At 68.7% G+C, this 57,671-nt stretch carries 47 protein-coding genes (2 of these 47 only partly in view); 24 read left to right on the top strand and 23 right to left on the bottom strand.

Annotation, left to right across the window (positions count from 1 at the left end; genetic code table 11):
• A protein-coding gene (locus tag CRT60_RS18615; protein WP_244592602.1) for an alpha-2-macroglobulin family protein crosses the window boundary here: on the top strand, positions 1-3,107 show its 3' portion. Its footprint begins 1,675 nt before the window's first position; the window shows 3,107 of its 4,782 coding nt (coding positions 1,676-4,782); its start codon lies off the left edge, out of view; the stop codon is at positions 3,105-3,107.
• Between the two features lie 58 nt (positions 3,108-3,165).
• Here the strand turns inward: CRT60_RS18615 and CRT60_RS18610 are convergent, their stop codons facing one another.
• Complete coding sequence (locus CRT60_RS18610) at positions 3,166-3,354, bottom strand: hypothetical protein (protein ID WP_098738052.1); 189 nt, start codon at positions 3,352-3,354, stop codon at positions 3,166-3,168.
• A gap of 365 nt (positions 3,355-3,719) precedes the next feature.
• Between CRT60_RS18610 and CRT60_RS18605 the strand changes: the two genes are divergently transcribed.
• The 5 genes from CRT60_RS18605 to CRT60_RS18585 all read left to right on the top strand — a co-directional run bounded on the left by CRT60_RS18605 (position 3,720) and on the right by CRT60_RS18585 (position 10,562).
• Positions 3,720-4,211, top strand: a complete 492-nt coding sequence (locus CRT60_RS18605) for a MerR family transcriptional regulator (protein ID WP_098738051.1) — start codon at positions 3,720-3,722, stop codon at positions 4,209-4,211.
• Positions 4,208-5,344, top strand: a complete 1,137-nt coding sequence (locus tag CRT60_RS18600) for a thiolase family protein (protein WP_098738050.1) — start codon at positions 4,208-4,210, stop codon at positions 5,342-5,344. The genes CRT60_RS18605 and CRT60_RS18600 overlap by 4 nt, the downstream gene beginning before the upstream one ends.
• Positions 5,345-5,370: 26 nt before the next feature.
• Positions 5,371-7,710: a 3-hydroxyacyl-CoA dehydrogenase/enoyl-CoA hydratase family protein gene (locus CRT60_RS18595; protein WP_098738049.1), complete on the top strand. Its 2,340-nt coding sequence runs from the start codon at positions 5,371-5,373 to the stop codon at positions 7,708-7,710.
• A 16-nt stretch (positions 7,711-7,726) separates the two neighbouring features.
• Positions 7,727-9,517, top strand: a complete 1,791-nt coding sequence (locus CRT60_RS18590; RefSeq protein ID WP_098738048.1) for an acyl-CoA dehydrogenase C-terminal domain-containing protein — start codon at positions 7,727-7,729, stop codon at positions 9,515-9,517.
• Between the two features lie 391 nt (positions 9,518-9,908).
• Positions 9,909-10,562 carry a response regulator gene (locus CRT60_RS18585; RefSeq protein ID WP_098738047.1) on the top strand — a complete coding sequence of 218 codons (654 nt, stop codon included), beginning with the start codon at positions 9,909-9,911 and terminating at the stop codon, positions 10,560-10,562.
• Between the two features lie 82 nt (positions 10,563-10,644).
• On the opposite strand, the gene CRT60_RS18580 is transcribed toward CRT60_RS18585, so the two are convergent.
• From CRT60_RS18580 to mutY, 6 genes are all read right to left on the bottom strand, one after another.
• Positions 10,645-11,079 (bottom strand): CBS domain-containing protein, encoded by a 435-nt coding sequence (locus CRT60_RS18580; RefSeq protein WP_098738046.1) that lies wholly within the window; start codon positions 11,077-11,079, stop codon positions 10,645-10,647.
• A gap of 153 nt (positions 11,080-11,232) precedes the next feature.
• Complete coding sequence (locus tag CRT60_RS18575; RefSeq protein WP_244592601.1) at positions 11,233-11,940, bottom strand: OmpW/AlkL family protein; 708 nt, start codon at positions 11,938-11,940, stop codon at positions 11,233-11,235.
• Positions 11,941-12,096: 156 nt separating this feature from the next.
• Positions 12,097-12,621: a hypothetical protein gene (locus tag CRT60_RS18570; RefSeq protein WP_244592600.1), complete on the bottom strand. Its 525-nt coding sequence runs from the start codon at positions 12,619-12,621 to the stop codon at positions 12,097-12,099.
• Positions 12,622-12,664: 43 nt separating this feature from the next.
• Entirely contained in the window at positions 12,665-13,804 is a 1,140-nt protein-coding gene (locus CRT60_RS18565; RefSeq protein ID WP_098738044.1) for an NAD(P)/FAD-dependent oxidoreductase, read from the bottom strand.
• Positions 13,805-13,837: 33 nt separating this feature from the next.
• Positions 13,838-14,554: a DUF1194 domain-containing protein gene (locus CRT60_RS18560; protein ID WP_098738043.1), complete on the bottom strand. Its 717-nt coding sequence runs from the start codon at positions 14,552-14,554 to the stop codon at positions 13,838-13,840.
• A gap of 33 nt (positions 14,555-14,587) precedes the next feature.
• Positions 14,588-15,646: an A/G-specific adenine glycosylase gene (gene mutY / locus CRT60_RS18555; protein WP_098738042.1), complete on the bottom strand. Its 1,059-nt coding sequence runs from the start codon at positions 15,644-15,646 to the stop codon at positions 14,588-14,590.
• 184 nt (positions 15,647-15,830) lie between these two features.
• Between mutY and CRT60_RS18550 the strand changes: the two genes are divergently transcribed.
• The 3 genes from CRT60_RS18550 to smc all read left to right on the top strand — a co-directional run bounded on the left by CRT60_RS18550 (position 15,831) and on the right by smc (position 20,627).
• Positions 15,831-16,304 carry a DUF721 domain-containing protein gene (locus tag CRT60_RS18550; RefSeq protein WP_098738041.1) on the top strand — a complete coding sequence of 158 codons (474 nt, stop codon included), beginning with the start codon at positions 15,831-15,833 and terminating at the stop codon, positions 16,302-16,304.
• Positions 16,305-16,370: 66 nt separating this feature from the next.
• Complete coding sequence (locus tag CRT60_RS18545) at positions 16,371-17,033, top strand: DsbA family protein (protein WP_098738040.1); 663 nt, start codon at positions 16,371-16,373, stop codon at positions 17,031-17,033.
• A gap of 132 nt (positions 17,034-17,165) precedes the next feature.
• Positions 17,166-20,627, top strand: a complete 3,462-nt coding sequence (gene smc / locus CRT60_RS18540; protein WP_098738039.1) for a chromosome segregation protein SMC — start codon at positions 17,166-17,168, stop codon at positions 20,625-20,627.
• Between the two features lie 29 nt (positions 20,628-20,656).
• Here smc and CRT60_RS18535 read toward each other — a convergent pair whose 3' ends face one another.
• The gene (locus CRT60_RS18535; RefSeq protein ID WP_098738038.1) at positions 20,657-21,709 is read right to left on the bottom strand and encodes a hypothetical protein; all 1,053 of its coding nucleotides are present in this window, start codon (positions 21,707-21,709) and stop codon (positions 20,657-20,659) included.
• Between the two features lie 67 nt (positions 21,710-21,776).
• Positions 21,777-23,057, bottom strand: coding sequence for an NAD(P)/FAD-dependent oxidoreductase (locus CRT60_RS18530; RefSeq protein ID WP_098738037.1), 1,281 nt, complete (start codon positions 23,055-23,057; stop codon positions 21,777-21,779).
• A 168-nt stretch (positions 23,058-23,225) separates the two neighbouring features.
• On the opposite strand from CRT60_RS18530, the gene CRT60_RS18525 reads away from it, so the two are divergent.
• From CRT60_RS18525 to CRT60_RS18480, 9 genes are all read left to right on the top strand, one after another.
• Positions 23,226-24,569, top strand: a complete 1,344-nt coding sequence (locus tag CRT60_RS18525; RefSeq protein ID WP_098738036.1) for a glutamine synthetase family protein — start codon at positions 23,226-23,228, stop codon at positions 24,567-24,569.
• Positions 24,570-25,215: 646 nt separating this feature from the next.
• Entirely contained in the window at positions 25,216-28,104 is a 2,889-nt protein-coding gene (locus tag CRT60_RS18520) for a UbiA family prenyltransferase (RefSeq protein WP_098738035.1), read from the top strand.
• 61 nt (positions 28,105-28,165) lie between these two features.
• Entirely contained in the window at positions 28,166-28,540 is a 375-nt protein-coding gene (locus CRT60_RS18515; RefSeq protein ID WP_098738034.1) for an EamA family transporter, read from the top strand.
• Between the two features lie 692 nt (positions 28,541-29,232).
• Positions 29,233-30,330, top strand: coding sequence for an extracellular solute-binding protein (locus tag CRT60_RS18510; protein WP_098738033.1), 1,098 nt, complete (start codon positions 29,233-29,235; stop codon positions 30,328-30,330).
• A 100-nt stretch (positions 30,331-30,430) separates the two neighbouring features.
• Complete coding sequence (locus CRT60_RS18505) at positions 30,431-31,594, top strand: ABC transporter ATP-binding protein (protein ID WP_098738032.1); 1,164 nt, start codon at positions 30,431-30,433, stop codon at positions 31,592-31,594.
• Positions 31,591-32,535, top strand: a complete 945-nt coding sequence (locus CRT60_RS18500) for an ABC transporter permease subunit (RefSeq protein ID WP_098738031.1) — start codon at positions 31,591-31,593, stop codon at positions 32,533-32,535. Before CRT60_RS18505 ends, CRT60_RS18500 begins: the two co-directional genes overlap by 4 nt.
• Positions 32,532-33,365, top strand: a complete 834-nt coding sequence (locus CRT60_RS18495) for an ABC transporter permease subunit (RefSeq protein WP_098738030.1) — start codon at positions 32,532-32,534, stop codon at positions 33,363-33,365. The genes CRT60_RS18500 and CRT60_RS18495 overlap by 4 nt, the downstream gene beginning before the upstream one ends.
• 528 nt (positions 33,366-33,893) lie before the next feature.
• A complete protein-coding gene (locus CRT60_RS18485; RefSeq protein ID WP_098738028.1) occupies positions 33,894-34,937 on the top strand; it encodes an agmatine deiminase family protein in 1,044 nt (347 codons plus the stop codon).
• A gap of 114 nt (positions 34,938-35,051) precedes the next feature.
• Positions 35,052-36,950: an AI-2E family transporter gene (locus tag CRT60_RS18480; protein ID WP_098738027.1), complete on the top strand. Its 1,899-nt coding sequence runs from the start codon at positions 35,052-35,054 to the stop codon at positions 36,948-36,950.
• On the opposite strand, the gene CRT60_RS18475 is transcribed toward CRT60_RS18480, so the two are convergent.
• From CRT60_RS18475 to CRT60_RS18455, 5 genes are read right to left on the bottom strand one after another with little or no spacing between them, the layout of a single operon-like run.
• Positions 36,947-37,735, bottom strand: a complete 789-nt coding sequence (locus CRT60_RS18475; RefSeq protein WP_098738026.1) for a GGDEF domain-containing protein — start codon at positions 37,733-37,735, stop codon at positions 36,947-36,949. The two genes, CRT60_RS18480 and CRT60_RS18475, sit on opposite strands and share 4 nt — an antisense overlap.
• Positions 37,732-38,685, bottom strand: a complete 954-nt coding sequence (locus CRT60_RS18470) for a sensor histidine kinase (protein WP_098738025.1) — start codon at positions 38,683-38,685, stop codon at positions 37,732-37,734. The genes CRT60_RS18475 and CRT60_RS18470 overlap by 4 nt, the downstream gene beginning before the upstream one ends.
• A 20-nt stretch (positions 38,686-38,705) precedes the next feature.
• On the bottom strand, positions 38,706-39,080 hold the full coding sequence (gene siaC / locus CRT60_RS18465; protein WP_098738024.1) for a biofilm regulation phosphoprotein SiaC: 375 nt from the start codon (positions 39,078-39,080) through the stop codon (positions 38,706-38,708).
• 20 nt (positions 39,081-39,100) lie between these two features.
• Positions 39,101-39,646 (bottom strand): SiaB family protein kinase, encoded by a 546-nt coding sequence (locus CRT60_RS18460; RefSeq protein ID WP_098738023.1) that lies wholly within the window; start codon positions 39,644-39,646, stop codon positions 39,101-39,103.
• Positions 39,647-39,665: 19 nt separating this feature from the next.
• Positions 39,666-41,357, bottom strand: coding sequence for a SpoIIE family protein phosphatase (locus tag CRT60_RS18455; protein WP_244592599.1), 1,692 nt, complete (start codon positions 41,355-41,357; stop codon positions 39,666-39,668).
• Positions 41,358-41,818: 461 nt separating this feature from the next.
• On the opposite strand from CRT60_RS18455, the gene CRT60_RS18450 reads away from it, so the two are divergent.
• From CRT60_RS18450 to xdhC, 6 genes are all read left to right on the top strand, one after another.
• Positions 41,819-42,691, top strand: a complete 873-nt coding sequence (locus CRT60_RS18450) for a substrate-binding periplasmic protein (protein ID WP_244592598.1) — start codon at positions 41,819-41,821, stop codon at positions 42,689-42,691.
• Between the two features lie 118 nt (positions 42,692-42,809).
• Positions 42,810-43,595 carry a response regulator transcription factor gene (locus tag CRT60_RS18445; protein ID WP_098738021.1) on the top strand — a complete coding sequence of 262 codons (786 nt, stop codon included), beginning with the start codon at positions 42,810-42,812 and terminating at the stop codon, positions 43,593-43,595.
• A gap of 132 nt (positions 43,596-43,727) precedes the next feature.
• Positions 43,728-46,652: a DNA polymerase I gene (polA, locus tag CRT60_RS18440; protein WP_098738020.1), complete on the top strand. Its 2,925-nt coding sequence runs from the start codon at positions 43,728-43,730 to the stop codon at positions 46,650-46,652.
• Between the two features lie 285 nt (positions 46,653-46,937).
• Entirely contained in the window at positions 46,938-48,422 is a 1,485-nt protein-coding gene (gene xdhA, locus CRT60_RS18435; protein ID WP_098738019.1) for a xanthine dehydrogenase small subunit, read from the top strand.
• The gene (gene xdhB, locus CRT60_RS18430) at positions 48,415-50,805 is read left to right on the top strand and encodes a xanthine dehydrogenase molybdopterin binding subunit (RefSeq protein WP_167421763.1); all 2,391 of its coding nucleotides are present in this window, start codon (positions 48,415-48,417) and stop codon (positions 50,803-50,805) included. Before xdhA ends, xdhB begins: the two co-directional genes overlap by 8 nt.
• Complete coding sequence (xdhC, locus tag CRT60_RS18425) at positions 50,802-51,659, top strand: xanthine dehydrogenase accessory protein XdhC (RefSeq protein ID WP_098738017.1); 858 nt, start codon at positions 50,802-50,804, stop codon at positions 51,657-51,659. The genes xdhB and xdhC overlap by 4 nt, the downstream gene beginning before the upstream one ends.
• On the opposite strand, the gene CRT60_RS18420 is transcribed toward xdhC, so the two are convergent.
• The 9 genes in view from CRT60_RS18420 to atpD are tightly spaced (at most 24 nt apart) and all read right to left on the bottom strand, a layout consistent with a single transcriptional unit that may run on beyond the window.
• Positions 51,610-52,452 (bottom strand): F0F1 ATP synthase subunit gamma, encoded by an 843-nt coding sequence (locus CRT60_RS18420; protein WP_098738016.1) that lies wholly within the window; start codon positions 52,450-52,452, stop codon positions 51,610-51,612. The two genes, xdhC and CRT60_RS18420, sit on opposite strands and share 50 nt — an antisense overlap.
• Positions 52,449-54,002, bottom strand: coding sequence for a F0F1 ATP synthase subunit alpha (locus CRT60_RS18415; RefSeq protein ID WP_098738015.1), 1,554 nt, complete (start codon positions 54,000-54,002; stop codon positions 52,449-52,451). Before CRT60_RS18415 ends, CRT60_RS18420 begins: the two co-directional genes overlap by 4 nt.
• The gene (locus CRT60_RS18410) at positions 53,965-54,738 is read right to left on the bottom strand and encodes a F0F1 ATP synthase subunit B family protein (protein WP_098738014.1); all 774 of its coding nucleotides are present in this window, start codon (positions 54,736-54,738) and stop codon (positions 53,965-53,967) included. The genes CRT60_RS18415 and CRT60_RS18410 overlap by 38 nt, the downstream gene beginning before the upstream one ends.
• Positions 54,739-54,762: 24 nt before the next feature.
• Positions 54,763-55,002, bottom strand: coding sequence for a F0F1 ATP synthase subunit C (locus tag CRT60_RS18405; RefSeq protein ID WP_012977203.1), 240 nt, complete (start codon positions 55,000-55,002; stop codon positions 54,763-54,765).
• 5 nt (positions 55,003-55,007) lie between these two features.
• Entirely contained in the window at positions 55,008-55,682 is a 675-nt protein-coding gene (locus CRT60_RS18400; protein ID WP_098738013.1) for a F0F1 ATP synthase subunit A, read from the bottom strand.
• Complete coding sequence (locus tag CRT60_RS18395) at positions 55,679-55,993, bottom strand: N-ATPase subunit AtpR (protein WP_098738012.1); 315 nt, start codon at positions 55,991-55,993, stop codon at positions 55,679-55,681. The genes CRT60_RS18400 and CRT60_RS18395 overlap by 4 nt, the downstream gene beginning before the upstream one ends.
• A gap of 1 nt (position 55,994) precedes the next feature.
• Positions 55,995-56,273, bottom strand: a complete 279-nt coding sequence (locus tag CRT60_RS18390; protein ID WP_098738011.1) for an AtpZ/AtpI family protein — start codon at positions 56,271-56,273, stop codon at positions 55,995-55,997.
• Positions 56,270-56,728, bottom strand: a complete 459-nt coding sequence (locus CRT60_RS18385; protein ID WP_098738010.1) for a F0F1 ATP synthase subunit epsilon — start codon at positions 56,726-56,728, stop codon at positions 56,270-56,272. Before CRT60_RS18385 ends, CRT60_RS18390 begins: the two co-directional genes overlap by 4 nt.
• A protein-coding gene (gene atpD / locus CRT60_RS18380) for a F0F1 ATP synthase subunit beta (RefSeq protein WP_098738009.1) crosses the window boundary here: on the bottom strand, positions 56,725-57,671 show its 3' portion. It continues 517 nt past the right edge of the window; 947 of the gene's 1,464 nt are visible here — the last part of the coding sequence; its start codon lies beyond the right edge, outside the window; it ends in the stop codon at positions 56,725-56,727. The genes CRT60_RS18385 and atpD overlap by 4 nt, the downstream gene beginning before the upstream one ends.

Below are 57,671 nucleotides of genomic sequence, written 5' to 3'. Positions count from 1 at the left end.
TCAAGCTGCCGCGTCCGCCCGACAGCACCCGCCCGCTGGAGGCGGTGGTGCGCGCCACCCTGTTCGACATCGGCGGCCGCCCGGTCGGCCGCGATTTCGTGCTGCCGGTGCGCCACCAGCCCTTCGCCGTCGGCATCAAGCCGCGCTTCGAAGGCGATGGCGTGCCGGAGGGGGCCACCGCCGGCTTCGACGTGATCGCCGTCGGCCCCGACGGCAAGCCGACCGACCGCGCCGACCTCTCCTACGAGCTGTTCGAGGAGGAGTACGACTACGCGTGGTACGAGGCCAACGGCCGCTGGGACTACAAGGTCACGGTGAAGGACCAGCGGGTGACCGGCGGGTCGCTGTCGGCCCAGGCCGCCGCCCCGGTCTCGGTGGAGACCCCGGTCGCCGCCGGCCGCTACCGGCTGGAGGTGTTCGACCCCAAGACCGGCGTCGCCAGCAGCTTCCGCTTCGCCGCCGGCTGGTGGATGACCCCGACCGCCGGCGACCGGCCGGACGCGGTCGACGTCTCGGTGATGATGCCGGCCTACCGCTCCGGTGAAAGCGCCTGGGTCTTCGTCAAGCCGCCTTACGACAGCCAAGTGCTGGTGGCGGTGGCCGACCGCGGCGTCAGCTATGCCGTCACCCGCGCCATCGGTCCGCAGGGCGCCTTCCTGGAAATCCCGGTCGGGCAGGGCTGGACCAGCGGCGCCCATGTGCTGGCGACCGCCTTCGCCACCTCCGACCCGCAGTCGAAGAAGCCGCCGCGCCGCGCCGTCGGCCTCGCCTGGCTGGCGATGGACAAGGCCCCGCGCACGCTGGACGTCCGGCTCTCCGCCCCGGCGGAGACGGAACCGCGCCGCGCCATGACCGCCGACATCGCGGTGGATGGCGTCGCCGAGGGCAAGCAGGCCTTCGTCACGCTGGCCGCCGTCGACGAATCGGTGATGCAGCTGACCGACCAGCCGTCGCCCGATCCGTCCCGCCATTACCTGCGCAAGCGTCCGCTGACCGTGGAACTGCGCGATTCCTATGGCCGCCTGATCGACCCGGCCGGCCTGGACGCCGCCCGGCCGCCGGTGCAGCCGACGCCGCGCCTGCGCCAGATCTCCGGGATGGTTCCGCCCAAGTCGGAACGGGTGGTCTCGCTCTATTCCGGCATCCTGACCGTCGGTGCCGACGGCAAGGTTTCGGTTCCCTTCGACCTGCCCGATTTCCAGGGACGCCTGCGCCTGATGGCGGTGGCCTGGAGCGAAGGGCGGATCGGTCAGGCCGAAAGCCAGATGCTGGTGCGCGACGCGGTCGTCGCCGACGCGGTGCTGCCGCGATTCCTCGCCCCCGGCGATTCGGCGCAGGTCCTGCTGTCGCTCGACAACCTGAGCGGCCCGTCCGGCGATTACCGCATGACGCTGACCGCCGAGGGTGCTGTCTCCATCGTCCAAAGCGACTCGGGCAATGAGCTGGCCGTGCCGAAGCTGGTGCGCGGCAAGCGGGCGACCGCCGGCCGTGTGCTGACCGCAACAGCGGTCGGGGCCGGCCATGTCACGCTGGACGTCACCGGTCCCGATGGCGTGCGCGTCACCCGCCGCTGGGACGTGACGGTGCGTCCGGCCACGCCGCCGGTGTCGCGCCGCAACGTCGCCGCCCTGCCGACCGACAAGGGCCTGACCGTTCCGGCCGACATCACCGCCGGCCTGCGGCCGGAAACCGTCGCGGTCGGTGCGGAGGTCGCGCCGCTGCCGGATCTGGATGTGCCGGGCCTCCTCTTCGCGCTCGACCGCGCCGCCGCTGGTGGAGCGGAGCAGACCGCCAGCCGCATCCTGCCGCTGCTGTCGCTGAGCGACGTCGCCGCCGGGCTCGGCATCGCGCCGGAGGACCGCATCAAGGCGCGCGTCCAGCGCAGCGTCGACCGGCTGCTGACCTTCCAGCGCATCGACGGGGCCTTCGCCCCCTGGTCGCCGAAGGGCGATCTCGATCCCTGGCTGACCGCCTATGCGGTGGATGTGCTGGGCCGGGCCAAGGCGGCGGGCTACCGCATTCCCGACCAGCCCTACCGCAAGGGTCTGGACTGGCTGAAGCAGGCCATCGACAACGCCTGGGTCGAAACCGCCGACCTGCCGGGCCGGGCCTATGCGCTCCATGTGCTGGCGCGGGCCAAGATGATCGATGCCGGTGCGGTGCGGTACTTCCGTGAGAACTACTGGGACCGTCTGCCGACCGACTTCGCCCGGGCGCAGATCGCCGCGGCGGCCGCGGTGCTGGGCGACCAGCCGGGTGCTGCGGAAGCCTTCTCCAAGCTGTCCGGCGCCCGCATGGTGACCGCCGGCCTGCGCGACCAGGGATCCTCCCTGCGGGACGAGGCCGGCGTCCTCTTCCTGATGGCGGAGAGCGGCGCCGTGGAGCGCGACCGCATCTTCCAGGCCGCCGAGCGTGTGGCGAAGACCTTCGCCGCCGTCCGCACCACCAACCTGCAGGAGCAGGCCTGGCTGCTGCTGGCGTCCAAGGCGCTGATCGACCGGGCGGCTCCGATGAAGCTCGCCATCGGCGAGCAGACGGTGGAGAACGCCAAGCCGCAGATCCTGGCCGTCGATCCCGCCGCCCCGCCCGCCATCCGCAATCTGGGTGGCGAGGTCCGGCAGATCCTGTCGGTGACCGGTGTGCCCGACCAGCCGGCCGGCGCGGAGGAGCAGGGGATGACCATCCGCCGCCGCCTGTTCGACATGGCCGGCCGTCCGGTCGATCCGGCCGGCATCCGCCACAACGACCTGCTGGTGGTGATCCTGGAGGGCGAGGTCGGCGACCCGCTCGACCATTCGGTGCTGGTCAGCGATCCGCTGCCGGCCGGCTTCGAGATCGAGAATGTCCGGCTCGCCAACAGCGGCCAGCTCGGCAAGCTGTCCTGGCTCGGCGACCTGTCGTCGGTCCGCAATGTCGAGTTCCGCGAGGACCGCTTCCTGGCCGCCGTCGACCTGCCGAAGGCGGCCCCCCGCTTCCGGCTGGTCTATCTGGTCCGCGCCGTCACCCCCGGCGACTTTGCGGCCCCCGGCGCCCAGGTGCAGGATCTCCAGCGTCCCCACCTGTCCGCCCGCACCGCCGCCTCCCGGCTGCGCGTGCTGCCGGAGTGAGTCCAGGCAAAAGCGTAAGGGGCGCCGGCAACGGCGCCCCCAAACGAGCTGACGATGCCTAAAGGTAGCTCTGTTCGCCCCGGTGGCTGTCCCGCCGCCGGGCGAGCAGGGTCAATCCTGCGACCACCACGGCGAAAGCCAGGGTCAGCATCAGGTAAAAGGCCAATGCAAGGCCGACCGTCATGGTGCCGATCAGCACCATGGCCAGTATCCAGACGCCCAACGATACGATGGCGCGCGCCGACATGGGTTGTCTCCTGTCCCCTGTCCTGATCCGCCCGAAACTTTCAAAACCCGCCCGGAACCCGTTACGGCCTTCCGGCCGCCTGTTATTCGCCGTTGCCGCTTCCCACATCCGACAGAGGGAAATGGGGCGGACGCGTGCGTTCACCGCAAAGCCTGCCACAGCTATTGGGAGTGCCGGGGCGTGGCATCCTGTCACTGTGCGGGCGCGCCGCACCCGTTAGGGACTGAACTGTCGCCGTCCCAGGACCCTGCCCCAGCGCCCCGGCCTGCTGGCCTGCCAACTGGTTGGCGTGGTCAACAAGTCTGTTGACAGCAAGCGGCATCGACCTTACCTTTACGTAAACGTCAGGGAAGGGAGCAGGCGGAGTGGATCGGCTTTCGTTCGGCAACGGCGCGATGGAGACGGGGGAGGAGGGCGGCGATGGCTGCCAGCTCGGCCCCAGGCTCGCCATCGGCGAACTGGCCGGGGAGTTCGGTCTGACCCACCGCACCATCCGCCATTACGAGGATGAGGGGCTGCTGTCGCCGGAGCGGCTCGGCAGCGCCCGTGGCAGCGCGCGTGTCTACGGTCATCGCGACCGCGCCCGGCTGGCGCTGATCTGCCGGGGCAAGCGGCTGGGCTTCAGCCTGGCCGAGATCAAGGATTTCCTGAACCTCTACGACACCGACGACGCCCAGATCGAGCAGATGCGCTACATGCGCTCCATCGCGCGCCGCCGGATTTCCGCACTTGAACAGCAGCTTGCCGACGTCCAGCAGACGCTGGCGGAGCTGTGCACCATCGACACCCAGATCTCCGAGCATCTTCGCCGCAACGGCATCACGGAGACGCAGGACATGGAGGAGAAGCACTCATGAAGTCGGTCGTCATCGCCGGTTATGCCCGTTCGCCCTTCGCCTTCGCCCACAAGGGCGAACTGACCAAGGTCCGCCCCGACGATCTGCTGGCCCGCGTCTTCGCGGCGCTGGTCGAGCGCACCGGCCTGAAGACCGACGACATCGAGGATGTGATCGTCGGCTGCTCCTTCCCCGAGGGCGAGCAGGGCCTGAACGTCGCCCGCAGCATCGCCTTCCTGGCCAAGCTGCCGCAGACCGCGGCGGCCACCACGGTGAACCGCTATTGCGGCTCCTCCATGCAGTCGATCCATCAGGCGGCCGGCGCCATCCAGATGGGCGCCGGCGAGGTCTTCCTCTGCGGTGGCGTCGAATCGATGACCCGCGTGCCGATCATGGGCTTCAACCCGATGCCGAACCCGGCGCTGAAGGAGTCCTATCCGGAAGCCTATTGCTCGATGGGCATCACCGCGGAAAATGTCGCCCGCAAATACGCCATCTCCCGCGCCGAGCAGGAGGCGCTCGCCGTCGCTTCCCACGCCAAGGCGGCGGAAGCGCAGGCCGCCGGCCGCATGGCCGATGAGATCGTCGGCATCCAGACCCCGGCCGGCCTGATCGACAAGGACGGCTGCATCCGTCCCGGCACCAATGCCGACAGCCTGTCGGGCCTGAAGCCGGCCTTCACCGCCGACGGCACCGTGACCGCCGGCACCTCCTCGCCGCTGACCGACGGCGCCGCCGCCGTGCTGGTGACGACGGAGGAGTATGCCCGCGCCAACGGCCTGCCGATCCTGGCGAAGATCCGCTCCGTCGCCGTCGCCGGCTGCGCGCCGGAGCTGATGGGGCTGGGCCCGGTCCCGGCGACCCGCAAGGCGCTGGCCCGCGCCGGCCTGTCGATCAATGACATCGACATCATCGAGATCAACGAGGCCTTCTCGTCCCAGGCCATCGCCTGCATGCGCGACCTCGACATCGACCCGTCCCGCATCAACCCGGACGGCGGCGCGCTGGCGCTCGGCCACCCGCTGGGCGCCACCGGCGCCCGCATCACCGGCAAGGCCGCGGCCCTGCTGAAGCGCGAAGGCAAGCAGTTCGCGCTGGCGACCCAGTGCATCGGCGGCGGCCAGGGCATCGCCACCATCCTGGAAGCGGTCTGACGAACGGGATCGGGGAGGAAACGACCATGAAGATCGAACGCGCCGCCGTGATCGGTGCGGGCGTGATGGGCGCCGGCATCGCCGCCCATTTCGCCAACGCCGGCATCCCCTGCGTCCTGCTCGACATTGCGGCCAAGGAGGGTGCCGACCGCAGCGCCATCGCCAAGGGTGCGGTGGCGAAGCTGCTGAAGACCGATCCGGCGCCCCTGATGCATCCCAGGAACGCCAAGCTGATCACGCCCGGCAATCTTGAGGATGACCTGAACCTGCTGGCCGACGTCGACTGGATCGTCGAGGCCATCGTCGAGAACCCGGCGATCAAGGCCGACCTCTACAAGCGCATCGACCCGGTGCGCAAGGCGGGCTCGGTGGTGTCGTCCAACACCTCCACCATTCCGCTGGCGGTGCTGACCGAGGGGCAGGGCGAGCAGTTCCGCCGGGATTTCCTGATCACCCACTTCTTCAACCCGCCGCGCTACATGCGGCTGCTGGAGATCGTCGGCGGCGCCGACACCCGCGCCGATGCGCTGGCCGCCATCGCCGACGTCTGCGACCGCCGTCTCGGCAAGGGCGTTGTCCATTGCAAGGACACGCCGGGCTTCATCGCCAACCGCATCGGCGTCTTCTGGATCCAGGCGGCAGTGAATGCCGCGGTCGATCTCGGCCTGACGGTCGAGGAAGCCGACGCCGTCGGCGGCCGTCCGATGGGCATCCCCAAGACCGGAATCTTCGGCCTGATGGATCTGGTCGGGCTCGATCTGATGCCGCACATCGCCAAGAGCATGTCGGCCACCCTGCCGACGAACGACGCCTATCGCGGCCAGATGCGCGAACACCCGGTCATCACCAGGATGATCGCGGAGGGCTATACCGGCCGCAAGGGCAAGGGCGGCTTCTACCGCATCAACAAGGCGGGCGGCGGCAAGGTGAAGGAGTCGGTCGACCTCCAGACCGGCGAGTACGCCCCGTCGGAGAAGGCCCGGCTGGACAGCGTCTCATCCGCCGGCCGCGACCTGCGCAAGCTGTGCGAGCACCCGGACAAGGGCGGCCTCTTCGCCCGCCGCGTCCTGGCCCAGACGCTGGCCTATGCCGCCAGCCTGGTGCCGGAGATCGCCGACAGCATCGTCGCCGTCGATGAGGGCATGCGGCTCGGCTACAACTGGAAGCAGGGCCCGTTCGAGCTGATCGACCGGCTGGGCACCGACTGGTTCGCCGAGCTGTGCCGCTCGGAAGGCATCCCGGTCCCGGCGCTGGTCGAGACCGCCGCTGGCCGTCCCTTCTACCGGGTGGAGGGCGGCAAGCTCCAGCACCTGACCACCGCAGGCGTCTATGACACGGTGGTGCGTCCGGACGGCGTGCTGCTGCTGTCGGACATCAAGCGCGCCGCCGGCAAGCCGGTGTGGAAGAACGGCTCGGCCAGCCTGTGGGACATCGGCGACGGCGTGCTGTGCGTCGAGTTCACCAGCAAGATGAACGCCGTCGATGCCGACATCATGGCCGCCTACGAGAAGGCCATGCGCCTGATCGGCGACGGGAAAGGTGACTGGAAGGCGCTGGTCATCCACAACGAGGCCGACAATTTCTCTGTCGGCGCCAATCTGGGCCTTGCCCTGTTCGCGCTGAACATCGGCCTGTGGCCGCAGATCGAGGAGATGGTGGAGGGCGGCCAGCGCACCTACCGCGCGCTGAAATACGCGCCCTTCCCGGTGGTGGCGGCGCCCAGCGGCATGGCATTGGGCGGCGGCTGCGAGATCCTGCTGCATTCCGACCATGTCCAAGCCCATGCCGAGACCTATGTCGGCCTCGTCGAGGTCGGCGTCGGGCTGATCCCGGCCTGGGGCGGCTGCACCGAGATGCTGGCCCGCCATCAGGCCAACCCGAAGGCGCCGCGCGGTCCCATGCCCGGCATCGCCAAGGCCTTCGAGATCATCAGCACCGCCACCGTCGCCAAGTCGGCGGCCGAGGCCAAGGAGCTGCTGTACTTCCGCGCCACCGACGGCATCACCATGAACCGCGACCGCCTGCTGGCCGACGCCAAGGCCAAGGCGCTGGAACTGGCGGCGGACTACAGCGCGCCGGAGAAGTCCACCAGCTATGTCCTGCCCGGCCCCAGCGCCAAGGCGGCGATGGAGCTGGCAGTGGAAGGCTTCGCCCTGCAGGGCAAGGTCACGCCGCACGACACGGTGGTCTGCGCCGCCCTGGCCGAGGTGCTGAGCGGTGGCGAGGAGGCCGACATCTCCAAGCCGGTCGGCGAGGACCACATCCTGCGGCTGGAGCGCGAGGCGTTCATGGGTCTGGTGCGCACCGTCGGCACCATCGACCGGATCGAGCACATGCTGCTCACCGGCAAGCCGCTGCGGAACTGAGGGGGAGGAACGAGAGATGCCGATCTACAAGGCTCCGCTTGAGGATGTGCGCTTCGTCCTGGACGAGATCGTCGGCCTGGACAAGCTGTCGGCCCTGCCGGGCTATGAGGACGCCACGCCGGAACTGGTCGGCCAGGTGCTGGAGGAAGGCGCCAAGCTGTGCGAGGAGGTGCTGTTCCCGCTGAACCAGTCCGGCGACGGCGAGGGCTGCCATTTCGAGAATGGCGAGGTCCGCACGCCGAAGGGCTTCAAGGAGGCCTACACCACCTACATCGAAGCCGGCTGGCAGGGTCTGGCCTGCGACCCGGCCTATGGCGGGCAGGGTCTGCCGAAGCTGGTCAACACCATGCTGGAGGAGTTCATCTGCTCCGCCAACCTCAGCTTCGGCATGTATCCCGGCCTGTCGCTCGGCGCCTACAACGCGCTGGCGATGTACGGCTCCGACGAGCTGAAGCAGCGCTTCCTGCCCAAGCTGGTCGATGGCACCTGGTCCGGCACCATGTGCCTGACCGAGCCGCATTGCGGCACCGATCTTGGCATCATCCGCACCAAGGCGGTGCCGGATGAGCAGGGTGCGTTCAAGATCACCGGCACCAAGATCTTCATCTCGGCCGGCGAGCATGACCTGACCGGGAACATCCTGCATCTGGTGCTGGCCCGCCTGCCGGACGCCCCGGCCGGGACCCGCGGCATCAGCCTGTTCCTGGTGCCGAAGTTCATGCCCGACGCCGACGGCACGCCGGGCGCGCGCAACGGCGTCGCCTGCGGCTCCATCGAGCACAAGATGGGCATCAAGGCGTCGTCGACCTGCGTCATGAACTTTGAGGACGCCACCGGCTGGCTGGTCGGCGAGCCGCACAAGGGCATGCGCGCCATGTTCGTGATGATGAACGCGGCCCGTCTGGCCGTGGGCATCCAGGGGCTTGGTCTGGCCGAGGTGTCCTACCAGAACGCCGTCAACTACGCCCGCGAACGGCTTCAGGGCCGCTCGCTGTCGGGGGTGAAGGCGCCGGACAAGCCGGCCGACCCGATCATCGTCCATCCCGACGTGCGCAAGAACCTGCTGACCGCCCGCGCCTTCACCGAAGGGGCGCGTGCGCTGGGCGCGCTGACCGCCTACAAGCTCGACGTGGCGGAAAAGCATCCCGACGAGCGCACCCGCCGCGATGCCGACGAGTTCGTCCAGCTGATGACGCCGATCGTCAAGGCGCTGTTCACCGACATCGGCTTCGATTCGGCCAACATCGCCGTGCAGGTCCATGGCGGCCACGGCTTCATCTGGGAGACCGGCGTCGAGCAGTATGTCCGCGACGCCCGCATCTGCCAGATCTATGAGGGCACCAACGGCATCCAAGCGCTCGACCTCGTCGGGCGCAAGCTGCCGCAGGACATCGGCCGCCTGCTCCGTCACTTCTTCCACCCTGTCGGCCGCGACATCGAAGCGGCGATGGAGAAGGACGAGCTGGGTGAGTTCGTGATGCCGCTGGCCAAGGCCTTCGCCAAGCTGCAGCAGGCCACCGCCCTCATTGCCCAGAAGGGCCTGAAGGATCCGGAGGAGGCCGGTGCCGCCGCCAGCGACTATCTGCGCCTGTTCGGGCTGGTGGCGCTGGGCTGGACCTGGCTGACCATGGTGGAAAAGGCGCAGGCCAGGCTCGAAGCCGGGGAGGGCAACGCCGCCTTCTTCGAGGCCAAGATCAAGACCGCACGCTTCTATATGACCAAGCTGCTGCCGCAGACCAACAGCCTGTTCATCACCATCGCCGCCGGCGCCAAGCCGCTGATGGAACTGGAAGACGCTGCCTTCTGACGGACCTGTCGATCCCTGATCCGACTGTCCTCCAGACTGTGAAACCTCAAAACCGGCCCGGTGCCATAAGATGGCGGCGGGCCGGTTTTTTTCTTTTCCGACAGATCCAGCGGCGCATTCGCACATTGACCTAAAATTGTCATAGCTCTTTGGAAATATCACTGCTGGGAAGTGAGGGCCCCGCTGGCTAGGCCATCGGAGCGGTGACAAAAGTTAATTTCCGGTTGTCGGTCCTCGTCCCTGCGTGTTACATCTCAACAGAGATTACGTTCGGCCGGTGCCTGCTATATCCTTTGGATTTTAGGGAATATGCGGGTGGCGACAACCCCCTCCTTTTCTCAAGCCCTTGGGGCGTCTTTCGGAGGGGCAGCATGGTTCAGGAGTTTGAGCGATGAAGATCCTGATCGGTGATGATCACGTCCTGTTTCGGGAAGGTCTTCGCCGTCTGCTTGAGCAGCTTCGAGACAATGCCACCTTTGCGGAGGCAAGCAATTTCGATGAGCTCCTGGACATGGCGGCATCGAAGGACCAGGCCTATGACCTCGTCCTGACCGACCTGCGCATGCCGGGCTGGCCCGGCTTTTCCGGCATCGGCATGCTGCGTGACCGGCAGCCGAACGCGAAGGTCGTGGTGATCTCCGCGTCCGAGGCGCAGGCCGATGTGCGCGAGGCGCTGGAGAACGGTGCCGCCGGCTATATCCCGAAATCGTCCAGCGTGAAGATCATGCTGAGCGCGCTCGACCTGATTTTCTCCGGCGGCGTCTATGTGCCGGCGACGGTTCTGCGCGAAGGGAACGAACCCGACCAGCGTGGCGGCGGCTCAGTCATTCCGCCGACCGATCCGCAGCTGGAACAGCTGCTGACCCAGCGCCAGCGCGAGGTGCTGGACCGTCTGCGCGAAGGCAAGTCGAACAAGCAGATCGCCCACGAGCTGGGCCTGTCCGAAGGCACGGTGAAGATCCACATGACGGCGATCTTCAAGTCGCTGGGCGTGCGCAACCGCACCCAGGCGGCGATGGCCTTCCCGCAGTCGCACTCGGCCTGACGCCGCTCTTTCCGAGCGAAAAGCAAACGCCCCGCCGGATCGCTCCGGCGGGGCGTTTGCTTTTCTGGCTGCGGGAGCCGGGTCAGCCCATGCCGGCGACGTAGCCGCGCAGCGACTCGACCTCCAGCTCGGCGTCGTCGATGCGGGCCTTCACCACGTCGCCGATGCTGATGACGCCGACCACCCGGCCGGCCTCGACGATGGGCACATGGCGGATGCGCCGTTCGGTCATCACCGCCATCATGTCGGCGACGGTGTCGGTGGGGGCGGCGGTGATCAGCTCGCGCGTCATCAGGTTCGCGGCCGGGCCGTCCAGGGCCGCTGCACCGTTGCGGGCGATTGCCCGCACGACATCGCGTTCCGACAGAATGCCGACCGGCTGCCCGTCGCCGTCGATCACCAGAACGGCGCCGATCCGATGCTCGGTCAGCAGGCGGGTGACGGCGGCAACGCTGTCGTCCGGTGCGGCAGAGACGATCCTGTTGCCCTTGCGCTTCAAAACGGCTGCAACATGCATGGCGATACGGCCTCCCTTCCGATGACCCCTATATCGGAATCATGGGAATGACCGTACAATCCGCAAGGCTGACGGTAAAAAGAAAAAAGGCTGCCTCCCCCAAATGGGAGAGGCAGCCCTTCGGATGCCCGGGAGTGGTCCCGAAACCCGGTCTTAGAAGCGGTAGCCGACGCCGACGCCGACCAGCCACGGATCCAGCGTAACCTTCGAGGTGACCGGCAGGACGGCGGAGCCCAGGCGGGCGTTGGCAGTCACGTCGGTCTTCAGGAAGACCTTCTTGACGTCGAAGTTCAGCGACCAGTTGCCGGTCAGGGCAACGTCGACACCGGCCTGCAGGGCCCAGCCGAAGCGGTTCTTGTAGTTGGTGTCGGTGATGCGCAGGCCGCCGGCGTTGGGGCTCTCGGCCGCATCCTCGTTGTAGAACAGGGTGTAGTTGATGCCGGCGCCGACGTACGGGCTGATACGCTCTTTCGGCAGGAAGTGGTACTGCACGGTCAGGGTCGGCGGCAGCAGCGAGACCTTGCCGATCTCGGTGACGCCACCGGCGGCGGCGACCAGGTTGCCCTTCACGCGGTGACGGCTGGTGCCGGCGATCAGCTCGGCGGCGATGTTGTCGGTGAAGAAGTAGGTGAAATCGACTTCCGGAATGTAGTCGTTGCCGACCTTGGCCGAGCCGACGTCACCCAGCGTCGTGTTGTTGATCGTGCCCTTTTCCTGAGGCAGCACGGCCAGGCCGCGCGCACGGACGACGATGTCGCCGGCCGACTTACCCTTGAAGTCCTGAGCGAGCGACGGGGAAGCGATGGCGACGAGGGCCGAGGTCGCCAGCAGGGCGGCGGCGGCGCGCGACAGGATGGTCATGGGGTCTGCTCCAGGCAATGCGTTGTTGCTGTTCTGTGGCATCAGCCAATGGAGCTATTACCAGACACCGGGTAAGGGTACTAGGGGGGCTACAACCCTTCCTCTCCTGATGCAGCAGCTATGCAACAGTGACGAGTTGTCGCATGGACAAGGAAATCAAGGGTTTGGTTTGATCATCCGTTGCGGAACCAGCGCCATGCAGTTCTGGACGATGGCATAGCATTGGCCAAGTCGCGCCGACCCGCCGGTGGCGCCACCATACACGACGCGCTCGACCACGCCATTCCTCAAACTGAAGGTTGCTTCACAGTCGAAGCTGTTGACTTCATACCCATAGGACGGCCAGCCGGCGCCATAGCCGTAGTAAGGCCAGCCCCAGCCGCCGTAATAGCCCACCGGCGGCGGGCTTGGGTAGGAGACGAGGCGGGAACTGCGGTAGGTGAAGAACTCGCGGTTGTCGACGCTGGCCTGGCGTTCCGGCACCCCGGCGCAGGACAGCAGCGTTGCCTTCGGCATGCCGACCAGGGCTGTCTGCGCCACCAGCGCCTCGTCCGCCGCCGGGTTGGCACAGCCGGCCAGCGCGCCGGCGGCGGCCAGCGCCGCCACGGCAAGAGCCCGCCCGCTCATCGTCCCCCACCGGCGCACCACCGACCGACGCACCACCGACCGACGCACACTCATCGCATGCCTCCTGCGCCCCGACGGGCGACTGCCGACTTTTCTTTCAGCGCTTCCTGGCCGGCGACAGATCCGACTCGGTCACGCCCAGCGCCCGCACATCCTCCGGCAGGCCTCGGGCGGTGGCCAGACCGGCCGCCACCCGGCCCATGGCCGGCGCCGTCTGGATGCCGTAGCCGCCCTGGCCGGCCAGCCAGAAGAACCCTTCCGCATCCGGCGCGAATCCCACCACCGGCACCTTGTCGGCGACGAAGCTGCGCAGGCCGGCCCAGCGGTGGGCCAATCTGCGAACGGAAAAGCGCGAGGCTTGTTCCAGCCGGTCCACCGTAATGGCGACGTCGATGTCCTCCGGCTGCACGTCGCAGGGCTCGATCGGCGTCTGGTCGGCGGGGGAGGCCAGCAGGCGGCCGGCATCCGGCTTGACGTAGAAGGTCTCGGCCACGTCCGACACCATCGGCCAGCCGTCCAGCCCCGCCTTGTCGGCGGGATCCTCGAAAACCGGATCGAAGGTGATGGCGGTGCGCCGCTTCGGCACCAGCCCGACGGTGGCGACGCCGGCCAGCTTCGCCAGCGCGTCCGCCCAGGCCCCGGCGGCGTTCACCACCACCGGTGCGGCAAAGCTGCCGGCCCCGGTCTCCGCCACCCACAACCCGTCTTTCCGAGCGAGCGCTCGCACGTCGGCATCGGTCACCACACGGCCGCCGCGCGCCTTCAGCCCGCGCAGATAGCCCTGGTGCAGCGCATGCACGTCGATGTCGCGCGCATCCGGCTCCCACACGCCGCCGGCGACATAGTCCGGGCGCAGGAAGGGCGCGCGGGCCAGCACCTGTTCGCGGTCGTAGCGCTCCACCGACGGCGTCAGGCTGCGGCCCTGTTCGTATTCCGCGTCCAGCCGGTCGATCTCATGCTCGCGCCCGACGATGAGGACGCCGCGCGGGGTCAGCATCGCATGCTCGGCGAAGCCGGCGGGCGGGTCGGTGTAGAAGCCCCAGCTGGCAACCGTCAGCGCGCGGATCGGCGCCGGACCGTAGGTCTGGGTGTAGAGCGCCGCCGAGCGGCCGGTCGAATGGTAGCCGGGCTGCGATTCGCGCTCCAGCACCAGCACCCGGCCCTGTGCGGCCAGCTCGTAGGCCGCGGATGCGCCGGCAATGCCGGCCCCGATCACCAGGAAATCGACGCGCTCCAACGGTCCCGCTCCTCTCGCCTTGTTATCGGCCGCCTATCTTGCGGCGGCGCTTTGCTGCGGCATGTGATCCGGCAGGGCGACCATTTCAAGGATCAGTTTCTGCCGCAATGCCGCGACGAAGCTGTCCTTGTCCATGGCGCTCTTCACGAAGCTGCCCGGTCCGCCGATCACCGACTCCTCGAAATACTCCTCCAGCCAGGGGAATTCGTCGAGGATGGCGAGGCCGTTGACGACAATGCCGCGCTTCGTCACCCGGTCGCGCGCCTCGGCCGGTTCGATCCCGGCATTGGAAAAGCCGTTTGACACCAGATCGATCACCTGCCGCGGCGCCTTGCCTCCCCGGTCGAACAGCGTTGCCGCCTCGATGAGGGCGCTGCCGATGGCCGTCGAGTCGCCCTGGAAGCCGCGGGGCAGGGCGTCGATGCGGTCGGCGAAACGGCCGGCATCCTCCGGCCTGGTCAGCGCGGTCCAGGGGATCAGCACGCGCAGGCTGTTCGGCCCGGAATAGACCGCCAGCGTCACCCGAGCCCCCGCCGAGGCCAGCGCGTCGGCCACGGCCGGATCGCGGAAGGCGGCGGCATGGCCCTGCAACTGGAACTCCAGGTCGCCGGTGGTGATCGAGGCCGATCCGTCGAGCGCCAGGACCAGCGCCACCCCCGCCTTCCCATCCGTCCCGCCGGGCGGGGCGGCCAGCGCCGCTCCGCACAGGCCGAGCAGGGCCACCAGAAGGGCGATCACGGCACGCGGCATTCCCATCGGCACTCCATCAGGCGTCAGCGCCCGTCACGCATGCGAGAGGGCGTGGCGCACCACCTTCACCATCACCGACGGCAGGGCGTGATCGCCCAGCCGGTCCACCGGCACCCAGGTGCCGTCGGCCAGACGCCAGTCGGCACCGGCCTGTCCGGCGACCACCTCAAGCTCCAGGTGAAAATGGGTGAATGTATGGCGGACCAGACCGGGCAGCCGGCGCCAGCGGGCGGGCAAGGGCTGCTGCGCCGCCACCGCCGCCTCGCCGGGCAACTCCGGCCCCCAGGATGTGGAGGGCACTTCCGCCATCCCGCCGAGCAGCCCTTCCTCCGCCCGGCGGCGCAGCAGGACGGAACCGTCGGGATTCAGCAGCCAGTAGGCGACGCCGCGTCGGGTCGGCTTTTCCGCCTTGGCGACCTTGCGCGGCAGGGTTTCTGCGATGCCGGCGGTGCGCCCCTCGCAATACTCGGCCCATGGGCACAGCATGCATTTCGGCTTGCGCGGCGTGCAGATGGTGGCGCCCAGATCCATCATCGCCTGGGCATAGTCGCCGGGCCGGAAGTCCGGCGTCAGGGTGGCGGCCAGCCGGCGTAAGCTCGGCTTGGCATTGGGCAGCGGTTCCTCCACCGCGAAGATGCGGGCGATCACCCGCTCGACATTGCCGTCCACCACGGTGGCCTTGCGGTCGAAGGCGATGGCGGTGATGGCGGCGGCGGTGTAGGCGCCGATGCCCGGCAGCTCCAGCAGCGCCGCCTCGTTGGCCGGGAACCGCCCGCCATGCCGGTCCACCACCGCGCGGGCGCATTTGTGCAGGTTGCGCGCCCGCGCGTAGTAGCCGAGCCCGGCCCAGGCGACCAGCAGATCGTCCAGCGGAGCGTCCGCCAGATCGCGCACGGCCGGCCAGCGTTCGGTGAAGTTGCGGAAATAGGGGGCCGCGGCGGGGACGGTCGTCTGCTGCAGCATGATCTCCGACAGCCAGACCCGGTAGGGGTCGGCGGTCTCCCCCGGCTTGGCGCGCCAGGGCAGGTCGCGGCGGTGGCGGTCGTACCAGGACAGCAGCCGCCGGGCGGCCTCGATGGAATCTGGAATCATGATGGGAAGAAATAGAGGGTTCCGAGCGTCTGGGGAAGGGAGTGGGCCGGTGCCCGCCCAAGTGTCTGGCCAATCCCCGGCCGGGCGCTGGGCATCGGCCCACGCTTGCGCTAGGGTGCCGCCAACCCACATGACCCGGAACCGGCCGCCCGAGGCCGGGGCCGCACAGGAGTGATCGCAGAGCATGAGCGGACCGCGTCGCATCGGCCAATCCGTTCCGGAGGTCGCCGGCAAGGTGCTGGGCAAGCGCGGGCTTGCCTTCGGCGCCCTGATCACCGACTGGCCGTCCATCGTCGGCCACCAGCTGTCGCTGCGCACCGCCCCTGACAAGCTCAGCTTCCCCCGCGGCAAGCGGGAGGAGGCGACGCTGCACATCCGCGCCATGGGCGCCATCGCGCTGGAGTTGCAGCACCTGGAACCGCAGATCATCGAGCGCATCAACAGCTTCTTCGGCTATCGCGCGGTGGCGAAGATCAGGCTGATCCACGCGGCCCTGCCCTCATCCCCGTCGCCGGTGGTGCGCCCGCGCGCCCTGACGATGGACGAGGAGATCGGCATCACCACCACCACGGCGACCATCGAGGACGAGGAACTGCGCGCCACGCTGGAGCGCTTCGGCCGTTCGCTGATGGCCCGGCCGAAGCGGGCGGCGCGCTAGCCGCCTTGCTGGACGCATGGTTGCGTCATTGTCTATACGTCAACATCTGGTAGGAACGAGGGCAAAGTGAACCGCAAAATTCTGGGACGCAGGTATTTCGGGCTGGCCGGGCTTCTGGCCATCGGCTTCACCGCCGCGTTCGGCACCGCCATGACCGCGGCGCCGTCGGCAGCACGGGCTGCCGCCACCCTGCCGCCGGTGTCGGAGCTGATGGCCGACCGCGTCATGGGCGATGCGAATGCGCCGGTGACGATCCTCGACTATTCGTCGATGACCTGCCCGCACTGCGCCCACTTCCACACCGACATCCTGCCGAAGATCAAGGAAGCCTACATCGACACCGGCAAGGTGAAGCTGATCTTCCGCGACTTCCCCTTCGATCAGGCCGCCCTCACTGCCAGCATGCTGGCCCACTGCGCGCCGGCCGAGCGCTACTATCCGCTGACCGACGTGCTGTTCAAGAGCCAGGCGACCTGGAGCCGCGCGTCCGATCCGGCCAAGGCGCTGGGCCAGTACGGCAAGCTGGCCGGCATGAGCCAGGAGACCATCGACGCCTGCCTCGCCAACAAGGAACTGGCCGACGCCATCCTGAACAGCCGCCTGACCGGCCAGAACCAGTACAAGGTCGAAGCGACCCCGACCTTCATCCTCAACGACGGCAAGGCCCGCATCGAAGGCGCCCAGTCGTTCGAGGAGTTCTCCAAGGCGATCGACAAGCTGCTGAAGTAAGTCTGTCTTCAAGATCCTTGTCAGCGATGCCCACTCCCTGATCCTCCCCGGACTTCTGGCGCCGGAGGGTCGGGGAGCGGGCGATAGTTTTGCAGTGCCCGCACTGTCCAGTACACCGAAGGTTCTTTCCCAGTGCAGTTCACGCGTCTCCGCCTGTCGGGCTTCAAGTCTTTCGTCGATGCCACCGATCTGGTCATCGAACCCGGCATGACCGGCATCGTCGGTCCCAACGGCTGCGGCAAGTCCAATCTGGTGGAGGCGCTGCGCTGGGTGATGGGCGAGACCTCGGCCAAGCGCATGCGCGGCGACGACATGGACGACGTCATCTTCGGCGGCACCTCCAGCCGGCCGGCGCGCAATCTGGGCGAGGTGACGCTGGCGGTCGACAACCGGTCGCGCACCGCGCCCGCCGGTTTCAACGAGCATGACGAGCTGGAGATCACCCGCCGGATCGAGCGCGGGTCCGGGTCCGACTACCGCATCAACGGCAAGCTGGTGCGGGCGCGCGACGTCCAGTTGCTGTTCGCCGACAACGCGTCGGGTGCCGCTTCGCCGGCGCTGGTCAGCCAGGGCAAGGTGGCGCAGATCATCTCGGCCAAGCCGCAGGACCGCCGCGCCCTGCTGGAGGAGGCCGCCGGCATCACCGGCCTGCATTCCCGCCGGCACGAGGCCGAGCTGCGGCTGAAGGCGGCGGAGACCAACCTGACCCGCCTCGACGACGTGATCGGGGCGATGGACACCCAGCTGCAAAGCTTGAAGAAGCAGGCGCGGCAGGCATCCCGCTACCGCAACCTGTCCGACCAGATCCGCAAGGCGGAGGCGGTGCTGTTGCATCTGCGCTGGCTTGCCGCCCAGGAGGAGCGCGCCCGCGCCCATGCCGCCTTCGCCGCGGCCGAGGCGGAGGTGCGCGACCGCATGCTGGCGGTCAACCAGCTGGCCGCGCGCCGCACCGAGGCCGCCGCCGGCCTGCCCGAGAAGCGCCAGGACGAAGCACGGGCGGCGTCTGCCCTGCAACGGCTGGTGATCGCCCGCGAACAGCTGGATGCCGAGGAGAAGCGCGTCGCCGACCAGCAGCGTGCGCTGGAGGCGCGGCTGCGCCAGATTGCCGGCGACCTTGGCCGTGAGGAGGCGCTGGCCGCCGATGCCGGCGAGGCGCTGGCCCGGTTGATGGCCGAGCGCGACCGGATGATCGAGGCGCAGGCCGACGAGGAGATGCTGGAGGAGGCCGCCGGCGAGGCTCTGGCCGAAGCGCGCGAGCAGGTCGACGCGCTCGACCGCGAGCTGACCCGGCTGACCGAGGCGGTCGCCACCGACGAGGCGCGCCGGGCCGCCACCCAGCGTCAGGCCGCCGAACTGGAGGCCCGCGCCGCCGGTCTCGCCAAGCGGCTGGCCGACCAGCAGGCCCAGCGTATGGCGCTGGAGGCGGAGATCGCCGCCCGTGCCGACCTGTCGGAGGCCGAACTGGCGGTCGAGCTGGCCGACCAGCGGCTGGAGCAGGCCCGCGACGCCGCCGAAGCCGCCGAACTGGCGAAGACGGAGGCCGAACCGGCCCAGTCGCGCGCCCGCGAGGCGCTGTCCGCCACCGACAGCGCCCGCGCCCGGTTGCGTGCCGAGGAACGTGCGCTGGCCGAACTGTTGGAGGCCGGTGCCGGCGGGCAGTTCCCGCCGCTGGTCGATGCGGTGACGGTGTCGCCCGGCTATGAGGGGGCTCTGGCCGCCGCGCTCGGCGATGCGCTGACCGCGCCCTTGGACACGGCGGCGCCGGTGCATTGGCGCATGCTTCCCGCCTATGAGGCCGCAGCGCCGCTGCCGGCCGGCGCCGTGCCGCTGTCAAACCATGTGCAGGGCCCGCCCGCCGCCGGCCGTGCGCTCGCCCATATCGCGGTGGTCGCCGACGCCGCCCAGGGTGCGGCCCTGGCGGCGGCGCTGGCGCCCGGACAGGTGCTGGTCAGCCGCGACGGCGGGGCGTGGCGCTGGGACGGGCTGACCGTGCAGGCCGGTGCCCCGACCGCCGCCGCCATCCGCCTGAAGCAGCGCAACCGGCTGGCCGAACTGCGCGGCGAGTTGGAGCTTGCCGAGGAACAGGTCGAGCTGGCGCGCGAAGCGCTGGACGCCGCGAAGCGGACGGTCGAGGAAGCGGCCCAGGCCGACCGCCGCGCCCGCGACGCCGTGCGCGACGGTTTCTCCGCGCTGAACGCCGCCCGCGACCGCCATGCCAAGCTGGCGCGCGAGGCCGACGCCGCATCCACCCGCCTCGCCGCGCTGGCGGAGGCGGTGGAGCGGCTCGTCGCCGAGGAGGGCGAGGCCGCCGCCCGCCGCGACGAGGTGCTGGAACTGCTGGAGCAGCTGCCCGACCCGCGCGAAGGGCGCGAGCAGGTCAACGACCGGCGCACCGCCCTGGCCGAGCGCCGCGCCATCCTGGCCGAGCGGCAGAACGCGCTGGACAGGCTGTCCCGCGAGGCCCAGGCTCGGCGCCAGCGCCTTGCCGCCATCCAGTCGGAAACCGCCTCCTGGGACACCCGCTCCGCCGGGGCCGGCGGCCGGGTCGCCGAGCTGCGCCAGCGTGCGGCGGAGGCGGAGGGCGAGATCGCCCTGCTGGCCGGCCGCCCGACGGAGATTGAGGCGGAGCGCCAGGAGCTTCTCGACCGCATCGCCGTGGCGGAGCGCGACCGCAAGCGCGCCGCCGATGCGCTGGCCGAGTCCGAGTCCCGGCTGGCCGCGACCGAGCAGGCGCTGCACGCTTCCGAAGCGGCGCTGGCCGATGGGCGCGAGGCGCGCGCCCGCGCCGAAGCCGCGGTGTCCGCGGCCCTCCAGCAGGAACGCACCCTGACGGAGCGCATCGCCGAACGGCTGGACTGCCGGCCGGAGGACACCCGCGCCGCCGCCGACCTCGACCCGGCCGAACCGATGCCCGATGCGGGTGCGGTGGAAGCGCGGCTCGACAAGCTGACGCGCGAGCGCGAGAGCATGGGGCCGGTCAACCTGCGCGCCGAGATCGAGGCGGAGGAGCTGGACGCCCAGATCGGCGGCCTGAACGGCGAGCGCGAGGATCTGACCGCCGCCATCGCCCGTCTGCGCCAGGGCATCTCCAGCCTGAACCGCGAGGCGCGCGAGCGTCTGGTCGCCAGCTTCGACGTGGTCAACCGCGACTTCCAGGAGCTGTTCACCCGCCTGTTCGGCGGCGGCAAGGCCTATCTGGAGCTGGTCAACGCCGAGGATCCGCTGAATGCCGGGCTGGAGATCTACGCCAGCCCGCCGGGCAAGAAGTTGCAGGTGCTCTCGCTGCTGTCGGGCGGCGAGCAGGCGCTGACCGCGCTGTCACTGCTGTTCGCCGTCTTCCGGTCGAACCCGGCGCCGATCTGCGTGCTGGACGAGGTCGACGCCCCGCTGGACGAGGCCAATGTCGGCCGCTTCTGCGATCTGGTGGAGGACATCGCGCGGCAGGGCGACACCCGCTTCCTGATCATCACCCACCACCGCCTGACCATGGCGCGGGTCGACCGCCTGTTCGGCGTGACGATGGTGGAGCGGGGGGTGTCGCAGCTGGTCAGCGTGGATCTGAGCCGGGCGGAGGAACTGCGCGGGGTGGCGTAAAGGGGAGGGGCGGCGGAGGCCGCCCGCGCTCATCCCCCCCGCTTCCACACCGTCGTTTCGATGTAGCGGCTCGCCAGGAATCGGTAGGTCTGCTTCTGCAACGCCTCGACTTTGGGCGAGCGCTCCATCGAGATGTCGTCCCAGCCGCGCAGCAGGTCTTCCCACTCCAGGAGCTTGGCGCGCAGGTCGTCGCGGATCTTGCGGATGAACTGGATGGTGGGGTGGAAGTTGCGCAGCGCGCCGACGATGTCGCCGGTCTGGGCGTCGGCCTGATCGAAGATCATGTCGTATTCGCGCACCGGCTTGCGGATCAGCCCCTGCATCCGGTTCAGCTCGCTGCAGAAGGTGCGGTCGGTGCGGTAGATGGTGGCGAGCTTGCCCATCGCCTGATCGATGCGGCGGATATGCCGGAAGCGGTCGCGCAGCGCCTCGATGTAGGACAGTTCCTGCGCCAGATCGTCGATGCGGTCGGTCAGGTACTGTTCGGGGTTGTTGGTCAGCTTCAGCCGCTCGGCGATCTTGGCGAAGGCCGCCTTCATCTTCTCGTGCGTCTGCGGATCGTCCAGCAGCTGTTCCAGCTGCGACTGGTCGGAAACGATGATCTCGTTGCCGGTAAAGGACGAGACGATCTGCATGGTCAGCCGCCCTTTGGCGGCGATGCGGTGCTTGTCCTCCACCGACCAGGAGGCGCGGCCGTCCAGCAACTCGCCGGGAATTTCCTCGCCCGGCCGGATCTGCTTCACGAAGGCCAGCCCCTGTTCGATGACCTCCAGCAGGCGGGCGTCGTGGGTGCCGTCCTCGATCTGGAAGGACTCCATCAGGGTGGGGAAGGCCAGCGCCACCTTCAGATCTCCCAGCAGCATGTTCAGCACGGCATCCTTGCTGTTCGGATCCTGGCAGAAGAAGGCGCCGGGCAGGCTGAAGACCTTGTGCTGGAAATCGAAATGCGTGTCCCGCATCGGCTGGACCAGGACATTCTCCTGCGCCGCCTTCTCGGCGATGGCAGCGTCTGGGGCGGCGTCCTTGCCCGGTGCGGCATCCGAAGAGGGAGGAGTCTCGTCGCTGCTGGAGATGTCGGTCATGGGTGGGGGCGATACTCGGCGGGGGACGGAGGTGGATGGGGGGAGGCCAATGGATTGCTTCCCCAGCCTACAGCAGATCACGCAGACGGAACCACATCATTGCGAGGACCAGCGCCGGGGTGCGGAAACGCCGCCCGCCGGGGAAGGGCGTGTGGGGAATGCGGGCGAACACGTCGAAGCGCCCGGCGGTGCCGCTCACCGTTTCCGCCATCAGCCGCCCGGCCATGCCGGCCAGCGCCACGCCATGGCCGGAATAGCCGTGGGCATAGAGCGTGGTCGGCGACAGCCGGCCCAGATGCGGCATGCGGTTCATCGTGATGGCGACCCGTCCGCCCCAAAAATAATCGACGCGGGCGTCCTTCAGATCCGGATAGATCGCCAGCATCTTCATCCGCATCGCCTGCTTCAGCCCCGGCCCATCGACGCCCGAATAGCTGACGCCGCCGCCGAACAGCAGCCGGTGGTCGGCGGAGCGGCGGAAGTAATCCAGCGAGAACTTCAGGTCCGACACCGCGATGTTGGTCGGCAGCAGGGTCCGTGCCCGTTCCTCGCCCAGCGGTTCGGTGGCGATCATGTAGGTCGCGACCGGCATGATGGTGCGGTCCAGCGCCGGGGCCAGCCCGCCGAGATAGGCGTTGCCGGCCAGGATCAGGTGCCTGGCCGTCACCCGCCCGCGCTCGGTGCGGACCCAGGGCTTCGCCCCGCTGTCCATGGCCAGCACGCGGCTGTTCTCGAAGATGCGAACCCCGGCGGCATCGGCGGCACGGGCGAGGCCCAGCGCGTAGTTCAGCGGGTGCAGGTGGCCGCTGCCCTCGTCCAGCAGGCCGCCGATATAGGCGTCGCTGCCGACATGGGTGCGGATGCCGGCGCGGTCCAGCCGCTGCACCCGGTCATAGCCGTACCCGTCGCGCATCTCGCGTTCCAGCGCCGCCACGTCCTGCATGTGGCGCGGCTTCAGCGCGGCATAGGCGAAGCCCCAGGTCAGGTCGCAGGCGACGGCGTGACGCTCCACCCGCGCGCCGAGCTGGGCCTTCGCCTCCTCGCCGAACTCCCACAGGCGGCGGGCATCCTCCTTGCCGACCCAGCCCTCGATGGTCGCCATCGGCTTGTTGTAGCCGGTGATGATCTGTCCGCCGTTGCGGCCCGAAGCGCCCCAGCCGCACTGTTCCGCCTCCAGCAGGACGACGTCGAAGCCGCGCTCCGCCAGTTCCAGCGCCGCGGTCAGGCCGGTGTAGCCGCCGCCGACGATGCAGACGTCGCAGGCGGCCTCTCCCTCCAGGGAGGGACGGTCGGCACGGGCGGCGGCGGAGGCCGCGTACCAGCTGTTCAGGTAGGAGGCTTTCGGCATGGCCGCAGTTAAGTCCGAGCCGGTGGGGGAGGTCAACGGAAAGGCGGATATTTCACCGAACCGTCATGCGGAACCCTCTGGCGCGTTGCGGCGGAACGGCGTCATAGTGTCGCTGTCGTCCACAGCACGGAGGGGGCTGCCCATAGTCCGGAGCGGTCCGCCATACCCATGGGTTTTATGGAAGACTTCATCAAGAAGAACCGCATTACCGAAGTCGAATGTCTTGTGCCCGACATGTCGGGCATCGCACGGGGAAAGATCGTTCCCGCCGAAAAATTCCTCCGCATCCTGCGCGACCGCGGCCTGCGCCTGCCCGAGGCGATCTTCGTCCAGACCGTGACCGGTGAGTTCCCCGACGACGAGGACATCACCTCGGACGAGAATTCCGACATCTACATGATCCCGGACGAACGGACGATCCGCTTCGTCCCCTGGTACACCGAGCCGACGGCGCAGGTCATCACCGACTGCGTCTATGCCGATGGCCGGCCGGTCGACGTGTCGCCCCGCCATGTGCTGAAGCGCGTGCTGTCGCTCTACGAGGAGCGCGGCTGGAAGCCGATGGTGGCGCCGGAACTGGAATTCTTCCTGGTCCAGGTCAACAAGGACCCCGATTACCCGCTGGTGCCGCCGGTCGGGCGCAACGGCCGGATGGAAAGCGGCCGTCAGGCCTTCGGCATCGACGCGGTCAACGAATTCGACCCGATCTTCGAGGCGGTGTATGATTTCTGCGAGAAGCAGGACATCGACATCGACACGCTGACCCACGAGGCCGGCGCCGCCCAGATCGAGATCAACTTCAACCACGGCGACGCGCTGGAACTGGCCGACCAGGCCTTCCTGTTCAAGCGCACGGCGCGCGAGGCGGCGATCCGCCACCAGATCTATGCCACCTTCATGGCCAAGCCGATGCAGGGCGAGCCCGGCAGCGCCATGCACATCCACCAGTCGGTGGTCGATACCGTCAACGGCCGCAACCTGTTCTCCAACCCCGACGGCACCGACAGCGACCTGTTCATGGCGCACATCGCCGGGTTGCAGAAATACCTGCCCTATGTGATGCCGCTGCTGGCGCCGAACGTCAACAGCTACCGCCGGCTGGTGCCGAACTCCGATGCGCCGATCAATGTGCATTGGGGCCGCGACAACCGCACCACCGGCCTGCGCGTCCCCGTCTCCCAGCCCGACGCCCGCCGGGTCGAGAACCGGGTCGCCGGCGCCGACGCCAACCCCTATCTCGCCATCGCCGCGTCGCTCGCCTGCGGCTATGTCGGCATGACCCAGGGGCTGGAGCCGAACGACCCGATCAAGGGGTCGGCCTACCGCCTCGCCTTCACGCTGCCGCGCCACCAGTCGGAGGCGCTGACCAAGTTCAACGCCTGCAAGCCGCTGAAGGAAATCCTCGGCGAACGCTTCATCGACGCCGTCACCTGCGTGAAGCAGACGGAGTACGAGGCCTACAACCGGGTCATCAGCTCGTGGGAGCGGGAAAACCTGCTGCTGAACGTCTGATCGCACGTGTAAAGCAACGAGAAGGGGCTGCCCGCGGGGACATCCGCCGGCAGCCCTTTTACGTTTTTGGTTCCCTGTTCCTGCGCCGCTGCCGCTGGCTGGCGTCCGTCCGCTCCGTAGCGGGTCGCGCCGGCGGACTCGCCATTCGTGTGCCGTCCCGCCCCGGACATTCGAAAGTTCGGCCCGAAAGCCCGGCCCGTTCGCGCCGCCCACCGCCCGTCCTACCCCAAGCGGTACGATTCTCCTCGCCGGCCGGTCGCCGGGCGCGGTGCTCTGCCACCACCGTGCAACCCGGTTTTGGCGGACGCGCTTAAAAACGCAAGGTCGCCGTTCATCCCTTTATGGCCGGCGGCACACGTAATCGAAGACTTTCAAAGCAAAACCGCAGTGTATTTTCGACCCTGTGAGGAGAGGCAGGGGAAGATACGGTCGCCATTCGGCGGGTTGGCGCCGGTTTGGCATCGCTGCACTTTGTTATCTCCTTTGAAAATAGTCAAGACACGGAGCCGTAGCTTCCGCGGACATGGCATTCCCGCCGCCGCGGCACGCCTTCGATTGTCCTGGCCGATTGACCTGCCCGAGCGGATGAGCCGGAGCCGGGGCAGTGTCGCGACACAAGTGATGGGCAACCGATGGATGGCCAAGCATGAGCATGCAACCTGCGATCCCGTCCCTTCGAACAGGCCTGCGAAGCGTTGGCTGGGTTCAGCGCAGCGTCATCCTCGCGTCGCTGTTCATCGTGCTGACGACCGGGCTGCTGGGGCTGGCGCTGCACCGTGGCGGCCATGCCAGCAACCTGACCGACATCCAGAACCTGTTCGTGCTGGAGAACCCCGACCTGATCCCGGTCGACAGCTGGGACCCGATGATCGCCGCGCTCGACTGGCTGCATGAACGGCCGGGCGAGAATGTCTATGACGGGGTGTTCTTCAAGCAGCACATCAAGTTCCAGTATCCGGTGACCTCGCTGCTGCCGCTGGAGGCGATGAAGGCGCTGGGGGTGCTGAACCTCGTGGCGTTCGAGCGGGTCAACCTGCTGTTCGTGCTGGCGACCGCGGCCGGCATGGCGATCCTGGTGCTGGAGATGGCAGCGTGGCTGCGCCTGCCCGGCGCGCGGGACGACCGGCTGACCCAGGTGCTGCTGGGCGGTTTCGGCTTCATCGCCACCCTGTGCTTCTATCCGGTGCTGAAGGCCTTCTCGCTGGGGCAGGTGCAGGTCTGGCTCAACGCCGCCTTCGTCTTCGCCTGCATCGCCCTGCTGCGCGACCGGCGGGTGCTGTGCGGAGCCCTGCTCGGCGCATCGACGCTGATGAAGCCGCAGATGTCGCTGTTCCTTGCCTGGGCGGCGCTGCGCGGCGACTGGCGGATGGCGGCGGGCTGGGCGGCGGTCGTGGTGCCGGGGGTGGCGCTGGCGACGCTGTTCTACGGCTTCGCCCCGATGGTCGATTACCTCGACGTGCTGCTGTTCATCGGCCGCCACGGCGAGAGCTATCACGTCAACCAGACCGTCAATGGGCTGGTCAACCGCCTGCTGCACAACGGCAACAATCTGGAGTGGTCGGCGGAGGCCTTCGCCCCCTATCACCCGGTGGTCCATATCGCCACGCAGGTTTCCGGCCTTGCCTTCGTCGGCTTCGGCCTGCTGTGGCGGCGGCGCGACCGCGGGGCCGAGCGGATCCTGGCCTTCGTCGTCGCAGGCATCTGCTTCACCGTCGGTTCGCCGGTCGCCTGGGTCCATCATTACGGCATCCTGCTGCCGGCCTTCGCGCTCGCCTTCCTGATCCTGCTGGAGCCTGGGCTGCGGCGTCCGGCCGGGGCGGTCACGCTGCTGGCGGTGGCCTATTTCCTGGCCGGCAACGTCCTGTTCTGGCCGGTCAACGCGCTGGCCGACACGCCGCTGAACGTCCTGCAATCCTACCTGTTCTTCGCCACCCTGATGCTGCTGGGCCTGATCCCGGTGCTGGCCGGCCGGCACGACCGCGCCGCCGCGGCCCTTTGGGGCGGCGAGGGAACGGTCGGGCGCGGTCCTGCCCCCCCGGTGGCGGATGCTGCGCCGTCCGTCGTCGCGCTCCCGCGTGCCGCCGCCGGGACGCCGGTCCCGCCGCCGGTCGCCGAAGAGCCGCCGCTGTTCGTCGATCTCGACGGCACGCTGCTCAGGACCGACCTCCTCTATGAATCGCTGTTCGGCCTGATCAAGGCGCAGCCCTGGGCGGCGCTGCTGGTGCCGGTCTGGCTGGCCGGCGGCAAGGCACGGCTGAAGGCGGAACTGGCCCGCCGGGTGGAGATCGACCCGGCCGGCCTGATCTACAACCCCGCCGTCCTGCAACGGCTGGAGGCGGAGCGCAAGCGCGGCCGGTGGCTGGTGCTGGCGACCGCCGCCCATCACCGCTATGCCGACGCCATCGCCCGTCATCTCGGCCTGTTCGATCAGGTGCTGTCCAGCAGCGATCGCCTGAACCTGAAGAGCGAGCGCAAGCTGGAGGCCATCCGGGCGCAGGTGCCATCGGGCATCTTCGACTATATGGGCAACGACGAGGCCGATTATGCCGTCTGGCGCGCCGCCCGCCGCGGCATCGCGGTGGACGCCGCGGCCGGGGTGGTTCGCCACGCCGCCACGCTGTGCCCGCTGGAGACCATCGCCACCCCGCGCCGGCCGCGCCTGCTGCTGATCCTGAAGGCGCTGCGCCTGCACCAATGGCTGAAGAACCTGCTGGTCTTCGTGCCGCTGGTGGCCGGCCAGAAGCTGGGGGAGGTCGGGCCGACCCTCCAGGCCGTCGGCGCCTTCTTCGCCTTCGGGCTGTGCGCGTCGAGCATCTATGTGCTGAACGACCTGCTGGACCTGCCGGCCGACCGCCGCCATCCGCGCAAGCGCCGCCGTCCCTTCGCCGCCGGCGACCTGCCGCTCGACCTCGGCCTGTCGCTGATCCCCGGCCTGCTGCTGGCCAGCCTCGTCCTGTCGCTGGTGGCGTTGCCGCCGCTGTTCCTGGCGGCGCTGGCGACCTATGCCGCCTCGTCGCTGTTCTACAACCTGTTCGCCAAGAACCGGGTGATCTGGGACGTGATGCTGTTGGCCGGACTCTATTCGCTGCGGGTGCTGGGCGGCGCCACGGCGACGGCCATCGTCCCGTCCTTCTGGCTGCTCGCCTTCTCGATGTTCCTGTTCCTCAGCCTCGCCATGGTGAAGCGCTATTCGGAGATGGACAGCATGTTGAAGCTCGGGTTGGGGCAGGCGGAGGGCAGGGGGTATGTGACCGCCGACATGCCGGTCCTGCAATCCATCGGCGTGTCGGCCGGCTTCCTCTCGGTGCTGGTGATGGCGCTCTACATCAACAGCCCGGAGGTCGGGCGCGTCTATGACCAGCCGCAGGCGCTGTGGATCATCTGTCCGCTGCTGCTCTTCTGGATCGGGCGGGTGTGGCTGCAAACCCACCGCGGGCTGATGCACGACGACCCGGTGGTGTTCGCCGCCCGCGACAAGTGGAGCATCGCCATCGGGCTGGTCTGCGGCGTCGCGCTGATCCTCGGTCGGGCGTGACGCCGCTTGGCCGGGCGTGAGCCGCCGCCCTCCATCCTTCCGTCATCCTTCCGGAGTCGCCATGCCCATCGCCGTCGTCGGACTGATCCTGCTGAGCGTCACCCTGTCCGCCATCGCGCAGATTTCCCTGAAGATCGGCATGTCCAGCCCCGCGGTGTCGACCGCGCTGGCGCGGGGGGAGGCCGGGCAGATCGCCCTGTCGGTGGTCGCCACGCCGCACATCCTGACCGGCCTGGCCTGTTACGGGCTGGGCATGGTGGTGTGGCTGGCGGTCCTGGCGAAGGTCGACGTTTCCATGGCCTATCCCTTCGTCGGGCTGGGCTTCCTGGTCACGCTGGCGCTCGGCATGCTGCTACTGGGGGAGACGGTCAGCCTGACCCGTCTGATCGGCACGCTGCTGGTGGTGCTGGGCGTGATTCTGACGGCACAGAGTTAAGGCACCGTAAACCAAACCGGAGCCCTGGCGGTAAAACAGGAAGGCGTCGCGACAATAGTCGCGGCGCCTTCTTTTGCATTGCAACACCATCATCGGCACACGACTGTCTGCGTGCCATTGAGTACCATGATATGACGACAGGTTTCGTCACGGTATCTTTCAATTTGAAAATGAAATGACACGATTCGGGCATTGACCGGAAAAGAATGGTGGGTATAACTGACCGCATATTCGCGAGCACAAATACCAGGGCACGCAATTTTAAAGACGGGCGACCCAGGTTTCGGCCGGCAGGCCGTTATCTGGGGAAAGGGTTTCCTTTGCCGGCCGCGACACTCCCTTGCGGGTTCTCCGGAACCCCTGGGGTCGCGGCCGGTCGCCATTTGCCAGCCCCGGGGCCCGGATCGCCGCCCGCGCCACCCAGCAGCCAATTCCCCGGTGGCGATTCGCAGCGTCGGAGCCGGGTCTTCGCCCCGACCGGCCCGCTGCGACATTCGGTGTGTAGACGATTGATTGCGCATGGCTTCGCGGAGATGGCCGCCGCCTGGAAACCAGTCCCGCAAACCAGCCTCCGACCATGACCCAAACCGTTGACAACATGCCCGGGCGTGGGTGCAATAGCGCCCGCGAGCCGGGCCAGCCGTTGGGATGTGGCGGCGCCCGCAACACACACGAACAGGTCGGGGCAAATCATGAAAAAACTCGCTCTCAGCCTCATCGGCGCGGTCGCGGCGATCGCCATTGCCGGCCCGGCGATGGCCCAGGCCAAGAAGCCGGTCAACATCTACATCTGGAACGATTATCTGGGTGAAACGACCCTCGCCGACTTCACCAAGGCCACGGGCGCTGAGACGAAGGTCGACCTGTACGACAGCCTGGAACTGCTGGAGCAGAAGGTGCTCGTCGGCAAGTCCGGCTATGACGTGATCGTGCCCACCGCGGAGCCGACCCTGTCCCGCCTGATCCAGGCCAAGGTGGTGGGCCCGCTCGACAAGTCGAAGATCCCCAACTACAAGAACATCGACCCGAAGGTCCTGAAGCTGCTGGAGAATTCCGATCCCGGCAACAAGTACGCCGTGCCCTATCTCGGCGGCACCGTCGGCATCGCAATCATTCCGGAAAAGATCAAGGCCGTCGCCCCCGACGTGGCGCTCGACAGCTGGGATCTGATCTTCAAGCCGGAGGTGGCGAAGAAGGTCGCGGCCTGCGGCATCACCGTGATGGATTCGGCCATCGACGTCATCCCGTCGGTGCTGAACTATCTCGGCCTCGACCCGAACTCCGAGAAGAAGGAGGATCTGGACAAGGTCGAGAAGACGCTGATGGCGGTCCGCCCCTACATCAAGCGCTTCGTCACCGGTGAGAACATCAACATCCTGGCCGGCGGCGACGCCTGCGTCGTGATGGCCTACAACGGCGACGCCATCCAGGGCGCCGCCCGCGCCGCCGAGGCCAAGAGCGCCAAGGTCGAATACATCACGCCGAAGGAAGGCGTGCAGGTCTGGTGGGACACGCTGGCGGTTCCGGCCGACGCGCCGAACAAGGACGGCGCCTACGAGTACATCAACTTCGTGCTCGACCCGGCCAACATGGCGAACATCTCCAACAAGGTCAGCTACGCCAACGCGGTGCCGGCCTCGCTGGCGACGGTCGCCGACGACATCAAGTCGAACCCCGGCATCTTCCTGCCGGCCGACAGCAAGCTGAAGCTGTTCTCGCTGAAGCAGATCAAGCAGGCCACCGACCGCGCCCGCACCCGCGTGTGGACCAAGGTCAAGACCGGCAAGTAAGCCGGGCCCCCTTAAGAAGCGCCCCCATGGCGCTGGCCCGCCCCGGCCGATCCCCAGCGATGGGGAGCGGCCGGGGCGTTGTCATGAAAGAGGAAACCGGATGGCCGGTCAGCCGATTCGCAAGCCCACCCGCCTGGAACCGTGGCAGGACGCGGGCCAGACTCCCTATGTCCGCATCGAGAAGGTGACGAAGACCTTCGGCGATTTCGTCGCCGTGGACGAGGTCAGCCTGTCGATCTACCGCAACGAGTTCTTCGCCCTGCTCGGCGGCTCCGGCTCCGGCAAGACGACGCTGCTGCGCATGCTGGCGGGGTTCGAACAGCCGACCGAGGGCAAGATCTACATCGACGGCGTCGATATGGCCGGCATCCCGCCCTATGAGCGGCCGGTCAACATGATGTTCCAGTCCTACGCCCTGTTCCCGCACATGACGGTGGAGCAGAACGTCGCCTTCGGCCTGAAACAGGACGGGGTGGCGAAGGCGGAGATCCGCGACCGCGTGACGGAGATGCTGGGGATGGTCCAGCTCTCGGCCTTCGGCAAGCGCCGCCCGCACCAGCTGTCCGGCGGCCAGCGCCAGCGCGTGGCGCTCGCCCGCTCGCTGGTCAAGCGGCCGAAGCTTCTGCTGCTGGACGAGCCGCTGGGCGCGCTCGACAAGAAGCTGCGCGAGCGCACGCAGTTCGAACTGGTCAACATCCAGGAAAAGCTCGGCGTCACCTTCATCGTCGTGACCCACGACCAGGAAGAGGCGATGACCATGTCCTCGCGCATCGCCGTGATGAATCACGGCGTGATTGCGCAGGTCGGCACGCCGACCGAGATCTACGAATACCCGCACAACCGCTTCGTCGCCGAATTCATCGGCTCGATCAACATGTTCGACGGCCGCGTCGTCTCGACCGAAGGCGATCAGGTGCTGGTCGCCTCGGAGGAGGCCGGCTGCGAGTTGCTGATCGCCCACGCCACCCCGGCGCCGGCCGGCTCGCCCGTTTCCGTCGCCATCCGGCCGGAGAAGATCGCCCTGTCGAAGGAGCCGCTGCCGGGTGGTCCCGCCGGCGAGGGCGGCCGCAACTCCACCACCGGCATCGTGCGCGAGATCGCCTATCTCGGCGACGTGTCGATCTATCTGGTGCAGCTGCCGACCGGCAAGACGGTGCGCGTCACCGCCCCGAACGTCACCCGCCGCACCGAAATGCCGATCACCTGGGAGGACGAGGTGACCCTGACCTGGCGTCCCTTCGCCGGCGTGGTGCTGACCCAATGAGGACGGTCGTCTCCGTCCTCGTGTCCGGGCTCAGCCGGATCGGGCTGTGGGGCCGCGGCGTGGTCGTCGCCATCCCCTATCTGTGGCTGCTGCTGTTCTTCATGGTGCCCTTCCTGATCGTTTTCGGCATCAGCTTCTCCGAATCGATCATCGCCCAGCCACCCTATTCGTCGCTGGTGGAATGGCTGACCGACGAGGATGCCGGCACCTCGAAGCTGCAGATCCTGCTGAACATCAGCAACTATTTCCGGCTGGGCGGGGACGACCTCTACATCCTCGCCTACCTGAATTCGCTGCGCATCGCGGCGGTGACCACGCTGATGTGCCTCGCCATCGGCTATCCCATGGCCTATGCCATCGCCAGGGCCGACCCGGCCCGGCGCGGGCCGCTGATGATGCTGGTGATCCTGCCCTTCTGGACCAGCTTCCTGATCCGCATCTATGCCTGGATCGGCATCCTCAAGGGCAATGGCGTCATCAGCAACCTGCTGGAATGGGTGGGCATCACCAGCGGGCCGGTCGAGATCCTCTATTCCGACTGGGCCGTCTATATCGGCATGACCTACTGCTATCTGCCCTTCATGGTCCTGCCGCTCTATTCGACGCTGGAGAAGATGGACCCCAGCCTGCTGGAGGCGGCGGCCGACCTCGGCTCCCGTCCCTTCAAGTCCTTCCTGTCGATCACGCTGCCGCTGTCGCTGCCCGGCATCATCGCCGGCTCGCTGCTGGTCTTCATCCCGGCGGTGGGCGAGTTCGTGACGCCGGAACTGCTGGGCGGCCCGGACACGCTGATGATCGGCCGCGTGCTGTGGAACGAGTTCTTCGCCAACCGCGACTGGCCGGTGGCGTCGGCGGTGGCCATCGCGCTGCTTCTGGTTCTGGTGGTGCCGATCATGATCTTCCAGCATGTGCAGGGCAAACAGGCGGAGGCCGGGCAATGAAACGGTTCGGGTTCCTGTCCTGGGCGCTGCTGTTCGGCTACGCCTTCCTCTATGTCCCCATCGCGCTGCTGGTCGTCTTCAGCTTCAACGAGTCGCGGCTGGTGACGGTGTGGAGCGGCTTTTCGACCAAATGGTATGCCGAACTGCTTCACAACGATGCGTTGCTGGATGCGGCTTTCCTGTCCTTCCAGGTGGCGGCGGTGTCGGCGACTCTGTCGGTGCTGCTGGGCACCTGCGCCGGGCTGGCGCTGACCCGCTTCGGGCGGTTCCGCGGCCGCACCCTGTTCGGCGGCATGATCACCGCCCCGCTGGTCATGCCGGAGGTCATCACCGGCCTGTCGCTTCTGCTGCTGTTCGTGGCGATGGAGCAATGGCTGGGCTGGCCCGACGGGCGCGGCGTCACCACCATCACCATCGCCCACACCACCTTCACCATGTCCTATGTCGCCGTGGTCATCCAGTCGCGGCTGGCCGGCATGGACGGCAGCCTGGAGGAGGCGGCGATGGATCTGGGCGCCCGCCCGGCCAAGGTGTTCTTCGTCATCACCCTGCCGCTGATCGCCCCGGCGCTGGTCGCTGGCTGGCTGCTGGCCTTCACCCTGTCGCTGGACGACGTGGTGGTGGCGAGCTTCGTCTCCGGCCCCGGATCGACGACGCTGCCGATGGTGATCTTCTCCAGCGTGAAGTTCGGCATCAGCCCGCAGATCAACGCGCTGGCGACGCTGATGGTTCTGGTGGTGGCGACCGGCATCTTCGTTGCCAGCATCGTCATGGCCCGCCAGGAACGGCAGCGCAAACGCGACGAGCAGATGGCGATCCAGAACGGCTGACCGACCTTTAGAAGCGTTCCGCAGACCTACCCATCCGCGCGCAGCAGACCTCTGCCGCCGCGGATGGCATTCGCCCGTTTCTTTTGCTATGTTGATGTCATCGTCAACAGCGAAAGAGGCCGTGCCATGCGCGCGCTCCTGTGGTTCCCCTTGTTGAGACTCGGATTTTTCAGTCCCGTTTCCACTGCCTATGCGACCACCCGTTCGGTCACCGCCCGCCGCGCCCTGCGCCCGCCGTCCGGCCTCTAGCCGGAGCTCATGCCGGATCCCTTTCCCGGCATGCCGACGCGACGTCCTTCCGCGTCTTTTTAAAAATCCCTTCGCCGCAAGGCCCCTCCGCCATAAGGCCAAGCATCCGCTGCGGCGGACGCGATTGCCAAAGGCGCGCTCCCGTGGTTAGGGTGGATGGGGATGAAAAAATGTCCCGGCCCCTTGCGGCCCGCCGACCGTTGTTTCGGTCCGACCGTTGTTTCGGTATTGCGGCTGCGAAGGGCAGGGGACTTTGAAAAAGGGTAGAGGGATCGACGCATGACGACACCGAACGCCCCGATGCCGACGGGTGAAGGGACGGGTCAAGGCTTCCGCATGCCCGGCGAATGGGCCAGCCACAGCGGATGCTGGATGGCGTGGCCGTGCCGGCCGGAAACCTGGCCGGAGGGCGCCTTCGACGCTGCGTGCGACGCATATGCCGAGGTCGCGCAGGCCATCTCCCGCTTCGAGCCGGTGACGATGGTGTGCGACCCGGCGGACGTGGCGGAAGCCTCGCTCGCCTGCGGCCCCGGCATCCAGATCCTGCCGCTGCCGATCAGCGACTCCTGGATTCGCGACACCGGCCCCAGCTTCGTCATCGACGGCAAGGGCGGGCTGGCCGGCGTTCATTGGGGCTTCAACGCCTGGGGCGGCAATTACCAGGGCAGCGACAAGGACCAGCAGGTCGGCCGCCTGATCCTCGACCATCTCAAGCTCCCCTGCATTTCCGCCCCGCTGGTGATGGAGGGCGGCTCCTTCCATGTGGACGGGGAGGGGACGCTGATCACCACCGAACAGTGTCTGCTGAATCCCAACCGCAATCCCGGCCTGTCGCGGGAGGAGATCGAGCGGCAGCTGAAGGACCATCTCGGCGTCGAGACGGTGATCTGGCTGGGGCAGGGCTATCAGGACGACGAGACCGACGGCCACATCGACGAGATCGCGCTGTTCGTGCGCCCCGGCGTGGTGATGGCGATCACCACCGACGATCCCGGCGATCCCAATTTCAAGATCTTCCAGGACAATCTCGACCGGCTGAAGCGCGCCCGCGACGCCAAGGGCCGCGAACTGGAGGTCATCACCATCCAGCAGCCCGCCCGCCGCGACCTGAACGGCGTGCGCCTGACCCTGTCCTACACCAACCTCTACATCGCCAACGGCGGCATCGTCATGCCGGCCTTCGAGGATCCGGCCGACGACGAGGCGTTCCGCGTCGTCCGCAAGGCCTTCCCCGACCGCGAGGTGGTGCAGATCGCAGCACTCGACATCGTCCGCGGCGGCGGCGGCATCCACTGCATCACCCAGCAGCAGCCGCTTCCCTGACGGGCCCAACCATGGTTTGGCGACCCTCGCCGCCGTGACGGGGCGGGCGAGGGAACGGGACGGCGCGGCCGGTGTTCATGTCGGGCATTCTCCCTTCCGGAAAGCCCGACGATCATGGCCGAGGACACCGCTCGCCGACTGCAGGCACGCCCCATCGCGGTGACGAAGGCCGCTCCTCCCGTTTCCACCCAGACGATCCTGCTGATCATCACGCTGATCGTGGTGACGCTGTATCTGGCGGCCGACATCCTGATGCCCATCGCGCTGGCGGTGCTGCTCGCCTTCGTGCTGACGCCCATCGTCACCCGGCTGCAGCGCTGGCGTCTGGGCCGCGTGCCGTCTGTGCTGGCGGTGGTGGCGCTGCTGTTCCTCGGCATCACCGGCTTCGGTGCCGTGGTGGGCAGCCAACTGGGCGATCTGGCCGACAATCTGCCGACCTACCAGCGCAACATCCACACCAAGATCGAGTCGCTGCGCAGCGCCACCGCATCGGCCGGCGACCGCGGCGCGCTGAAGCAGGCGACCGATGCCTTCCGCGACCTGCAACAGGAGATCGAGCGCGCCACCGCCGGTGCCGCCCCAAACCAACTTCCCGGCCAACTGCCCGGCGCCGGCCCGGCGACGCAGGCCGGCGCGCCGACGCACCGCGAACCGGTCCCGGTGCGCATCGACCAGTCCGACACCGGGGTCTTCGACCTCGTCAGCCGGGTGCTCGGCCCGGCGATGACGCCGATCGCCACCGCCGGCATGGTGCTGGTCTTCACCATCTTCATGCTGTTGCAGCGGGAGGATCTGCGCGACCGCATGATCCGGCTGGTCGGCTCCGGCGATCTCAGCCGGACGACGGAGGCGATGAACGACGCCGGCGAGCGGGTCAGCCGCTATCTGCTGATGCAGGTGGTGGTGAACGTGACCTATGGGCTGCCCATCGGTGTCGGGCTCTGGCTGCTCGGCGTGCCGAACCCGCTGCTGTGGGGGCTGCTGGCGACGGTGCTGCGTTTCATCCCCTTCCTCGGGCCGGTGATCGCCTCGGCCTTTCCCATCCTGCTGTCCTTCGCGGTCGACACCGGCTGGACCCTGCCGCTGCTGTGCATCGCCCTGTTCGTGGCGGTGGAGCTGTTCTCCAACAATGTGGTGGAGCCCTGGCTCTACGGAACGGCGACCGGCCTGTCCTCGCTTGCCATCATCGTCGCGGCGGTGGTGTGGACGACGCTGTGGGGGCCGATCGGCCTTCTGCTGGCGACGCCGCTGACCGTCTGCCTCGTGGTGCTCGGCCGCCATGTGCCGCAGCTGCATTTCCTGGAGGTGATGCTCGGCGACCGCCCGGTCCTGCCCGACGAGGCGAAGATCTACCAGCGCCTGCTGGCCCGCGATCCCGCCGAGGCGACAGAGCTTGCCGAGGAACGGCTCGGCAAATGCACTCCGGTGGAACTGGCCGACGGGCTGCTGCTGCCCGCCCTGTCGCTGGCCGAACAGGAGCGCCAGCGCGGCTCGCTCAACCCGGACGGGCGGCAGGCGGTGGCCGAGGGCATGGCGGGGGTGCTGGACGAGTTGTCGGACGCGACCGTACCCGCCGAAAATGCGCCGCGCGTGCTCTGCGTCGGGGCGCGCAACACTCTGGACGAGGCGGCGGCCGGGCTTCTCGCCTATCTGCTGGTGGGACGCGGCATCCATGCCGATGTCGTGCCTTGCGAGAAGGCATCGACCCGCGCCATCGCCAGCCTCGGCACCACGGGGGTGGATGCGGTGGTGCTGTCCTCGCTCAACCCCACGGCGCTTGGCCATTGCCGGCGGATGATGCGCCGCCTGCGGATGCATTTCGGTCCGCGCGTGCCGATCCTGCTCTGCCTGTGGAGCGCCCATCCGGAATCCGAGGTGCCGGAGCGGGCAAGCGCCGAGACCGACGCCAATCTGGTCGCCACCGGCATGGCCGGAGCGCTGGCGCAGCTGGAGGAGCTGAACATCGGTGCCGCACCGGCCGCGGTTGCCGAAGCGGCACCGTCTTCGAGTTAGGCGGCCGCCGCCCAGCGGTTGCGTCCGGCGCGCTTGGCGATGTAGAGCGCGTCGTCGGCCGCCTGGATGCAGGCGTCTGCGGTCTGCCCCTGGCGATAGGATGCGATGCCAAGGCTCAGCGTCACTGTGATGCTGCTGTCCTGGTGGACGAAGGGATGGTGGGCGATGAGCTGCCGCAGCTTCTCCGCGACCGTTTCGGCCTGGATCTGGTCGCTGCCGGGCAACAGGATCAGGAATTCCTCTCCGCCCCAACGGGCGCACAGGTCATGCAGGCGCAGGTTCCGGCGCAGCAGGCCGGCGGTCTCCACCAGCACATGGTCGCCGGCGGCATGGCCGAAGGCGTCGTTCACGTCCTTGAAATGGTCGATGTCCAGCATGATCAGGGCGAAGCCGCTGCCATTGCGGCTGATGCGGCACAGCTCCGCCTCCAGCCGCTCGATCATCTGGCGGCGGTTCGGCAGATCGGTCAGCGGGTCGGTCTGCGATGCGGCGTGCAGCGTGCGCGCCATCTGGCGGGTGTCGGTCTGCATGCGGTCGCTGATCTTGGCGATCTTGGTCAGTTGCCGCATCAGCTTCATGTGGTCGTTGGCGAGCGCGCGGAACTCCTGCATCAGCGGATGGTCGGCGTAATCCTCGTTCGCCGCGAGACGGGCGACCCAATCCTGAAGCTTCTGTTCCTGCAGCATCATGCCCATCGTTCCCCGCCGCAAGGCCCAGCGCCTGGGCAAGCCGGTTACCGTCGTGCCGTCGGAATTGCCGACCTCGGAGTCGGCAGCCCCTGTCATGGCGACGTCTCCGGTACCGGAACCGCTGCCGGAGCTGCTGCCGGAGCTGTCGTGGGCGTCTTTGCCCGCGCCATCGGCAGCCGGACGGTGAAGGCCGAGCCCTGGCCGGGTTCGCTCGCCACCGAGATGCCGCCGCCGTGGGTATCCACGATGCAGCGGGCAAGGTGGAGGCCAAGCCCGGCGCCGGTCGTCCCCGCCGCGTTGGACGCACGGAAATACTTGTCGAACAGCCGCGCCGCGTCGGCTGCGTTGACGCCGATCCCCTGGTCCTTGATCCGCACCGTGACCTGACCGCCAGGACCTCCGCAGGGGCTGCCGGCGGCGCTCTCGCCGACCGAGAGATCGAGGCGGATCGTGCCCCCGTTCGGCGAATATTTGACAGCGTTTTCCATCAGGTTGGAAAACACAACGGCCAAAAGGTCGCGGTCGCCGGGAATCGGCACCGGACGGTCCAGGCCATGCAGTTCGAAGCGGTGGGCGGTGGCTGTCCCCGCCATCTCGCCAGCCAGCGCGGTCAGCATCGCCGCAAGGTCGAAGGCCACCGGCCGTGCCGCCGCGGTGCCCAGCCGGTCGTTGGTCAGGCAGCGTTCGATCAGGTGCAGCATCCGCTGGACCGCGTTGCGGATCTTGCCGACCCGCGGCATCGCCGAAACCGGCAGCTTCGGCTCCAGCTCCAGCATCTGCGAGGCGCTGTCGATGATCGCCAGCGGCGTGCGGAATTCGTGGCTGACCATCAGCACGAACTGCCGCTGCTGGCGCGCCATCTCCTTGGTCTCGGTCTGGAGACGGTCACTGATCTTGGCGATCTTGCGGAACTGGCGCAAAAGCTTGCCGTGCCGCTCCGCCAGCGTCTGGAATTCCGCCAGCAGCGGGTTGCCGGCATTGGCCGGATCCTCGGCCAGCCGCTGAATCCACTGACGCAGTTCCTGTTCCTGCGACCGCATCGTCATCCCGGATGTTCAGTGTGCCGTCAATGGGCCAGAATTTCGAACGGCAGCGACACGTCTTCGGCGAACTCCTCCGCCATGTCGAGCGCGCGGTCGTTGTCGCTGTCATAATGCCAGCGCACCGACATCGTCTGACCTTTCTGGTGGGCGCCGTCCAGCATCTCCAGCACGTCGATCATGCATTTGATGCTGCTGGTGTTGAGGTAGCTCAGCCCGATGTCCAGCACCACCGCCGGGGCGGGGGCCTTCAGATACTCCTCCAGCCAGTTGAACACCGGCGCGTAGAAATCGAAGGAATTCTCCGGATAGGATTCGCCTTCAATGCGCAGCAGCCCGGCCGCCGGATCGAAATCGATCAGGGGGGAGCAGGAGGTTGCCTCGATCCGCAAACTGTCCATTATGTGTATTCCGTGATTTCTTATAGCTGCACTTCAAGGCTGAAGAAGAAATAGGTGTCATCGACCGCGCGCAACGAATATTCCAGCGGCCGGGTGGCCTTGCGCGCCATGTCGATCAGGCCCAGCCCGGCGCCGCTGGCGCCCGCCTCGCGCGGCTTGCGCGACTGTTCCTTGTAGACCGCCTTCAGGCCGGCCTTGTCCAGGCCCCGCAGCCTCTCCAGCATCGCCGACAGGCCGGGGACGTCGTCCGCCTCCACCAGATTGCCGGAGCTGACGACGTAATGGTCGTCGTCCTTGCCGATCACCACGATGCCGCTGTTGGCCGGGATCGGCCGGCCCAGCGCTTCCCGCGACGCCGTGTAGTTGCGGACATTCTGCGCCTGCTCCACATAGACGGAGAAGACGTCCATGATCGCCGACTTTTCGATCCGCTCATTTTCCAGATGGTTGCGGACCGCCTTGCCCAGCTCCTCGATGACGCTGTGGCTGAAGGGGCCGCTGAAACAGATCAGGAGCTTCTGCCGTGACAGCAGCTCCTGAAGGTTGAAGAGTTCGTTGCCTTTCATCGTACCTTGACAGCCTGCCTTACGGGTGAACGGGGTTGGATGAGGGTGCGCCGGGCGCGGATGCCGCCGCAAGCACCGGTGTTGCGGCCGGTGCAGCGGCCGGCGAAACGGTGAAGCCGACCAGGGTGATGTCGTCGCGCTGCGCCCGCTCGCCCTGATGCTCGGCCAGGGCCTGCGCGAAGGCGGCCCGGCGCTCCGTCATCGGGATCGCGTCATGCTCCAGCAGCATCGCGGTGAAGCGGCGGTTGCCGAAGCCGAAGCCGCGGGTGCCGCCGGCCTGGTCGAGGAAGCCGTCGGTGGTCAGGTAGAAGCTGCGGCCCGGCGCCAGTTCCACCCGGTGGGTGGTGAAGCGGTGGCCGCTGTCGGACCGGCGATAGCCCAGGCTCTGCGCATCGCCCTTCACTTCGCCGACGCTCCCGCCGGCAGGGTCGACGACGTGCAGGCCGATCCGGCCGCCGGCGAACAGCAGGTCGCCCTTGTCCGGCCGCACCAGGCACAGCCCGATGTCCAGGCCGTTGTCGAAGCGCGGGTTGTCGCGCCCGCGGGCCAGCGCGGCGCGCACCATGCGGTTCAGCCCGCCCAGGATCGTCGCCGGATCGCTGTCCGGCGTTTCCGACAGCACATGGTCCAGGATGGCCGAGACCGTCATCGTCATGAAGGCGCCCGGCACGCCATGGCCGGAACAGTCGGCGACGCCGATCAGGAAGCGGCCGTCCTCCAACGCGCGGAAGATGTGGAAATCGCCGCCCACCACGTCGCGCGGACGCCACAGCACGCAGACGCCGTCGAGATGCCGCGCCATCTCCCGCTCGTCGGGCAGGATGGCGGATTGCAGGAGGCTGGCGTACTGGATGCTGTCCATCACCTGCCGGTTGACGACCGCCAGCTGGTCGTTGGACTGGCGCAGCTCCTCCGTCCGTTCGGCGACGCGCTGTTCCAGCCGCTCGGTATAGTCGTGGACGGTTTCCGCCATGTGGTTGAAGGCGACGGTCAGTTGCCCGATCTCGTCGGCGCGGGTGTTGCGCAGACGGACGCGGTAGTCGCCGGCGGCGATGGCGCCGGCGGAGCGCGTCAGCCGGGCCAGCGGCGCCAGCACCAGCCGGTTCAGCAGGATGCTGATCATGCCGATGACGGCGAGCAGCGAGAAGAAGACCAGACCGGCCATCGGCGCCAGCGCGGTCATGGTGGCGCTTTCCGCCTCCTCCAGCGAATAGGTCATGCGCAGCAGGCCGACCATCGTGCGCTCGCCGTTGTTGCCGGACATGACGATCTGCCTTTCGACGGTCGTCAGCTCGGCACGGCCGGCCGGACGCTCCAGCGCCACCAGCGGCTCGCCATGGCCACCGCGGCCGCCGGACGCCGCCCACACCTTCACGCTGCGCACCGCCGCATCCTCGGCCAGCAGGCCGCGGATCATCCCCTCCACCGCGCGGGTGTCGAACTCCCACACCGCCTGCCCCATGGCCGAGGCCTGGAGCGTGCCGACCAGGGTCGCGCGGTGGGTCAGCGCCTCCCTCTGCTGGCGGCCGACCAGGACGGAGGAGACGCCCATGGCGATCAGCCCGACCAGCAGGGTACAGCCGACGATCATCAGGATGACGCGCGTCAGCAGCGACGACCCGCCGGCACGGACCACCTCGTCGCCCGACCCCTGGGGGCCGGCGCCGCGCAGCGTATAGGATTCGGTGTCGTCCCAACCCGTGACGCTCATCCACATCCTCCTGACCCGGCCGATCGGGCGTTCCGTGTTCATGGCGGGTTTCAAGTCAGCCGCGGTCCTGGTTGCCAAGCCCGCGATAGTCCCAGGCGCATCAGTAAATCCACCCTCGCGTGCAGCATGCCGACAGTCATCGAACCGGCCGGTGGGCATGATGCATGTGGCGGATGAGCTTACCCTTAGCACAACGGGATTAATCAGTCCTGAAATAACATTCGGCACCGGTTTCATACAGTGTCGGAACGTCCGGGAAAATGGGCACAATCGGAAACCGGCGGAGACCATTCCCGTCCAATTGCGACGAAGTGTAACAACGGCGCCGCGAACCTGCCGAGGCCTTTGGGGGACAGTGGTTTTTCCCGTGGACGCCCGCGTCGTCGGCCGTGCTACCTTCGGATACAGTTGCTTGTGGCAAGAGCCGTCGGCTGGAGCGGTCTTCCGGGGGAGAGCGAAGGATGGCGTTTGGTGTTCGTGCGTTCGTTGTCCCGTGGATCGTTCCAGCCGGGCTTGCCGCCGCCGGGGCCGTTCTTGCCGCATTGGCCGCGACGGCTCTGCCCGCCGCGGCGCGTCCGGTGACCGTGCTGGCGCCGGAACTGCCGCCGATGATGAGCGCCGACGGCACCGGGCGCGAGGCCAGCATCATCACGGAGACGCTGGCCGCCTGCGGGCATGAGGCGCGTTTCAAGGTCGTCCCCTTCGGCCGCCACTGGAACGACTACCGCGACAGCGTCCAGGGAAGTGCGCAGGCCGGCGGGCAAACTGGAGGGCAGATCGACGCCGTCTCCACCGTCCCGGCGGGCATGGAGATGCCGGGGGCCCGCTCCGCCCCCTACATTCTCTACCAGAACGGCGCCTCCGTGCTGAAAAGCAGCGGCCTGACCGTGCAGTCGCTGGCCGATCTGGCGGGCAAGCGCGTCATCACCTTCTCCGGCGCGCCGGACGTGCTGCCGGGGCTGCGTGCCGCCATCCCCAGCTTCGGCGATTTCCGCGAGCGCGCCGACCAGATGGTGCATTCCAACCTGCTGTTCGCCGGGCGGGTCGACGCGGTTCTGGCCGACGGCCTGATCTTCGCCGAATACAACCGCCAGCTCCAGGAAAAGGCGAAGGCGGCCGGCGGCCTGCCCTTCGACCCGGCCCAGCCGGTGCAGTTCACCGCCATCTTCCCGCCCACCGCCTACAGCATGGTGTTCCGCGACGACCTGCTGCGCGCCGACTTCGACCGCTGCCTTGCGGAGATGAAGGGGAAGGGGCGCCTCGACGCCATCGACCGCGAGTGGGTGGGCCGCTATTCCGCGACGGTCGGCGACCGCTACCTGTCCCATAGGTAAGGTGCCGGAACCGGATTTGCCGAACCCGGGTTAATCCCATCCGTCCGATATGGTTTGCGTAACCGCTTCGGGCGTTTAATATAACTTCATACGAATGTGAATGGGGGCGTGAGGCGTCGTGGCCCGGATCATTGTGGTCGAGGACGAAGCCGACCTTCGTGACGATCTTGTCGAATATCTCGAACGCTGCGGGTTCGAGGTGAGGGGGGCGTCGCGCGGTGCGGAGCTGGACCGTCTGCTGGAGGCAGGTCCGGCGGATGTGATCGTGCTCGACGTCAATCTGCCGGACGAGGATGGCTTCTCGGTCGCCCGCCGCGTCCGCGCCAGCTCTTCGGCCGCCATCATCATGCTGACGGCGCGATCCGGGCTGATCGACCGTGTCATCGGGCTGGAGCTGGGCGCCGACGTCTATCTGGTCAAGCCGGTCGATTTCCGCGAGGTGGAGGCGCAGATCAAGGCGCTGATGCGCCGGATGCAGAAGGGAGCCGCACCGCAATCGGCTGCCGAACCGTCGGCGGGGATGGGGGTGCCGGTGCCCGGCCCGACTCCTGCCCCCGCCCACGCCCCTGCGGACTCGCGCAAGGTCTGGGTGTTCGACGACATCGAATGGCGAATCCAGCCGCCGACCGGATCCGCCGTGCCGCTGACCGCGACGGAGTACAAATTTCTCTCGCTGCTGGTCGCCGCCCCCGGCGAAGCGGTCAGCCGCCAGGACATTTCCGTCACCCTGACCGGCCGCGATTGGGACCCCTACAGCCGCTCCATCGATTCCCTGGTCCGCCGCCTGCGCATCAAGGTGGAGGAGCGCAGCGGCTGCGCCCTGCCGGTGCAGGCGGTGCATGGCGTCGGCTATGCCTTCGTCGGTCCGGTGGTGACCAGCGCGGTGGAGGACAGCGCCGACTGAGTCCGCGCTGCCGGCGGTGCGCCGCCGGTGGCAAGGGGCGTCGGCGGCGGGGCTCCACCCCGGTCTCGGCACTCGACTCCCGGCCCTCCTTCGGCGATGGTAGCGCCCGCAAGGAAGGGACGAGAGACCACCATGACAGATGCCACCGCCGCCTCCGAGAACACTCCCGCAACCGGCAGCGCCGCCTCTGGCGGCACCAATTCGGGCGGTGATGGCAGCGGCCTGTATCTGGTCGACGGCTCGGGCTTCATCTTCCGCGCCTTCCATGCGCTGCCGATGCTGACGCGGCCGGACGGCACGCCGGTCAACGCGGTTCTGGGCTTCTCCAACATGCTGCTGAAGCTGTTGGCCGACGCCAAGGCGGAAGCCGTGGCTGTGGTCTTCGACAGCAAGCGGCTGAATTTTCGCAACGAATTCTATCCCGACTACAAGGCCCACCGCCCGGAGCCGCCGGAGGAACTGAAGCCGCAGTTCGCGCTGATCCGCGAGGCGACCGAGGCCTTCTGCCTGCCCTGCCTGGAACTGGAGGGCTTCGAGGCCGACGATTTGATCGCCACCTACGCCCGTCTGGCGCAGGAGGCCGGGCGGCCGGTCACCATCGTGTCGTCGGACAAGGACCTGATGCAGCTGGTCCGCCCCGGCGTCGGCATGTTCGACCCGATGAAGAACAAGGCCATCGGCCCCGACGAGGTGTTCGAGAAGTTCGGCGTCCCGCCGGAGAAGGTGGTGGACGTTCAGGCGCTGGCCGGCGACAGCGTCGACAACGTCCCCGGCGTGCCCGGCATCGGCGTGAAGACCGCCGCCCAGCTGATCACCGAATATGGCGACCTGGAGGCCCTTCTGGCCAATGCCGAGAAGATCAAGCAGCCGGCCCGCCGCCAGAAGCTGATCGAGTTCGCCGATCTGGCCCGAATCTCCCGCCGTCTGGTCCTGCTCGACGATCAGGTGCCGCCGCCCAAGCCGCTGGACGAGCTGCGGGTGCGCGAGCCCGACCACCAGCGGCTGATCGACTTCCTGCGCGCCCAGGGCTTCCGCAGCATCGTCTCGCGCGTCGAGATGGAGATGCAGAAGGACGGCCGCATCGCCGACGGCGCCAGCGGCTCGCTTCCGGCCCCCGGTTCCATGCCCACCCCTGCCGTGAAGTCGCCGGCGACGGCCGAAAGCCCGGCCGCGGAGGACCGACCGGCCCGCAAGACGGTTCTGAACGTCCCGGAGGTGCGCTACGAGCTGGTGCAGGACGCCGACGCGCTGCGCCGCTGGGTCGAGCGGGCGCGCGAGACTGGCGTGCTGGCCGTCGACACCGAGACCGACAGCCTGACCCCGGCCACCGCCACGCTGGTCGGCGTCTCGCTGTCGACCGAGCCGGGCATCGCCTGCTACATCCCGCTCGCCCACAAGGCGGAGGGAGCGGCGGCGGCCGGCCAGCTCGACTTCGAAGCCCCGACGCCGCCCAAGCAGATCGCGACCGACGAGGCGATGGCGATCCTGAAGGACGTGCTGGAGGACCGCTCTGTCCTGAAGATCGGCCACAACTTCAAGTTCGACCACCAGCTGTTCGCCCGCAACGGCATCGCGGTGTCGCCGGTGGACGACAGCATGCTGATCTCCTACGTGCTGGAAGGCGGCTCGCACGGCCACGGCATGGACGAACTGGCGGAGTTGCACCTCGCCTACACGCCGATTCCCTTCAAGGAGGTCTGCGGCACCGGCAAGAACCAGATCACCTTCGACCGCGTGCCGCTGGACAAGGCGCTGGCCTATGCCGCCGAGGACGCCGACATCACGCTGCGGCTGTGGACGCTGCTGAAGCCGCGGCTGGTCGACGACCGCATGGTCACCGTCTATGAGACGCTGGACCGCCCGCTGGTGCCGGTGGTGGCCGACATGGAGCGGGCCGGCGTCCACATCGACAAGAAGGCGCTGTCCGACCTGTCGCAGAGCCTGTCCCTCCGCCTCGCCGAGATCGAGAAGGACGTCCATGCGCTCGCCGGCCAGAGCTTCAACATCGGCTCGCCCAAGCAGCTGGGCGAGATCCTGTTCGACACGTTGAAGCTCGGCACCGGCAAGAAGGGCAAGACCGGCGCCTATTCCACCGACAGCAGCGTGCTGGAGGAACTGGCGGAGCAGGGCCACACGATCGCCCAGCGGGTGCTCGACTGGCGCCAGCTCGCCAAGCTGAAAAGCACCTACACCGATGCGTTGCAGGAGAAGATCTCGGCCGTAACCGGCCGTGTCCACACCGCCTTCGCGCTGGCGGCGACCAATACCGGCCGCCTGTCCTCGACCGATCCGAACCTGCAGAACATCCCGGTGCGGACGGAGGAGGGCAAGAAGATCCGCCGCGCCTTCGTGGCATCCCCCGGCTACAAGCTGCTGAGCGTCGATTATTCGCAGATCGAGCTGCGTCTGGTGGCGGAGATGGCGAACATCCAGGCGTTGAAGGACGCCTTCCGCGACGGGCTGGACATTCACGCCGCCACCGCCGCCCAGGTCTTCGGCATCCCGCTGGAGCAGATGACGCCGGACATCCGCCGCAAGGCCAAGGCGATCAACTTCGGCATCATCTACGGCATCTCCGGCTTCGGGCTCGGCCGCCAGCTCGGCATTGCGCCGGGAGAGGCCAACGCCTTCATCAAGACCTATCTGGAGCGCTTCCACGAGCTGAAGGTGTGGATGGAGGCGACCAAGGCCTTCGCCCGCCAGCACGGCTATGTGGCAACCCTGTTCGGCCGCCGCTGCTACATGCCCGGCATCCAGGAGAAGAACGCCGCCCGCCGCGCCTTCGCCGAGCGTCAGGCGATCAACGCCCCGATCCAGGGCACCGCCGCCGACATCATGAAGCGCGCGATGAACCGCATGCCGGGCGCGCTGGCCGCCGCCGGCAGCACCGCGCGGATGCTGCTGCAGGTGCACGACGAACTGCTGTTCGAGGTGCCGGAAGCGGAGGCCGAGGAGGCGGCGCGGATCGTGCGCGGGGTGATGGAGGGGGCGGCCCATCTCGGCGTGCCGCTGGTGGCGGAAGCCGGGATCGGGGACAATTGGGAAGAGGCGCACTGAGGGGGGCGTTCGACGCCCTCTTCCCAGGGGGAGAGGGCCTACAAGCTGTCGCCTTACACAACCGCCCTGCCGCGCCTCCGTCAGGCGGATGGAACGGCCGCCGGAAACTGTTCCACGCTGTTCCACCCCTGCCGGACGCGCGTCGCATCGTCCCCCGGGGAGGCCCTGCGCACCGCCGCTCTTTTGCAAATCGTTTGAAACTCTTTCCCGCGCTGCCGATCTGGTGACAGAGTTAACGTCAGTGAAATACTGCGTCACATCGTCACCAGTTCAACGGGAGCAGCCATGCGCCAGCGCCTCCGCTTCTATCTCGGGGACGAGCTTCGGGAGATCGACGCGGTCGATCCCACCCTGACGGTGCTCGACTGGCTGCGGCTGTCGGAACGGCGGGTCGGCACCAAGGAAGGCTGTGCGGAGGGCGATTGCGGCGCCTGCACCGTGGTGGTCGGGCGGCTGGACGGCGACACCCTGCGCTACGAGGCGGTGAATGCCTGCATCCGCTTCCTCGCCACGCTGGACGGCTGCCGGCTGCTGACGGTGGAGCATCTGAAGGGACCGGACGGCGCGCTGCACCCGGTCCAGCAGGCGATGGTCGATTGCCACGGCTCGCAATGCGGCTTCTGCACGCCGGGCTTCGTCATGTCGCTGCTGGCGCTCTACCTGAACGAGGAGCGGCCGGACGGCCAGCGGATCGACGACGCGCTGGCCGGCAACCTGTGCCGCTGCACCGGCTACGAGCCCATCGTCCGTGCCGCCCACGCCATGTACGAGATCGGCGGCCGGGGCGGCGACCGGGCGGGCGACCGCTTCACCGACCGCGCCGCCATGGCGGAAAAGCTGAAGGCCCTGCGCGACGAGGAAATCCTCAGCGTCGGGGCCGGCGGGCGCCGCTTCCTGGCCCCCGCCACCGTGCCGCAACTGGCGCAGCTGCTGCTCGACAACCCCGGTGCCACCATCGTGGCCGGGGCGACCGACGTCGGGTTGTGGGTGACCAAGTTCCAGCGCGTGCTGGCGACGGTGGTCTACACCGGCCGGGTCCGCGCCCTGAGGCGGATCGAGGATCGCGGCGACGCGCTGGTGATCGGCGCCGGCGTCACCTACAGCGACGCGGCCGAGCGGATCGCGGCACTCTATCCCGATTTCGGTGAGCTGATCCGCCGCATCGGGGCGGAGCAGGTGCGCAACATGGGCACCTTCGGCGGCAACATCGCCAACGGCTCTCCCATCGGCGACACGCCGCCGGCCCTGATCGCCTGCGGCGCCACCCTGCGGCTGCGGCGCGGCGAGGAGACGCGCGAACTGCCGCTGGAGGACTTCTTCCTCGAATATGGCAAGCAGGACCGCCGCGAGGGCGAATTCGTCGAGGCGGTGATCCTGCCCAAGCCGGCGGCGGGGGAGCGGTTCCGTGCCTACAAGATCGCCAAGCGCTTCGACCAGGACATCTCCGCCGTCTGCGGCGCTTTCCGCCTGACGCTCGACGGCGAGGGCCGGGTGGCCGACATCCGCATCGCCTTCGGCGGCATGGCCGGCACGCCCAAACGCGCCGCCGGGGCCGAAGCGGTGCTGCTGGGCCGCCATTGGACCGAGGAAACCGTGCGGCTGGGGATGGAGGCGCTGGCGGGGGACTACGCGCCGCTGTCCGACTGGCGGGCCAGCGCGTCCTACCGCGCCACGGTGGCCGCGAATTTGCTGATGAAGCTGTATGTCGAGACCAGCGACCCGGCGGCGGAGACCCGTCTGGTCGGCGACCGGAGGCTTGCACATGCCTGATTCCATGGCGCCTGACATCACGACCCCCATCGCCCCCGCCGCCACCCCGGACCGCATCCAGGGCGCCGTCCACGACTCCCGCCGGCACGAGAGCGCCCACAAGCATGTCAGCGGCGAGGCGGTCTATGTCGATGACATCGCCGAGCCGGCCGGGCTGCTGCATGTCTATCTGGGCTTGAGCAGCCGGGCCCATGCGCGCATCCGTGCCATCGACCTGTCGCCGGTCCGCCACGCTCCCGGCGTGGTCGCCGTCTTCACCGCCGACGACGTGCCGGGGGTCAACGACATCGGCTGCATGGGCAAGCATGACGAGCCGCTGTTCGCGTCATCCCTGGTCGAGCATGTCGGCCAGCCGATCTTCGCCGTCGCCGCCGAGACCCGCGACGAGGCCCGCCGCGCCGCCAGGCTGGCGGTGATCGAATATGAGGATCTGCCGGCCGTCCTGACCATCGCCGCCGCCCGCGACGGGGAGCGGGCGCTTGTGACGCCGCCGATGACGCTCCGTGTCGGCGATGCCGACGCGGCGCTCACCGCCGCTCCGCACCGCGTGGAGGGCCGGCTCGCCATCGGCGGGCAGGAGCATTTCTATCTGGAAAGCCAGATCGCCATGGCGGTGCCGGGCGAGGATGGCGAGGTGCTGATCCACGTCTCCACCCAGCACCCGACGGAGGTCCAGCACATCGTCGCCCATGTGCTGGACCTGCCCAGCGCCGCGGTGACGGTCGAGGTCCGCCGCATGGGCGGCGGCTTCGGCGGCAAGGAGACGCAGTCGAACCTGTTCGCCGCCTGCACCGCGCTGGTTGCCGGACGGACCGGCCGCGCCGCCAAGCTTCGCCCCGACCGTGACGACGATTTCCAGATCACCGGCAAGCGCCATGATTTCGAGATCGACTATCGCGTCGGCTTCGACGACAGCGGGCTGATCGAGGGCGTCGACATGCTGTTCGCCGCCCGCGCCGGCTATGCCGCCGACCTGTCCGGCCCGGTGACCGACCGTGCGCTGTTCCATGCCGACAACGGCTATTTCTATCCGGCGGCGCGGCTGCAATCGCTGCCGCTGAAGACCAACACGGTGTCCAACACCGCCTTCCGTGGCTTCGGCGGCCCGCAGGGCATGGTCGCGGCGGAGCGGGTGATCGACGAGATCGCCTATGCGCTGGGCAAGGACCCGCTGGAGATCCGCAAGCGGAACTTCTACGGCGCCGATCCCGAGACGGACGGCCGCAGCCTGACGCCCTACCACCAGACCGTCACCGACAACATCCTGCCCGAATTGGTGGCGCAGCTTGAGGAAAGCAGCGGCTACTGGCGGCGGCGGGAGGAGGTCCGCGCCTTCAACGCCGGCAGCCGCATCCTGCGCAAGGGGCTGGCGCTGACCCCGGTGAAGTTCGGCATTTCCTTCACCGCCAGCCATTACAATCAGGCCGGCGCCCTGGTCCATGTCTACACCGACGGCAGCATCCAGCTGAACCATGGCGGGATCGAGATGGGGCAGGGGCTCTACACCAAGGTCGCCCAGGTGGTGGCGGAGGAGTTCCAGGTCGACATCGCCACCATCCGCCCGACCGCCACCAACACCGGCAAGGTGCCCAACACCTCGGCCACCGCGGCCTCCTCGGGCTCCGACCTCAACGGCAAAGCGGCCCAGGCGGCGGCCCGCACCATCAAGGAGCGGCTGGTCGCCTTCGCGGCTGAGAACTGGGGGGTGGCGCCCGACGCCGTGCGGTTCGAGCGCAACCGGGTGTGGGTCGGCGACCGCGACATGAGCTTCGCCGATCTGGTGCGTGCCGCCTATATGGCGCGGGTGCAGCTGTCGGCCACCGGCTTCTACAAGACGCCGAAGATCCATTGGGACCGCGCCGCCGGGCGCGGCACGCCCTTCTACTACTTCGCCTATGGCGCCGCCTGCGCCGAGGTGACGGTGGACACGCTGACCGGCGAATATGTCGTTGACCGGGTGGACATCCTGCACGATTGCGGCCGGTCGCTGAACCCGGTGATCGACAAGGGCCAGATCGAGGGCGGCTTCGTCCAGGGCATGGGCTGGCTGACCATGGAGGAGCTGTGGTGGGACGGGCAGGGCCGCCTGCGCACCCATGCCCCCAGCACCTACAAGATCCCGGCCTGCTCCGACCGCCCGCGCATCTTCAACGTGGCGCTCCTTGAAAACGCGCCGAACCGCGAGGACACCATCTTCCGTTCCAAGGCGGTGGGCGAGCCGCCCTTCATGCTGGGCATGTCGGTCTTCCACGCCCTCTCCGACGCGGTGGCGAGCCTCGCCAGACACCGCCTCTGTCCGCGGCTGGATGCGCCGGCCACGCCGGAACGGGTGCTGGCCTGCATCGCCGCCCTGCGGGAGCGGGATGCGTCTTCCCAACCATGATGCCACTGTCCGCGACCCTCTCGCGCTGGCTCTCCCTCGATGAGCCCGCCGTGCTGGTGACCGTCGCCGAGGCGCGCGGCTCCACCCCGCGGGAGGAAGGGGCCGGCATGCTGGTCGGGCGGGAGGCCTGTGCCGGTACCGTCGGCGGCGGCCGGCTGGAATGGACCGCCATCGCCACCGCGCGGCGGATGCTGGAGGATGGCAGCGCCGCCGAGACGCTCGACCTTCCGCTGGGGCCGGCGACCGGGCAGTGCTGCGGCGGGCATGTGGTGCTGCGGCTGGAGCGCGCCGATGCCGGCACCGTCGCCGCCCTGGAGGAACTCGAACGCCGGTCGCGGGCGGCGCGGCCGACCCTGCTGCTGTTCGGCGCCGGCCATGTCGGACGCGCCATGGCGACGGCCTTCGCGCCTTTGCCGCTGCGCCTGCTGTGGATCGACGGCCGGGTGAAGGAGTTTCCCGAGACGATCCCGGTGGGGGTGGAGCGCATCCTGACCGACAGCCCGCTCGACCCGCTGTCGGGCGCTCCGTCCGGGTCCGGCTATCTGGTGCTGACCCACAGCCACGCGCTGGACTTCGAGATCGCCGAGGCGGCCTTGCGGCGCGGCGATGCGGCCTATGTCGGGATGATCGGCTCGGCGACGAAACGGGCGAAGTTCGAGCGCTGGTTCCGGGCCCGTGGGCGGGAGGTGGACGCGCTGGCGGGCCTGACCTGTCCCATCGGCGCCGCTCTGACCGGCGACAAGCGTCCGGAGGTGATCGCCGCCCTCGTCGCGGCGGAGCTGCTGGTGGCCTTCGCGAAGCCTGTCACCCCATCGCCTCCGCCCCCGACACCAGCTCGATCAGCTCATTCGTGACCTGCTCCTGGCGCAGGTGGCGCGCCGTGGCGGTCAGCCCGTCCAGCGTGGTTTCGATGTTGTGGCGGGCCGTCATCATGGTGGAGAGGCGCGCCGCATTCTCGGCGGCGAAGCTTTCCATGGCGGCATCGGCCAGCAGGGCGAAGACATACTCGTCGACCAGCCGGGCGGTCAGCTCGCGGGGCGGCATGTTGATCAGCGGCGGCACCGGCTGGGCGCCGTCCCGCGGCAGACCGAGCGGCAGCAGCGGCCGGCGCACCGGTTCCGGCGGCGCGCCGCCCTCGGTCCGGCCATAGAGCAGCTCCACCCGGCCCAGCCGCCCGTCCGCCGCGGCCCGATAGAGCGCGTCGGAGATGTGCCGGGCGGTGGCGGTGACGGCATCGGTGTTGGTCGCCATCGCCGTGCTCCAGTCCGGCGAGCGTCCGCGCTCCTCCAGCAGGGCGGCGCCGCGCAGCCCCACCACCCACAGCGCGCAGCCGGCCGGGGCGGCCAGCGCGGCCTCGACCAGCCGTTCGGCGAAGGCGCCGACGAAGCCGTGCTCCGGCGCGAACAGCACCAGCGCCGAATGACCGTGCTGCCCGTCCGCCGGCCACTGGACCGGCGCGTCGTCCAGCAGGGCCGCCGCCTGGGCCAGCGCCCCGGCGATGACTTCGGCATAGGCGCGGGTTCCCGCCAGCGTGCCGAGCGCCTGCTGCAGCCGCATGGCGGCCAGCGAGCGCATGACATCGGTCACCGCCTCCAGCTCCTGCACGCTGGCCCGCCGGGCCTCGACATCGGCCAGCCGCTCGCTCATGGCGTCCCTCCGCCCGCCTCTCCGCCAAGCCCGGCGGCGGCTTGGGCGGCGGCCTGCGCGATCAGGTCGCGCAGCGTCGTCTTTGCGGCGTCGTCCAGCGCCTCGCCGATCTTCGGTGGGCGGGCGGCCACCAGTCCGGCCAGCGCCGCCTGAAAGCGGGGGATCGCCTCCAGCGGCAGCCCGTCCAGCGTGCCGTCGGCGAGCGCCAGCAGCTGCGCCGCCTGGACCGCCAGCGGGCGGGGCGACAGGTGGCGCTGGGCCAGCAGGGCGCGCATGCGCTGGCCGTGCGCCACCGCCTTGCGCGTCCGCTCGTCCACCAGACCGCCGAAGCGGGTGAAGACCTCCAGTTCCAGGAACTGGGCGTAGTCGAGCCGCAGCGGTTCGGCCAGTGCGCGCAGCACCGGAGGCTGCGCCTTGCCGCCGACGCGCGACACGCTGCGGCCGATATCGACCGCCGGCTTCTGCCCTTCGTAGAACAGCTTGGCATCCAGGCAGACCTGACCGTCGGTGATCGAGATCAGGTTGGTCGGGATGTAGGCCGACAGGTTGCCGCCCTGGGTTTCGGCGATGGGCAGCGCCGTCAGCGATCCGCCGCCCCTGACCGGGCTGAGCTTGGCGGCACGCTCCAGCAGGCGGCTGTGCAGATAGAACACGTCGCCCGGATAGGCCTCCCGCCCCGGCGGGCGGCGCAGCAGAAGCGACAATTGGCGGTGGACCGCCGCATGCTTGGACAGATCGTCGACGATGATCAGGGCATGGCGGCCGCTGTCGCGGAAATGCTCGGCCATGGTGAAGCCGGCATAGGGGGCCAGCCATTGCAGGCCGGCGGCGGAATCGGCGGCGGCGATGACGAACAGGGTGCGCGCCGCCGCCCCGCCCTGGCGCACCGCCTCGATGGCCGCACGGACGCCCGACGCCTTCTGGCCGACGGCGACATAGACGCAGAACACGTCGCCGTCCGTCTGGTTGAGGATGGCGTCCACCGCGATGGCGGTCTTGCCGGTGGCGCGGTCGCCGATCAGCAGCTCGCGCTGGCCGCGGCCGAGCGGGAACATGGCGTCGATCACGGCGGTGCCGGTCAGCAGCGGTTCGGACACCGCCGCCCGCTCCGCGATGGTCGGGGCGGGGCGTTCCACCGGCTCCCAGCGCTCTGCCTCCACCGGGGGGCCGTCATCCAGTGGGTTGCCGAGCGGATCGACGACCCGGCCCATCAGCCCGTCGCCGACCGGCACGCGCAGCACCGTCCCGGTGCCGTGGACGGCGCCGCCGGCCATGACCGCCGCCGCATCGCCCAACAGGACGCAGCCGATCTGCCCGTCCAAATCCATGGCGAGCCCGGCGACCCCGCCGGGGAACAGCAACAGTTCATCCACCCGGACGTCGGGCAGGCCGGAGACATGGGCGATGCCGTCGCCCACCGATTCCACGCGCCCGACCGATTCCAGCCGCGCAGCCGTCTCCAGCCCATCGAGCCGGCGCAGCGTGCCGGGCATCCAGGCGTCGAGCGCTTCCTCAAGCGACGGCGTCGGCACTGTGTCTTGCGGAGTCATGACGCGTCATCTCCTCCTTCGCTTCGGCCAACGCCTGCTTCCAGCTGCGGCGGACGACGCTGTGGGCAAAATGCAGCTCCACCCCGGCGATCAGCGACGGGTCCTCCACCGGCTCCAGGGCCACCGGACGGCCGAATGCCGCCGCCAGCCGGTCGCGCGTCCGGGCAGTGTCGCCTTCCGGCAGCGCAGCGGCGATGGCAAGCCGCACTGGCACCGGGTCGATCCCATCGGCCAGGGCATGGCGCTGGGGCGCGCTCAACGCCTCCACCGCCGCACAGGCCTCGTCCAGCAGCGGCACGGTCAAGGCAGCGGCGGGAGCGTCGCGCAGAAGCCGGCTCGCCAGACGGATGCCGAGATCGGCGGCATGGCGCTGCAAAGCCTCCAGCGCCTGTGCCCGTTCTTCGGCCAGCCGGCTGCGCGCCTCCTCCAGCGCATGGTCGGCCTCGCCCCTGGCCTTATCGAGCAGGGCGGCGCGTTCGCCCTCCGCCTCGGCACGGGCGGCGGCGATCAGGCGGTCGCGCTCGGCGGGCAGGGCGGTGCGCTGCTCCTCCAGGCCTTGGCGCGCGGTTTCGGCGGCTTGGCGCGCGGCCTCTGCCTCGCTGCGGACGCGCTCGGTGGCGGCCTGCCGCTCGGCGATCACCGCCAGGACCGGCCGGTAGAGGAAGCGGCGCAGCAGCCAGACCAGGATCAGGAAATTGATCGCCTGGAGCAGAAGGGTCCAACCGTCGATGTGCATGACGGACCTCAAGGGTTGCGGCACTCAGGCGAACGGATTGGCGAACAGCAGAAGCAGCGCGACGACGAGGCAGTAGATCGCCATCGTTTCGATCATCGCCAGACCGACGAACAGGGTGCGCGACAGGGTATTGGCCGCCTCCGGCTGGCGGGCGATGGCCTCCATCGCCGCGGCGACGGCACGGCCCTCGGCCAGCGCCGGGCCGATGGCACCGACCGACACCGCCAGTGCCGCACCCAGGATGCTGATGGCATGGACGTCCATGGTTGCTATCCCTTCTCGATGGTTCCGACAGCGCCGCCGATGAATACCGCGGCGAGAATGGTGAAGATGTACGCCTGGACGAGGCCCAGCAGCAGCTCCAGCGCCATCAGTGGCACCGGCACGAACAGCCCGGCCAGCGACAGCACGATGGCGATGACGAATTCCCCGCTCATCACGTTGCCGAACAGTCGGATCGACAGGGAGAAGGCGCGCGTCAGCTCCGACAGCAGGTTCAGCGGCAGCAGAAGCGGGGTGGGGTGGGCGAAGCCCTTCAGATAGTTCCACAGGCCGCGCCGGCGGATGCCCAGCGCCTGCGACGCCAGCAGCACGATCAGCGCCAGCGCCGCCGCCGTCTCCAGGAAGGCGGTCGGCGCCTTCAACCCCGGCACCAGCCCCGACAGGTTGGCGACCGCCAGATAGAGGAACAGCGTGCCCAGCAGCGGCAGGAAGGGCGTGGCGTCGGTCTGCATCGTCTCGGCGATCTGCCGGCGCAGGGTCTCCACCACCAGCTCCAGCACGGTCTGCACCGGGCCGGGCCGCTCCACCCGCAGCCGCCGGGTCGCGAGTGCCGCGCCCAGCGCCATCACCGCCATCAGTCCCCAGGTGAGAACGACCGGCAGCGTCACCGGGACCGGGCCCAGCAGGAAGACAACCGGCGTCGTCAGCGGGGACTCGGTCATGGCATCCTCTCCTGCGGCCCCTCCAGCGCTCCCTCCTGCATCCGCCGCTCGCGCCGGACCACGACGCTGCGCGCCAGCTGGAAACCGGCCAGCATCGCCAGCAATGCCTCCGCCCCGCCCCAGACCGCGGCGATGGTGAAGCCGGCGGTGGCGCCGGCCAGCCGCAGGAGGTAGAGCGGCATCGCCCGCCGCACCCCGCCAACCGCATAAAGCCGCGCCGTCGCCGCCAGCCCGCGGAAGAACAGGGTGCCGAGCGTCAGGCCGGCCAGGGCCCCGGCGACGATCGGGAGCAGATAAGCAGGCACGGTCATGTCAGCGTTCCTGTTCGATGCGGTTCCAGGCGAGCCAGCCGCCGAGCGCGACGCCCGCGACCAGCAGCGCCGCCGTCCAGAAGATCCCGCCGCCGGCCCGCTCGTCGAGCCAGCGGCCGGCGAACAGCCCGGCCAGGGTCGGGACGATCACCAGCCAGCCGAGCGCCCCGATCAGGGCGAGGTTGCGACCCATCGGCCGTTCCCCCTCGCGCTGCCAATGCTCCCGCCGTTCGCGGTGGCGGCGGACGCTGCCGGGAAGCGGATCCTTGTCGTCGGTCATGGTCTGTCCTCCCCGCCGTCCGCGGTGGGTGCGAATGGACCCGTGGGCCGCCGGTCCGGCCGCAGATAGGCCAGGATGTGGCGGACCGCCACTAGATGCATGCGGCGGGCGCCGGAGCGGGCCTCCCCCTCCTCGTCCAGATTGCGGCGGAAGCGGGCGAGCACATCGCGTTCCAGTGCACGCAAATCGTCGCCCGGCACCGCCTCGCGCGTTGCCACCGCGACCTGCGCGCCATCGCGGATGGTCAGCACCCCGCCGCGCACGGCGCAATGGCCTTCCCGGCCGTCGGCGGTGCGCCAGCTGATGACGGAGATGGCCAGGGCGGTCAGCAGATCGGCATGGCCGGGCCAGATGCCGAAGGCGCCGCTGGCGTCCTCCGCCCGCAGATGGCGGATGCCGGTGAGTTTCGCGACGACGGAGGTCGGAGTTGTGACGATGAGGGAAAGGTCGTTCATCCCGTCCTCCCGGCGCGGTCGCGCTCGCGGATCTGGTCCAGGGTGCCGGTCATGAAGAAGGCGCTCTCGGCCCAGTCGTCGCACTGGCCGTCGAGGATGGCGCGGCATCCCTTCAGCGTTTCCTCCAGCGGCACGCTGACGCCGCCCTGGCCGGTGAAAGCCTCCGTTACCAGGAAGGGCTGGGTCAGGAAGCGCTGCAAACGGCGGGCGCGGCGCACGGCCAGCCGGTCGGCGGCGCTCAGCTCCTCCATCCCCAGCAGGGCGATGACGTCCTGCAATTCGCGGTAATGTGCGATGGTCTTGCGCACCTCCTCCGCCAGCCGGTAATGCGCCTCGCCCACCACCAGCGGGTCGAGCAGGCTGGAGGTGGAGCCGAGCGGATCGACCGCCGGATAGAGCCCTTCTGACGCCATGGCGCGCGACAGCACGATGGAGCTGTCGAGATGGCTGAACAGCTCCGCCACCGCCGGATCGCTGAAATCGTCAGCCGGGACATAGACCGCCTGGATCGCCGTCACCACGGCGCCGGGGGTGGAGGCGACCCGCTCCTCAAGCTCGGCGATCTCGCTGGCCAGGGTGGGCTGGTAGCCGACGCGGGACGGCAGGCGGCCCAGCAGGCCCGACACTTCGGCACCGGCCTGGACGAAGCGGAAGACATTGTCCATCAGCAGCAGCACGTCCAGCATCTCTTCGTCGCGGAAATGCTCGGCGATGGTGAGCGCGGTCAGGCCGACGCGCCAGCGCGCGCCGGGCGGTTCGTTCATCTGGCCGAAGACGAGCGCGGTGCGGTCCAGCACGCCGGACCGCTTCATCTCCTCCCACAGCTCCTGCCCCTCGCGGGACCGTTCGCCGATGCCGGCGAAGACGGAGATGCCGGTGTGGCGCTCCACCATCTTGCGGATCAGTTCCATCACCAGCACGGTCTTGCCGACCCCGGCGCCGC

The sequence above is a fragment of the Azospirillum palustre genome, assembly GCF_002573965.1.
Taxonomy (GTDB): Bacteria; Pseudomonadota; Alphaproteobacteria; order Azospirillales; family Azospirillaceae; genus Azospirillum; species Azospirillum palustre.
This window is presented reverse-complemented; position numbering and strand designations above follow the sequence as displayed.

Excerpts from the sequence above, each read along its gene's own strand:
- CRT60_RS18610 (WP_098738052.1), bottom strand. The coding sequence starts at position 3,354 with ATGTCGGCGCGCGCCATCGTATCGTTGGGCGTCTGGATACTGGCCATG.
- CRT60_RS18600 (WP_098738050.1), top strand. The coding sequence starts at position 4,208 with ATGAAGTCGGTCGTCATCGCCGGTTATGCCCGTTCGCCCTTCGCCTTC.
- CRT60_RS18595 (WP_098738049.1), top strand. The coding sequence starts at position 5,371 with ATGAAGATCGAACGCGCCGCCGTGATCGGTGCGGGCGTGATGGGCGCC.
- CRT60_RS18590 (WP_098738048.1), top strand. The coding sequence starts at position 7,727 with ATGCCGATCTACAAGGCTCCGCTTGAGGATGTGCGCTTCGTCCTGGAC.
- CRT60_RS18585 (WP_098738047.1), top strand. The coding sequence starts at position 9,909 with ATGAAGATCCTGATCGGTGATGATCACGTCCTGTTTCGGGAAGGTCTT.
- CRT60_RS18580 (WP_098738046.1), bottom strand. The coding sequence starts at position 11,079 with ATGCATGTTGCAGCCGTTTTGAAGCGCAAGGGCAACAGGATCGTCTCT.
- CRT60_RS18575 (WP_244592601.1), bottom strand. The coding sequence starts at position 11,940 with ATGACCATCCTGTCGCGCGCCGCCGCCGCCCTGCTGGCGACCTCGGCC.
- CRT60_RS18570 (WP_244592600.1), bottom strand. The coding sequence starts at position 12,621 with ATGAGTGTGCGTCGGTCGGTGGTGCGTCGGTCGGTGGTGCGCCGGTGG.
- CRT60_RS18560 (WP_098738043.1), bottom strand. The coding sequence starts at position 14,554 with ATGCCGCGTGCCGTGATCGCCCTTCTGGTGGCCCTGCTCGGCCTGTGC.
- mutY (WP_098738042.1), bottom strand. The coding sequence starts at position 15,646 with ATGATTCCAGATTCCATCGAGGCCGCCCGGCGGCTGCTGTCCTGGTAC.
- CRT60_RS18550 (WP_098738041.1), top strand. The coding sequence starts at position 15,831 with ATGAGCGGACCGCGTCGCATCGGCCAATCCGTTCCGGAGGTCGCCGGC.
- CRT60_RS18535 (WP_098738038.1), bottom strand. The coding sequence starts at position 21,709 with ATGACCGACATCTCCAGCAGCGACGAGACTCCTCCCTCTTCGGATGCC.
- CRT60_RS18530 (WP_098738037.1), bottom strand. The coding sequence starts at position 23,057 with ATGCCGAAAGCCTCCTACCTGAACAGCTGGTACGCGGCCTCCGCCGCC.
- CRT60_RS18525 (WP_098738036.1), top strand. The coding sequence starts at position 23,226 with ATGGGTTTTATGGAAGACTTCATCAAGAAGAACCGCATTACCGAAGTC.
- CRT60_RS18520 (WP_098738035.1), top strand. The coding sequence starts at position 25,216 with ATGAGCATGCAACCTGCGATCCCGTCCCTTCGAACAGGCCTGCGAAGC.
- CRT60_RS18515 (WP_098738034.1), top strand. The coding sequence starts at position 28,166 with ATGCCCATCGCCGTCGTCGGACTGATCCTGCTGAGCGTCACCCTGTCC.
- CRT60_RS18510 (WP_098738033.1), top strand. The coding sequence starts at position 29,233 with ATGAAAAAACTCGCTCTCAGCCTCATCGGCGCGGTCGCGGCGATCGCC.
- CRT60_RS18505 (WP_098738032.1), top strand. The coding sequence starts at position 30,431 with ATGGCCGGTCAGCCGATTCGCAAGCCCACCCGCCTGGAACCGTGGCAG.
- CRT60_RS18500 (WP_098738031.1), top strand. The coding sequence starts at position 31,591 with ATGAGGACGGTCGTCTCCGTCCTCGTGTCCGGGCTCAGCCGGATCGGG.
- CRT60_RS18495 (WP_098738030.1), top strand. The coding sequence starts at position 32,532 with ATGAAACGGTTCGGGTTCCTGTCCTGGGCGCTGCTGTTCGGCTACGCC.
- CRT60_RS18485 (WP_098738028.1), top strand. The coding sequence starts at position 33,894 with ATGACGACACCGAACGCCCCGATGCCGACGGGTGAAGGGACGGGTCAA.
- CRT60_RS18480 (WP_098738027.1), top strand. The coding sequence starts at position 35,052 with ATGGCCGAGGACACCGCTCGCCGACTGCAGGCACGCCCCATCGCGGTG.
- CRT60_RS18475 (WP_098738026.1), bottom strand. The coding sequence starts at position 37,735 with ATGACAGGGGCTGCCGACTCCGAGGTCGGCAATTCCGACGGCACGACG.
- CRT60_RS18470 (WP_098738025.1), bottom strand. The coding sequence starts at position 38,685 with ATGACGATGCGGTCGCAGGAACAGGAACTGCGTCAGTGGATTCAGCGG.
- siaC (WP_098738024.1), bottom strand. The coding sequence starts at position 39,080 with ATGGACAGTTTGCGGATCGAGGCAACCTCCTGCTCCCCCCTGATCGAT.
- CRT60_RS18460 (WP_098738023.1), bottom strand. The coding sequence starts at position 39,646 with ATGAAAGGCAACGAACTCTTCAACCTTCAGGAGCTGCTGTCACGGCAG.
- CRT60_RS18455 (WP_244592599.1), bottom strand. The coding sequence starts at position 41,357 with ATGAGCGTCACGGGTTGGGACGACACCGAATCCTATACGCTGCGCGGC.
- CRT60_RS18450 (WP_244592598.1), top strand. The coding sequence starts at position 41,819 with ATGGCGTTTGGTGTTCGTGCGTTCGTTGTCCCGTGGATCGTTCCAGCC.
- polA (WP_098738020.1), top strand. The coding sequence starts at position 43,728 with ATGACAGATGCCACCGCCGCCTCCGAGAACACTCCCGCAACCGGCAGC.
- xdhA (WP_098738019.1), top strand. The coding sequence starts at position 46,938 with ATGCGCCAGCGCCTCCGCTTCTATCTCGGGGACGAGCTTCGGGAGATC.
- xdhB (WP_167421763.1), top strand. The coding sequence starts at position 48,415 with ATGCCTGATTCCATGGCGCCTGACATCACGACCCCCATCGCCCCCGCC.
- xdhC (WP_098738017.1), top strand. The coding sequence starts at position 50,802 with ATGATGCCACTGTCCGCGACCCTCTCGCGCTGGCTCTCCCTCGATGAG.
- CRT60_RS18420 (WP_098738016.1), bottom strand. The coding sequence starts at position 52,452 with ATGAGCGAGCGGCTGGCCGATGTCGAGGCCCGGCGGGCCAGCGTGCAG.
- CRT60_RS18415 (WP_098738015.1), bottom strand. The coding sequence starts at position 54,002 with ATGACTCCGCAAGACACAGTGCCGACGCCGTCGCTTGAGGAAGCGCTC.
- CRT60_RS18410 (WP_098738014.1), bottom strand. The coding sequence starts at position 54,738 with ATGCACATCGACGGTTGGACCCTTCTGCTCCAGGCGATCAATTTCCTG.
- CRT60_RS18405 (WP_012977203.1), bottom strand. The coding sequence starts at position 55,002 with ATGGACGTCCATGCCATCAGCATCCTGGGTGCGGCACTGGCGGTGTCG.
- CRT60_RS18400 (WP_098738013.1), bottom strand. The coding sequence starts at position 55,682 with ATGACCGAGTCCCCGCTGACGACGCCGGTTGTCTTCCTGCTGGGCCCG.
- CRT60_RS18395 (WP_098738012.1), bottom strand. The coding sequence starts at position 55,993 with ATGACCGTGCCTGCTTATCTGCTCCCGATCGTCGCCGGGGCCCTGGCC.
- CRT60_RS18390 (WP_098738011.1), bottom strand. The coding sequence starts at position 56,273 with ATGACCGACGACAAGGATCCGCTTCCCGGCAGCGTCCGCCGCCACCGC.
- CRT60_RS18385 (WP_098738010.1), bottom strand. The coding sequence starts at position 56,728 with ATGAACGACCTTTCCCTCATCGTCACAACTCCGACCTCCGTCGTCGCG.